General features: G+C 34.7%; 48 protein-coding genes and 1 tRNA gene (1 of these 49 running past the window's edge). 7 read left to right on the top strand and 42 right to left on the bottom strand.

The window, feature by feature from the left end:
* The 7 genes from rnr to ACNDLV_RS06090 form a co-directional block, all read right to left on the bottom strand.
* Window positions 1-1,912, bottom strand: partial view of a ribonuclease R gene (gene rnr / locus ACNDLV_RS06120; RefSeq protein WP_022091225.1) — the 5' portion only. It extends 413 nt beyond the left edge of the window; only the first 1,912 of its 2,325 coding nucleotides appear in the window; its start codon is at window positions 1,910-1,912; its stop codon lies beyond the left edge, outside the window.
* A gap of 60 nt (window positions 1,913-1,972) precedes the next feature.
* Window positions 1,973-2,206 carry a preprotein translocase subunit SecG gene (gene secG / locus ACNDLV_RS06115; protein WP_006586990.1) on the bottom strand — a complete coding sequence of 78 codons (234 nt, stop codon included), beginning with the start codon at window positions 2,204-2,206 and terminating at the stop codon, window positions 1,973-1,975.
* A gap of 144 nt (window positions 2,207-2,350) precedes the next feature.
* Complete coding sequence (gene eno, locus ACNDLV_RS06110) at window positions 2,351-3,649, bottom strand: phosphopyruvate hydratase (protein ID WP_006584976.1); 1,299 nt, start codon at window positions 3,647-3,649, stop codon at window positions 2,351-2,353.
* Window positions 3,650-3,708: 59 nt separating this feature from the next.
* The gene (gene tpiA / locus ACNDLV_RS06105; protein ID WP_006586991.1) at window positions 3,709-4,464 is read right to left on the bottom strand and encodes a triose-phosphate isomerase; all 756 of its coding nucleotides are present in this window, start codon (window positions 4,462-4,464) and stop codon (window positions 3,709-3,711) included.
* A 14-nt stretch (window positions 4,465-4,478) separates the two neighbouring features.
* Complete coding sequence (locus ACNDLV_RS06100) at window positions 4,479-5,690, bottom strand: phosphoglycerate kinase (protein WP_006584978.1); 1,212 nt, start codon at window positions 5,688-5,690, stop codon at window positions 4,479-4,481.
* Window positions 5,691-5,795: 105 nt separating this feature from the next.
* Window positions 5,796-6,812 (bottom strand): type I glyceraldehyde-3-phosphate dehydrogenase, encoded by a 1,017-nt coding sequence (gap, locus tag ACNDLV_RS06095; protein WP_006584979.1) that lies wholly within the window; start codon window positions 6,810-6,812, stop codon window positions 5,796-5,798.
* Window positions 6,813-6,869: 57 nt separating this feature from the next.
* Window positions 6,870-7,901 carry a sugar-binding transcriptional regulator gene (locus tag ACNDLV_RS06090; RefSeq protein ID WP_006587437.1) on the bottom strand — a complete coding sequence of 344 codons (1,032 nt, stop codon included), beginning with the start codon at window positions 7,899-7,901 and terminating at the stop codon, window positions 6,870-6,872.
* Between the two features lie 242 nt (window positions 7,902-8,143).
* Here ACNDLV_RS06090 and ACNDLV_RS06085 point away from each other — a divergent pair.
* Window positions 8,144-8,215, top strand: a tRNA-Arg gene (locus ACNDLV_RS06085).
* 38 nt (window positions 8,216-8,253) lie between these two features.
* Here the strand turns inward: ACNDLV_RS06085 and ACNDLV_RS06080 are convergent.
* Both ACNDLV_RS06080 and ACNDLV_RS06075 read right to left on the bottom strand, forming a co-directional pair.
* Window positions 8,254-8,580, bottom strand: coding sequence for a putative quinol monooxygenase (locus ACNDLV_RS06080; protein WP_006586993.1), 327 nt, complete (start codon window positions 8,578-8,580; stop codon window positions 8,254-8,256).
* A gap of 100 nt (window positions 8,581-8,680) precedes the next feature.
* Window positions 8,681-10,276 carry an APC family permease gene (locus ACNDLV_RS06075; RefSeq protein WP_006586994.1) on the bottom strand — a complete coding sequence of 532 codons (1,596 nt, stop codon included), beginning with the start codon at window positions 10,274-10,276 and terminating at the stop codon, window positions 8,681-8,683.
* A gap of 168 nt (window positions 10,277-10,444) precedes the next feature.
* Here ACNDLV_RS06075 and ACNDLV_RS06070 point away from each other — a divergent pair, with 168 nt between their 5' ends.
* The 3 genes from ACNDLV_RS06070 to clpP all read left to right on the top strand — a co-directional run bounded on the left by ACNDLV_RS06070 (window position 10,445) and on the right by clpP (window position 13,099).
* Window positions 10,445-11,869, top strand: coding sequence for an APC family permease (locus tag ACNDLV_RS06070; RefSeq protein WP_006586995.1), 1,425 nt, complete (start codon window positions 10,445-10,447; stop codon window positions 11,867-11,869).
* Between the two features lie 87 nt (window positions 11,870-11,956).
* Window positions 11,957-12,424, top strand: a complete 468-nt coding sequence (locus ACNDLV_RS06065; RefSeq protein WP_006586996.1) for a Fur family transcriptional regulator — start codon at window positions 11,957-11,959, stop codon at window positions 12,422-12,424.
* A gap of 93 nt (window positions 12,425-12,517) precedes the next feature.
* Complete coding sequence (gene clpP / locus ACNDLV_RS06060) at window positions 12,518-13,099, top strand: ATP-dependent Clp endopeptidase proteolytic subunit ClpP (RefSeq protein ID WP_006584983.1); 582 nt, start codon at window positions 12,518-12,520, stop codon at window positions 13,097-13,099.
* 51 nt (window positions 13,100-13,150) lie between these two features.
* On the opposite strand, the gene ACNDLV_RS06055 is transcribed toward clpP, so the two are convergent.
* The 19 genes from ACNDLV_RS06055 to ACNDLV_RS05965 form a co-directional block, all read right to left on the bottom strand.
* Window positions 13,151-14,344: an MFS transporter gene (locus ACNDLV_RS06055; protein ID WP_006586997.1), complete on the bottom strand. Its 1,194-nt coding sequence runs from the start codon at window positions 14,342-14,344 to the stop codon at window positions 13,151-13,153.
* 147 nt (window positions 14,345-14,491) lie between these two features.
* Window positions 14,492-15,484, bottom strand: a complete 993-nt coding sequence (locus ACNDLV_RS06050) for a D-2-hydroxyacid dehydrogenase (protein ID WP_006586998.1) — start codon at window positions 15,482-15,484, stop codon at window positions 14,492-14,494.
* 65 nt (window positions 15,485-15,549) lie between these two features.
* A complete protein-coding gene (locus ACNDLV_RS06045) occupies window positions 15,550-16,764 on the bottom strand; it encodes a hypothetical protein (protein WP_006586999.1) in 1,215 nt (404 codons plus the stop codon).
* 140 nt (window positions 16,765-16,904) lie between these two features.
* Window positions 16,905-17,843, bottom strand: a complete 939-nt coding sequence (gene whiA / locus ACNDLV_RS06040) for a DNA-binding protein WhiA (protein ID WP_006587000.1) — start codon at window positions 17,841-17,843, stop codon at window positions 16,905-16,907.
* The gene (locus tag ACNDLV_RS06035) at window positions 17,836-18,873 is read right to left on the bottom strand and encodes a gluconeogenesis morphogenetic factor MgfK (protein WP_022091228.1); all 1,038 of its coding nucleotides are present in this window, start codon (window positions 18,871-18,873) and stop codon (window positions 17,836-17,838) included. The genes whiA and ACNDLV_RS06035 overlap by 8 nt, the downstream gene beginning before the upstream one ends.
* Window positions 18,874-18,882: 9 nt before the next feature.
* Window positions 18,883-19,758: an RNase adapter RapZ gene (rapZ, locus tag ACNDLV_RS06030; RefSeq protein WP_006587440.1), complete on the bottom strand. Its 876-nt coding sequence runs from the start codon at window positions 19,756-19,758 to the stop codon at window positions 18,883-18,885.
* Between the two features lie 96 nt (window positions 19,759-19,854).
* Window positions 19,855-22,695, bottom strand: coding sequence for an excinuclease ABC subunit UvrA (gene uvrA, locus ACNDLV_RS06025; protein ID WP_022091229.1), 2,841 nt, complete (start codon window positions 22,693-22,695; stop codon window positions 19,855-19,857).
* A complete protein-coding gene (gene uvrB / locus ACNDLV_RS06020; RefSeq protein ID WP_006587004.1) occupies window positions 22,682-24,727 on the bottom strand; it encodes an excinuclease ABC subunit UvrB in 2,046 nt (681 codons plus the stop codon). The genes uvrA and uvrB overlap by 14 nt, the downstream gene beginning before the upstream one ends.
* Before the next feature lie 97 nt (window positions 24,728-24,824).
* Window positions 24,825-26,549 carry a phospho-sugar mutase gene (locus tag ACNDLV_RS06015; protein WP_006587005.1) on the bottom strand — a complete coding sequence of 575 codons (1,725 nt, stop codon included), beginning with the start codon at window positions 26,547-26,549 and terminating at the stop codon, window positions 24,825-24,827.
* A gap of 125 nt (window positions 26,550-26,674) precedes the next feature.
* Entirely contained in the window at window positions 26,675-27,601 is a 927-nt protein-coding gene (gene trxB, locus ACNDLV_RS06010; protein ID WP_006587006.1) for a thioredoxin-disulfide reductase, read from the bottom strand.
* Between the two features lie 69 nt (window positions 27,602-27,670).
* A complete protein-coding gene (locus ACNDLV_RS06005; RefSeq protein WP_006587007.1) occupies window positions 27,671-28,693 on the bottom strand; it encodes an NAD(P)H-dependent glycerol-3-phosphate dehydrogenase in 1,023 nt (340 codons plus the stop codon).
* Window positions 28,694-28,695: 2 nt separating this feature from the next.
* Window positions 28,696-29,529 carry a prolipoprotein diacylglyceryl transferase gene (gene lgt, locus ACNDLV_RS06000; protein ID WP_006587008.1) on the bottom strand — a complete coding sequence of 278 codons (834 nt, stop codon included), beginning with the start codon at window positions 29,527-29,529 and terminating at the stop codon, window positions 28,696-28,698.
* Window positions 29,530-29,548: 19 nt separating this feature from the next.
* On the bottom strand, window positions 29,549-30,490 hold the full coding sequence (gene hprK / locus ACNDLV_RS05995) for an HPr(Ser) kinase/phosphatase (protein WP_006587009.1): 942 nt from the start codon (window positions 30,488-30,490) through the stop codon (window positions 29,549-29,551).
* An 11-nt stretch (window positions 30,491-30,501) separates the two neighbouring features.
* Window positions 30,502-30,807, bottom strand: coding sequence for a hypothetical protein (locus tag ACNDLV_RS05990; RefSeq protein ID WP_006587010.1), 306 nt, complete (start codon window positions 30,805-30,807; stop codon window positions 30,502-30,504).
* Window positions 30,808-30,819: 12 nt separating this feature from the next.
* Window positions 30,820-31,936, bottom strand: a protein-coding gene (gene prfB / locus ACNDLV_RS05985; RefSeq protein ID WP_143435212.1) for a peptide chain release factor 2 whose coding sequence is annotated in 2 segments (ribosomal slippage) — window positions 30,820-31,863 and window positions 31,865-31,936 — 1,116 coding nt in all. Because the reading frame shifts where the segments join, the coding sequence is not laid out codon by codon here.
* A 56-nt stretch (window positions 31,937-31,992) separates the two neighbouring features.
* Entirely contained in the window at window positions 31,993-34,395 is a 2,403-nt protein-coding gene (gene secA / locus ACNDLV_RS05980) for a preprotein translocase subunit SecA (RefSeq protein ID WP_006587012.1), read from the bottom strand.
* Between the two features lie 138 nt (window positions 34,396-34,533).
* Window positions 34,534-35,079, bottom strand: coding sequence for a ribosome hibernation-promoting factor, HPF/YfiA family (hpf, locus tag ACNDLV_RS05975; protein ID WP_006587013.1), 546 nt, complete (start codon window positions 35,077-35,079; stop codon window positions 34,534-34,536).
* A 79-nt stretch (window positions 35,080-35,158) separates the two neighbouring features.
* A complete protein-coding gene (locus ACNDLV_RS05970) occupies window positions 35,159-35,836 on the bottom strand; it encodes a ComF family protein (RefSeq protein ID WP_006587444.1) in 678 nt (225 codons plus the stop codon).
* Complete coding sequence (locus ACNDLV_RS05965; protein ID WP_006587445.1) at window positions 35,833-37,113, bottom strand: helicase-related protein; 1,281 nt, start codon at window positions 37,111-37,113, stop codon at window positions 35,833-35,835. The genes ACNDLV_RS05970 and ACNDLV_RS05965 overlap by 4 nt, the downstream gene beginning before the upstream one ends.
* A gap of 47 nt (window positions 37,114-37,160) precedes the next feature.
* Here ACNDLV_RS05965 and ACNDLV_RS05960 point away from each other — a divergent pair, with 47 nt between their 5' ends.
* On the top strand, window positions 37,161-37,823 hold the full coding sequence (locus ACNDLV_RS05960; protein WP_006587016.1) for a YigZ family protein: 663 nt from the start codon (window positions 37,161-37,163) through the stop codon (window positions 37,821-37,823).
* A 37-nt stretch (window positions 37,824-37,860) separates the two neighbouring features.
* Here the strand turns inward: ACNDLV_RS05960 and ACNDLV_RS05955 are convergent, their stop codons facing one another.
* The 13 genes from ACNDLV_RS05955 to ACNDLV_RS05895 all read right to left on the bottom strand — a co-directional run bounded on the left by ACNDLV_RS05955 (window position 37,861) and on the right by ACNDLV_RS05895 (window position 54,394).
* Entirely contained in the window at window positions 37,861-39,030 is a 1,170-nt protein-coding gene (locus ACNDLV_RS05955; RefSeq protein ID WP_006587017.1) for an MraY family glycosyltransferase, read from the bottom strand.
* A gap of 105 nt (window positions 39,031-39,135) precedes the next feature.
* Window positions 39,136-40,767, bottom strand: a complete 1,632-nt coding sequence (gene rny / locus ACNDLV_RS05950; RefSeq protein WP_006587018.1) for a ribonuclease Y — start codon at window positions 40,765-40,767, stop codon at window positions 39,136-39,138.
* Between the two features lie 123 nt (window positions 40,768-40,890).
* Complete coding sequence (gene recA / locus ACNDLV_RS05945) at window positions 40,891-41,973, bottom strand: recombinase RecA (RefSeq protein WP_006587019.1); 1,083 nt, start codon at window positions 41,971-41,973, stop codon at window positions 40,891-40,893.
* Window positions 41,974-42,149: 176 nt separating this feature from the next.
* On the bottom strand, window positions 42,150-42,713 hold the full coding sequence (gene pgsA / locus ACNDLV_RS05940) for a CDP-diacylglycerol--glycerol-3-phosphate 3-phosphatidyltransferase (RefSeq protein ID WP_006587020.1): 564 nt from the start codon (window positions 42,711-42,713) through the stop codon (window positions 42,150-42,152).
* A 7-nt stretch (window positions 42,714-42,720) separates the two neighbouring features.
* Complete coding sequence (locus ACNDLV_RS05935) at window positions 42,721-43,785, bottom strand: helix-turn-helix domain-containing protein (RefSeq protein ID WP_022091230.1); 1,065 nt, start codon at window positions 43,783-43,785, stop codon at window positions 42,721-42,723.
* Between the two features lie 52 nt (window positions 43,786-43,837).
* Window positions 43,838-44,566, bottom strand: a complete 729-nt coding sequence (gene ymfI / locus ACNDLV_RS05930; RefSeq protein WP_006587022.1) for an elongation factor P 5-aminopentanone reductase — start codon at window positions 44,564-44,566, stop codon at window positions 43,838-43,840.
* Between the two features lie 10 nt (window positions 44,567-44,576).
* Window positions 44,577-45,812, bottom strand: a complete 1,236-nt coding sequence (locus tag ACNDLV_RS05925) for a M16 family metallopeptidase (protein WP_006587023.1) — start codon at window positions 45,810-45,812, stop codon at window positions 44,577-44,579.
* Window positions 45,809-47,020, bottom strand: coding sequence for a M16 family metallopeptidase (locus ACNDLV_RS05920; protein WP_022091231.1), 1,212 nt, complete (start codon window positions 47,018-47,020; stop codon window positions 45,809-45,811). The genes ACNDLV_RS05925 and ACNDLV_RS05920 overlap by 4 nt, the downstream gene beginning before the upstream one ends.
* The gene (locus tag ACNDLV_RS05915; protein ID WP_006587025.1) at window positions 47,010-49,397 is read right to left on the bottom strand and encodes a DNA translocase FtsK; all 2,388 of its coding nucleotides are present in this window, start codon (window positions 49,395-49,397) and stop codon (window positions 47,010-47,012) included. Before ACNDLV_RS05915 ends, ACNDLV_RS05920 begins: the two co-directional genes overlap by 11 nt.
* Before the next feature lie 19 nt (window positions 49,398-49,416).
* Window positions 49,417-49,821 carry a DUF1149 family protein gene (locus tag ACNDLV_RS05910; protein WP_006587447.1) on the bottom strand — a complete coding sequence of 135 codons (405 nt, stop codon included), beginning with the start codon at window positions 49,819-49,821 and terminating at the stop codon, window positions 49,417-49,419.
* Complete coding sequence (locus tag ACNDLV_RS05905) at window positions 49,814-50,371, bottom strand: tRNA (cytidine(34)-2'-O)-methyltransferase (protein ID WP_006587027.1); 558 nt, start codon at window positions 50,369-50,371, stop codon at window positions 49,814-49,816. Before ACNDLV_RS05905 ends, ACNDLV_RS05910 begins: the two co-directional genes overlap by 8 nt.
* A complete protein-coding gene (locus tag ACNDLV_RS05900) occupies window positions 50,364-51,569 on the bottom strand; it encodes an AI-2E family transporter (RefSeq protein ID WP_022091233.1) in 1,206 nt (401 codons plus the stop codon). The genes ACNDLV_RS05905 and ACNDLV_RS05900 overlap by 8 nt, the downstream gene beginning before the upstream one ends.
* An 80-nt stretch (window positions 51,570-51,649) precedes the next feature.
* Window positions 51,650-54,394, bottom strand: coding sequence for a cation-translocating P-type ATPase (locus ACNDLV_RS05895; protein ID WP_006587449.1), 2,745 nt, complete (start codon window positions 54,392-54,394; stop codon window positions 51,650-51,652).
* A gap of 105 nt (window positions 54,395-54,499) precedes the next feature.
* Between ACNDLV_RS05895 and ACNDLV_RS05890 the strand changes: the two genes are divergently transcribed.
* Both ACNDLV_RS05890 and ACNDLV_RS05885 read left to right on the top strand, forming a co-directional pair.
* Window positions 54,500-55,522: a lactonase family protein gene (locus ACNDLV_RS05890; protein ID WP_006587450.1), complete on the top strand. Its 1,023-nt coding sequence runs from the start codon at window positions 54,500-54,502 to the stop codon at window positions 55,520-55,522.
* Between the two features lie 10 nt (window positions 55,523-55,532).
* Window positions 55,533-56,363 carry an undecaprenyl-diphosphate phosphatase gene (locus ACNDLV_RS05885; protein WP_006587031.1) on the top strand — a complete coding sequence of 277 codons (831 nt, stop codon included), beginning with the start codon at window positions 55,533-55,535 and terminating at the stop codon, window positions 56,361-56,363.
* Window positions 56,364-56,658: 295 nt separating this feature from the next.
* Here the strand turns inward: ACNDLV_RS05885 and ACNDLV_RS05880 are convergent.
* A partial coding sequence (locus tag ACNDLV_RS05880) for a Rib/alpha-like domain-containing protein (RefSeq protein WP_498882967.1) occupies window positions 56,659-57,671 on the bottom strand: 1,013 nt, incomplete at its 5' end.

Genomic DNA, 57,671 nt, shown 5'->3' with positions numbered 1-57,671 from the left:
CAGACATAAATTCGGTCATCTTTAAATCATTTACTTCTCGCTCAGTATCAATAGACTTTCTTTCCTGAGTTGAAGTTTGCTCTGCAACATCTGGTAAAATCGGTCCAAAATGTTTTTGAGTATCTTCTGACAAGTTGGAGTCTGTATATTCATGAATCATCCGGTGAACCATCAAATCAGAATATCTTCTAATTGGTGATGTAAAGTGGGTATAAAATTCAGCTGCAATCCCAAAGTGTCCCAATGGTTCATCAGAATAATGCGCTTGTTTAAGAGAACGAAGCATAACCATTTGCACAACTGCTTCTTCAGGAGTTCCCAAAGTTTTGGTTACTACTTTTTGCAAGTCAATTGGCTTAACATCATTTGGATCAGCCTTAATATTTAAGCCTAACGCAGAAACAAATTCAAAGAAGCTTTGAATTCTCTCTGCATCAGGAGTTTCATGCACTCGATAAAGAAAAGGAACATGTTTTTTAAAGAATGCTTCTGCAACTGTTTCATTAGCCAATAACATAAATGATTCAATCATTTTTTCAGCTGTTCCACGATTATGAAGCACAATATCTACTGGTTTACCTTTTTCATCAACGATAATCTTTGCTTCTGGTTCTTCAAAATCAATTGCCCCACGGTCATGACGCTGATTATACAAAGCTTCGTGTAAACTAGCCATTTTCTTCAGCATTGGCTGCAATTTTGCATACTTTTCTTCTAATTCATTTGCTGGCTTAGTTAAAGCTTCATTTACTTTATTATAAGTTAAGCGTCCATGTGAGCGCATAACTGAAGGATGGATATCATACGCCACTCTCTTACCTTCTGGAGTGATTTCCATATCACAAGATAATACCAGGCGATCTACACCTTCATTAATTGAACAAATACCATTTGAGAGTCTAAATGGCAACATCGGAATAACACGATCTACCAAGTATGTGGAATTTCCTCTTTGATATGCTTCTTTATCCAATGGTGAATTTTCTTTCACATAATGTGCTACATCGGCAATATGAACGCCCAAATGGTAATTACCATTAGGTAACTTCCACAAAACGACTGCATCATCAAAGTCCTTTGAATCATCACCGTCAATTGTAACTGCAGGTTGATCTCTAATATCAACTCGATTAGCCAACTCACCTTGTTCAATATGGTCAGGTATTTCATTTGCCTGCTTCATTGCATCTTCAGGCCATTCAGTTCTAATATCATGTGCTGCAACAATTGACATGATATCAACACCTGGATCATTTTTATTACCAATAGTTTCTAAAATAGCCCCCTGCATATTTTCAGGCATATCCTCAGTTGGATATTGACTAATAGAAACCTTCACCATATCACCCATTTGTGGCGTAATTCCATCAACTGGTGTATAAATTTTATAATTCTTAAATTTCTTATTACTTGAAATTACATATCCGCAAAATCCACTAAGTTTTACCTGAACATCTGTCAAAGGATAGAATTCCCCAACAAGAGTTTCTACCCCTCGTTCTAAAATTTCAATTACTTTACCCTCAGGTCCTTTACCATTCCATGGATTACCATTTGCGATAATTTTTACTCTAACGTAATCACTATCTAAAGCAAGCAATGTATTGTCAGGTCCAACAAAAATGTCATCAGCATTTTCTTCATCATCAATTCTGACGAAGCCGAACCCTTTTTCATTCGCTCTAAAAATACCAGTAATCTCAGTATCAACACTTGCTAATTGATATTCCCCATTACCATCTGTCACAATTTGTTTTTCTTGTTCAAGAAAAGTCAATGCCTTTACTAATTCAGCAAATTTGATATGATCGCGACTAGACATTCTCTCCAATTGATTTACTCTAAATTTTCTTTGTGGATTATGCCGAAAAATTTCCAATATTGTGGCTAAAACTCTCTCATCTTGAGCCATTAATCTACCTCTATTCAATTATAAAAAACGCCTCCCAAAATAAGATCGGGAGGCTAAAAATTACTTAGTTGATAAATATGCAAGGACAAAAGCTAATAAGAAGAAAAGGACTAATAATACTGAAGTTACCTTTTCCATAAATGCTTCAAAACCACGCTTTTTAGATTGACCACTAAATACTGCCCCACCTGACAAGGCATTTAGGGCATCTTGTTGTTTTTGTGGTTGCATCATCGTTGCAATAACAATCAAAATAGATACGATGATGAGAAGCGTCATAATTATATTGTACAATATGCTGCCTCCATTAATAAAAAATAATAATCACTGTTACAAGTGTACCATAGTCGCGAAAAGATTGCGATATTATGAGTGAAAAAAGGTAAAGAAAAAAGGCCTGCATTAAGCAGACCTTTTTCCTTCTAATCAACAATCAAATTAGAATTGCTTGTGTAAGTTGTAGAATGAGTGAATACCCTTGAATTCAGCAGCTGAATCAAGTTCTTCTTCAATTCTCATTAATTGGTTGTACTTAGCGATACGGTCAGTTCTTGACATAGAACCAGTCTTGATTTGACCAGCGTTAGTGGCAACAACCAAGTCAGCAATAGTAGTGTCTTCAGTTTCACCTGAACGGTGAGAAACAATAGCAGTGTAGCCAGCTTCCTTAGCCATTTCAATAGCTTCGAAAGTTTCAGTCAAAGTACCGATTTGGTTAACCTTGATTAAGATTGCGTTAGCTACGCCCATTTGGATACCCTTCTTGAGGTAGCTAGTGTTAGTTACGAATAAGTCGTCACCAACGATTTGAACCTTCTTGCTCAAACGGTCAGTAAAGCCTTTCCAGTCGTCCCATTCGTTTTCGTCCAATGGGTCTTCGATTGAGATGATTGGGTACTTTTCAACTAAGCTTTCAAGTAATGAAGTCCATTCTTCAGCAGTGTATTCACGACCATCAGCAACAGTTACGTACTTGTGGGTTTCCTTGTTGTAGAATTCTGAAGCAGCACAGTCCATTGCGATAGCAATGTCGTCACCTGGCTTGTAACCAGCACGTTGGATAGCTTCAACTAAAACTTCAAATGGTTCTTCGTTGTTAGCAAGGTTAGGTGCGAAACCACCTTCATCACCAACAGCAGTAGAGTCACCGCGTTCCTTAAGTAAAGCCTTTAATGCGTGGAAAGTTTCTGCACCCATTCTTACAGCTTCGTGCATTGACTTAGCACCTACAGGCATAATCATGAATTCTTGGATATCAACGTTGTTGTCAGCGTGCTTACCACCGTTAATAACGTTCATCATAGGGGTTGGTAATACGTGAGCGTTAGGGCCACCAAGGTATTCGTAAAGTGGCATACCTAATTCATCAGCAGCTGCACGAGCAGCACCTAAAGAAACACCTAAAATAGCGTTAGCACCAAGACGACCCTTGTTTGGAGTACCGTCAAGGTCAATCATAGTTTGGTCAATTAAACGTTGGTCAGTAACGTCTAAACCAATAACTGCCTTTGCGATTTCAGTGTTAACGTTCTTAACAGCAGTTAAAACACCAGTACCGTTAAAACGTGACTTATCACCATCACGTAATTCAACAGCTTCGTGTTCACCAGTTGAAGCACCTGATGGAACGATTGCACGGCCGAAGCCACCTAATTCAGTGTAAACTTCAACTTCAACAGTAGGGTTACCACGTGAGTCAAGGACTTCGCGTGCGTGGATATCAGTAATTACAGACATTGGAAATCTCCTTTATGTATTTTTGTAAATATTACTTTACTTATTTATTATACCAAATTTTAGTCTTGGTAATTAACTAAACTTAAGAATGATTCAACTTCAAGTGAAGCACCACCAACTAAACCACCATCAATGTTAGGCTTAGCCATTAATTCCTTAACGTTAGCAGGCTTTACAGAACCACCGTATTGAATTCTTACATTTTCAGCAGTTTCTTCATTGTAAAGCTTAGCGATGCTTTCACGAATAGTCTTACACATTTCTTCAGCTTGATCACTTGTAGCAGTCTTACCAGTGCCGATAGCCCAGATTGGTTCATAAGCAATAACAAGTGATGAAACTTGTTCACTAGTTAAACCATCAAGAGCCTTCTTGATTTGATCAACTACAAATTCTTCTTCCTTACCTGCTTCACGAGTTTCAAGAGATTCACCACAGCAGATAATTGGTAATAAACCATTTCTAAAGATTGCTTTAGCTTTCTTGTTAATGTCTTCGTCAGTTTCATGGAAGTAGTCTCTACGTTCACTGTGACCAATGATGCAGTACTTAACGCCCATTTCTTTCAAAACTTTAGGTGAAGTTTCACCAGTGAAGGCACCTTCATCTTCAAAGTAGCAGTTTTCAGCAGCAACAGATAAGTTTGAGCCTTCGCTAGCTTTAATAAGAGCGTCAAGGTCAACTGCGGGTGCAGCGATAACTGATTCAACTTTGTTTGATTCAGGAAGCTTATCTTTAACACTTTTAACAAATTCTGCAGTTTGTGCAGGATTCATATGTAACTTCCAGTTACCAGCAATAATTGGAGTACGCATTAATAATGCCCTTTCTATTTATCAGAAATACATTCAATACCAGGTAATTCCTTACCTTCAAGGTATTCAAGTGATGCACCACCACCGGTAGAAATGTGGGTAATCTTAGGTGCAATACCTAATTGCTTAGCTGCAGCAGTTGAGTCCCCACCACCAATGATAGTTGTTGCATCTGGTAAGTCAGCCATTGCACGACCAACTTCTAAAGTACCTTCGGCAAAGTTTGGCATTTCGAAACAACCCATAGGTCCGTTCCAAACAACAGTCTTTGCACCTTGTAAAGTCTTTCTGAATAATTCAACAGTCTTAGGACCGATGTCAAGACCCATTTCATTGTCAGGAATGTCATCACCAACAACTTCACGACTTGCGTCATTAGAGAATTCAGTAGCTGCAACGTTATCAACTGGTAAAACAATCTTACCGTTGGCTTTTTCTAATAATTCCTTAGCAAGTTCTACCTTGTCAGCTTCAAATAATGACTTACCAATCTTGTGACCTTGAGCTGCCAAGAATGTGTATGCCATACCACCACCGATTAAGATGTGGTCTGATTTAGGAATTAAGTTAGTAATAACACTAATCTTATCTGAAACCTTTGCACCACCAAGAATAGTTACAAATGGGTGTACAGGGTTAGCAATTGCATTACCCAAGAACTTGATTTCCTTTTCCATCAAGAAGCCTGCTGCAACCTTCTTGCCTTCTGCTTTCATTGCAGTAGCAATACCAACGTTTGATGCATGACTTCTGTGAGCAGTACCAAATGCATCATTTACGTAAAGGTCACCTAAACTTGCCCAGTATTCGCCAAGCTTAGGATCATTCTTTGATTCACGCTTACCAAAATCATTGTCAATGTCTTGGAATCTAGTGTTTTCCATTACCAAAACATCGCCATCGTTCATTTTAGCAATTGCGTCTTCTACTTCTTTACCTTCGTTTGATGGTACGAATTCTACATCTTTTTCAAGCAATTCGCCTAAACGCTTTGCAACAGGTGCAAGTGACAATTCTTTCTTGTCAGCGTCTGACTTAATACGACCTAAGTGGCTAAGCAAAATTGCCTTACCACCATTATCAATGATGTATTTAATAGTTGGCAATGCAGCAACAATTCTGTTATCATCACCAATTACGCCATCTTTAATTGGGACATTAAAGTCAACACGAACTAAAACTTTCTTACCTTTAACATCAAGGTCAGAAATAATTAATTTAGCCATTAAAAATTACCTCCAATGGTTAATAATCGAAAAAAGACGAAGGGGAGTAATCCCCTCCGCCTTCTCAAACAACAAAATAATCAGTTACTAAATATTAGCTGTTGATTAAAGAGTTGCAAACTTCAATAAAGTACGAACCATTTGGCAAGTGAATGAGTATTCGTTGTCGTACCAAGCAACAGTCTTAACTAATTGCTTGTCGCCAGCAGTAGTTACTTCAGTTTGAGTTGGGTCAAAGATTGAACCAGCAGTCATACCAAGAATGTCGCTTGAAACGATTTGGTCATCGTTGTATGCGAATGAAGCACTTTCGTATTTCTTCATTGCTGCGTTAACTTCGTCTGCAGTAACCTTCTTGCTCAATACTGATACTAATTCAGTTTCTGAACCGTCAACAACTGGAACACGTTGTGCGTGACCTTGTAACTTACCGTTCAATTCAGGAATTACAAGACCGATAGCCTTTGCAGCACCAGTTGAGTGAGGAATGATGTTAGCTGATGAAGTACGAGCAGCACGGAAGTTACCGCCACGAACTGGACCATCTAATACCATTTGAGTTGAAGTGAATGCGTGGATAGTAGTCATAGTACCAACTTCAATACCGAATTCCTTGTTCAATGCTGAAGCCATTGGTGCTAATGAGTTAGTAGTACATGAACCAGCTGAAACAATCTTGTCATCAGCAGTTAAAGTATCATCGTTTACGCTGTAAACGATAGTCTTAAGGTCGTTACCTGCAGGAGCAGAAATTAAGACTCTCTTTGCACCAGCATCAAGGTGAGCTTGTGACTTAGCCTTGCTAGTGTAGAAACCAGTACATTCAAGAACGAAGTCAACACCGTCGTTCTTAACCCATGGAAGGTTTTGTGCTTGTGGTTCAGCGTATACACGGTACTTCTTACCATCAACTACGATTGAGTCTTCAGTTGCTGAAACTTCGTGGTTGAAAGTACCATGAGTTGAGTCATATTTAAGAAGGTGAGCCAAAAGAGCTGGAGTTGTTAAGTCGTTAATTGCAACAACTTCAATATCTGATGACTTTTCGCCTAAATCCATAATACGACGGAAAGCTAAACGACCAATACGACCGAAACCGTTAATACCAATTTTAACTGTCATGTCCAAAAGTCCTCCTTAGGAACTAGTAATAACATTATTTTTATTTTAAAGAGAGCCTTATTGCCCCTTTAAAATCAAATCTGAGGCACCTTCGTCTGTAATTAGCCATGTTTGACTCGGTGCATTGTGCATATAAGAGCTAATTGCCTTAGCCTTGGAATGACCACCGGCAAATGCAAATATATGAGGTATTTTGCTAAGATCTTCAAATTGCAGGCCAATTCGAGGGATCCGCTCAATCATCTTACCATTCTCATCGAAAAAACACCCAAAACATTCGGAGACGGCGCCAGTTGCTCGAATTCTTGATAAAGCAACTGAATCATAACCACGGCGCTTAGCCATATCCTCAGCTAAGCCTATTCCGTGAATTGCAACATCGCATTGTGATATATCTTGCAATACATCACTAATTGCGGGATCACGAATCAAAGAGCGATAAGCATCTTTAGATACATTTTCAGGCAAGTATAATGTTTTATATTTGCCCCCTGTAGCCTTCGCCATTTCTTGAACAATCGTACTACTTTGCGTTTCAACACTTTCACCTAACGCACCACGACCTGGAACAAATTCTAAATCGCGATTTTTACTAAGTGAACTTGATAAGACTTTCGAAGCTTTAGCTAAAGTAGCACCACCTAAAACGGTAATAATACTACTTCCTAATGGTAATAATAAATCGAGAGCTGAATTAAGCTTCTCTCCCATTAAGATTGATACCCGCTCCTGTAAATCGGCATCACCTGGAACAATAATTGCTCTAGCAATCTTCAATTTCTTTGCCAGCTTAATTTCAGCTTGGCTCGCATTGAATAACCGATTTATAAGGCTAGTTGCATCTTTCAGCGTTTCCTCACCTTTTTCAGTGAGATACATCCCAAAAGGTTTAATTTCAATTAAACCTAATTTCTTTAAGTATTCTGTTTCTGTTCTTACCGTTCGCTCGCTCATACCGAGCTGTTGAGCTACAGCACGACGTCCAACAGGATACCTTAAAGATATTTGTTCAAGGACTTGATAACGCTGTCGAGAAATTTTTAAGACATCTGGAACCAGGTTTTGTAGCAAGGTAAAATCCGTGTCCATAGCCTGCCTCCTTCTTATGGGACATTATCTGACCATGTTGTTGTCATTTTTTGACCCAATACGCTTAAAAATATAAGAGAAACGTGACTTTTGTTCAATTCCAACATTTCCCTTTCGACGATTTAAGTATAACAATGACCCAAATTAATTTCAAGTATTTTAGAAAAAATAAATATTTCCGCTTACAAAACTTTTATTTCCTATTTTTTATTTTTTTGCTATACTAGTTGTTGATGTGATTTGGGCCCTTAGTGTAATGGATCGCACGTAAGATTCCGGTTCTTAAAATCCGGGTTCGACTCCCGGGGGGCCCATAAGTTAAGTCAGTAAGCTAGTATGCTTACTGACTTTTTTATTTTCTGATATATTTTTTATCCTTAGCATTATTTTTTATTTGTTGGTACCGTTCAACTTCCATATGTAAATCGTATTTTTCCCTAAGTTTGGCTAACTCTTTCATAAAATGACTTTGATGATGAGCATCAATAGCAGTTTGATCTTCCCAACTATCAATTAATAATATTTTTTCTGGATCATCTAAAGATTGAAAATAATCATATCTAATATTTCCAACTTCCTTTCTTATTCCGTCAACTATTCCTAAATTTTTCATTTCTTGAACAAATTTTAAAGCTGAGCCGTTTTTACCAATATAATAAAGATTCACTGTAATCGCCATCTACAAGTCCTCCAAAAAAAGCAATTTGATAGTTACCCAAAAAGCATACGCTTTCAAGCTTTCTAAATCAACAAAAAAGACTAGCCAAGGCTAGTCTTTTTTAATCTTCAATTCTAACGTCTTTATTTACTTTTTCGGCATCTTTCAAGTCTTCTCCATCATAACTTGATTTTACACCCCAAATGTAAAAGCCAATTGATGCCAAAATTACAATTACAAAGTCCCATGGATATTTAAAAGTATTATTTCCTCCAAACGCACTACTTCCCAAATATGAAATTATTGAAATAAAAGCTAAGAAGGATAATAGCCACAGACTAGACTTAAATTGTTGAGCAAAATTTTTATTTTCTTTCTTAAACTGGTAGTAAAAATATATTGGCAACCCAAGCAACACAACAAAGATAACTTCAATTGTAGTTGGCCACATTGCCCAATATATTACTAATCCAGTTAAAACAAATGATACAGGAGCAACCCATTTTAAATGAACTGATTTAAATGGTCGCTTAAAGTTGGGACGCATTTTTCGCAAACTAATAGCCGCAACTGGTCCTGTAGCATAAGCTACAAAAGTTGAAACTGAAACTACAGTTGCTAATTCACTCCAATTTCTAAAGAAGAAAACTAGCGCCATTGCTAAAATTAAATCCCAAACCATTGCATAACGTGGAGTTTTATACTTTTTATTAACTCGCCCTAAAAAGGCGGGAACATTTCCTGACCTAGTCATTGCCATCAAGGTTCTAGCACTTGTTGCAACAAACGTTACACCAGTACCAAAAGGTGAAATAAAGGCATCCATATAGAGCAAAACAGAAAGCCACGTCAAACCTAGCAAAATAGCAATATCAGCAAATGGTGAAGCAAAATCAACCCCATGCCAGCCCACCTTAGCTAACATAGTTGGTTCAACAGCTCCTACAAAGGCAACTTCAAGCAATACATAAATAATGGCTGTAACAGATAACGAAATCCAAACTCCCCGAAAAATATTCTTATGTGGTTTCTCAATTTCACCAGCTAAATTAATAACTGTTTGAAAAGCATCATAAGATAAAATAATTCCCGAAACAGTAACAGCTTGAAAAATTCCTTTTGTACCATAAGGCATAAAAGTAGAAACATTATTACCAAAATTACTTGAATGAAAACCGGCTAAAATCAAGAAAATGATTGTTAAAGATGGAATCAAAAGCTTAAAAACAGCAATTAAACTTGTAAAACGTGTTAATAATTTAACAGACCCGAAATTGATCAAACTAAAAACAAACATAAACAAGTAAACCGCCCATAATCCTTCATTTGTAATGGTGCCATTATGAAAAAAGCCTCTAGTCCAATTAGCCCAGCTCCATGGCCAACTACTCATATATTGAACACAAGCTACTGCTTCAATCGGAATCAAGGTAATTAAAGAAACCCAGTTAGCCCACGCACTTAAAAAGCCGAGAAGCTGTCCATGACTATATTCAGCGAAGCGACTCATCCCCCCGCTTTCGGGGAACATTGTACCTAATTCAACATAATTAAAGGCAATTAACATCATAATTGCCGCACCAATAATCCATGAAATAATTGAACTAGGTCCAGCTACTTGTGCAGCACTACCAGCTCCAAAAAGCCAGCCAGAACCAATTAAAGAGCTTAATGCTAGCATAACGCCAGAAAATAAGCTAATCTGGTTTTTCTTCATAAAAATTCTCCTCATTATTTTTCACATCTTTGTAGAATACAATATTTTCTGCATAATTTAAAGTAATAAGTCAACAAAAAACGCAATTCAGTAGTAGAAGCGCTTTCAGCTTTCCTGTATAATATCACCTAGTTATTGTATTGTTTTAATAAAGAAAAGGATACTAGTATGACAAACGAAAATCATAATAAAAAAATTGCCTGGACCACCTTAGCAATGATGGCATTTTCAACTGTCTGGGGATTTGGAAACGTTGTAAATGGATATATTTATTTTGACGGAACCAAAGTTATTTTCAGTTGGATTCTAATGTTTGCCCTTTATTTCATTCCATATGCATTGATGGTCGGGGAATTAGGGGCTGTTTTCCAAAAAAGTGAAGGCGGCGTAAGTTCCTGGGTAGATGCAACACTAGGGCCTAAATGGGCATATTATGCTGGATGGACATATTGGGCTTGCCACATAGTTTATATCTCAAGCAAGGGAACTGGTGGTTTAAGAGCTATGGCTTGGGGAATATGGGGCGACATTACACACTTTGATGCACTACCAACGGCATGGGTTCAAATAGCGACATTAATTATCTTTTTATTCTTTTGTTGGATAGCAACCAAAGGATTAAGTATTTTAAAAACTCTGGCAACTTTAGCTGGTACTTCCATGTTCATCATGTCAATTTTATTTATCATCATGATGTTTGCCGCTCCTGCAATTAACCCTCATGCTGGCTTTAATAATATCGATTGGAACTTAAAAAGTTTAATACCAACCTTTAATTGGAAGTATTTTACATCCCTTTCAATTTTAGTCTTTGGTGTTGGTGGTTGTGAGAAAATTTCTCCATATGTTAACAAAGTTAAAGATCCAAGTCGCGGCTTCCCTAAAGCGATGATTTTACTTGCAACCATGGTAATTATTTCCGCCATTTTAGGTACCGTTGCAGTAGCTATGATGTTTTCAACTAAAGAAATTAATGCTGACTTAAATAACTATATTTCTAATGGAGCATATTGGGCCTTCCAAAAATTGGGCGAGTATTATCATTTAGGGAATCTTTTCTTGTATATATATGCATGGTGTAATGTAATAGGCCAGTTTGCAGTATTAGTTTTAAGTATTGACGCTCCATTAAGAATGCTACTAGGTAGCAAACAGGCGAAAGAATTTATTCCACGTAAATTGCTCAAGAAAAATCGTTATGGAGCTTATATCAACGGAATATGGATGGTTGTTATCCTCTCTGGTGGATTAACCTTGGCACAAGCTTTAGTTCCAAGTTCAACTGCTGTTATGGCTCAATTGGTAAAATTAAATTCTACAACTATGCCGTTACGTTATTTATGGGTCTTTGCAGCATATATTGCTCTTCGAAAGCAAACCGATAAATTTACCAGTAATTATAAAATGACCAAAAATCAAGGCTTGGCTTTATTTGCTGGATTTTGGTGCTTCTTTGTGACTGGTTTTAGTTGCTTAGTTGGAATTTATTCACCTGATCCCTTTACTTTATTTTTAAATATCTTAACTCCAATTGTATTAACTGCATTAGGTGTAATTTTACCTATAATCAGAAAACACGAAGATAAGAACTAAAGAAAAGCATCCAAAAGGATGCTTTTTTGCTAAGCTCTATTTCTTTCAATTACTCAATTTTATGCTAAACTATTTTTAGAAAAAGAGATGGAGGTGGAAAAGTTGTCAGAAGAAAAGATTGCTGATCAAGCTGCAAAAATCATTCGGGCTCATGGTTTAAAGAGAACCCCGCAACGCCTAAAGATTTTAATTTACCTGATGACCCACCATAATCATCCAACAGCAGAAATGATTTTTAATGACATTTCTCTATCTGATGAAAAGACAGGTATTGCAACAGTTTATAATACTCTTAACACTTTTGTTGATTTAGGATTTGTAATTGAAATTAATAATGGAAATGATGGTTCAACTCATTATGATTTCTTTGCTAAGCCACATTTTCATGTAATCTGTACCAATTGTGGGAAAATCGCCGATGTTGAATACGCAAATTTTGATAAAATAGAAAGCAAAATGCGACAAGAAACCGAAAAACAAACAGGCTATATTACCCGCAGTTCTCACATTAAGATTTATGGCTTATGTCCTGATTGTCAAAAATTAGAAAAATAACTTAAAAGGCACCTTTATTGACTAAATTTAATAAAGGTGTTTTAATTAGCACTGTATTCAAATGAGTGCTAATTTTTATTAGGAGGTTAACTAATGTTAGTACCTACAGTTATTGAACAAACTGCACGTGGTGAACGTGCATATGATATTTACTCACGTTTATTAAAAGATCGTATTATCATGCTTAGCGGTGAAATTAATGACCAAATGGCTAACTCGATTATCGCCCAATTGCTTTTCTTAGATGCGCAAGATAATACTAAGGATATTTCCCTATACATTAATTCACCAGGTGGTGTAATTACTTCTGGTTTAGCAATTATGGATACCATGAACTTTATCAAGTCTGACGTATCAACTATTGCAATCGGTATGGCAGCTTCAATGGCTTCCATTCTTTTAACTAGCGGTACAAAGGGTAAGCGTTTTGCTTTGCCTAACTCTACTGTGCTCATTCACCAACCACTTGGTGGAGCTCAAGGTCAACAAACTGATATCCAAATTGCCGCTGAAGAAATTTTAAAGAGCAGAAAGAAATTAAACGAAATCTTACACGAAACAACTGGGCAACCAATTGAAAAGATTTTGAAAGATACTGAACGTGATAACTACTTAACTGCTCAAGAAGCTAAGGACTACGGCTTGATTGATGAAATCATGACAAACATGAAGTAGTAATAAATTTTTAATAATCAAAAAGACAGCTCGCATTGCGAACTGTCTTTTTTACGCTTGTTTAACTCGTCCTCGTTTATAATATATTAACATTCCAAAGAATAAGACTAATCCCACAATCGCTAAACTTTGCCAAGCTAGTCCAATACCATAATGATCAGAAAGATAGCCATTGAGGCTTAAAATCAGCACTGACACCCCAGCATCAAGTGCATTACATACTGATACAATTGTCGCCCTACTCTTTTCTGTTTTTATTGATTCTTGGAGCAAGGTTCCTTGAATCATTTGTTGAATAGTTCCAAATAAGTTATGAATCATAAAGATTCCCAAGGCCAGGTAGTAATTCCCTTTCAACATAACTACCAATTCAATTGAAATGGTTAAAAAAATCACTGAAAAAATGAGTAAAAAGAGTTGATTAATTTTCTTCTTATACAAATAGCGATAAATGTAACTACCAATATACCCTACAATCCCAATTGCAACCAAAATAGAACCAGAATCTACCCTTTTGCCATGTTGAAAGTATAGCTGCCATTGATCAATAGGACCAGAACTAATGAACCAAATTGGCAAACACAAAAGAATAAACTTAAAAGTTTGATATTCATTTGTAATAACTTCTTTTACCTCACTAACAACATTGAGTTCTTTAAAACTCAACTTCTGTGTACCAGCTTGAGAATCATATTTAAATAATGCAACTAAAATAAAAAAAGTCACCGCTAAAAAAGCAGCCCCTGTCAAAAGAGGTAACCGTAAATCAATATTGGCTAAAAAATGCGCTCCTATAAAACCAACAATCATATTAAACGGACTCGCAATTAAACTATAAGTTGAATAAATCTCTCCAAGCTGGTCTTTTTCATTATTTAAAGCTGCTTTATTTGCAATCCATGATGGTAGTGTACCAGACATTAAAGAATCGCCTAGTGCTGTCAAGAATGCGCTTAATGCCAAGAGAAGAAAATTTTTAGGACTTAATGCAAGAACTGCTAAGCCTGTAGCCCTAACTAAATTACTAATACTTGCTGTCTTTAAATAGCCTAAATGATCTGCAATAAAACCAGATGGAATTTCAGCTATAAAAGTTACAACCCAAAATATTGATAGAAAAAAGTTAATTTCTCCATAGCTATAACCAATATGATGCATAAATAAGTAAATAGTCCCCGACCAAACTGCGACACCTAAGCTATAAAGTAAATTTACTAAATAATAGATATTGCGATATTTTTTCATTAAAACTCCCCTAAAAAATAATTTTTTACTGTATTATATCTAACAAAAAAATAAACACAAGTTAAAATTAATAATCTTTTTTTAAGCTAAATAAAAAGGCCAAACATAAGGTTTGACCTTCCTAGCTAATAATTAAAATTTTTATTCTTAACGACTTACCACAAAGTGAGCTCTTTCACCTTTGGCTATTGCAAGTGTATCTTTCAAACTTATTTCAAGCATATTTCTAACTGAAGTTTTAGTAAAGTATGCTGAGTGAGGTGTCACAATTACATTTGGCATAGCTGCTAATTTCTTATAGTCAGCCGGAATTTGAGCATCATCAACTTTCTTAAAGAAGTAACTTGATTCATGAGCTAATGTATCAAGTCCGGCTGCAGCAATTTCATGTTTTTCAAGTGCTTCAATCAAAGCAGCTGTATCAACTAATTCACCTCTCGCGGCATTAATTAAAATTGCATCATTCTTCATTTCCGCAAATTGCTTTTTACCAATCATATTCTCAGTACTCTTAAGTAATGGCGTATGAAGTGAAATAATATCTGCTTCTTTCAAAACAGTATCAAAATCAGCATAAGTTAAATATGGTTCAACTTCGGGATTATAAATCACATCGTAAGCTAATACTTTAGCTCCCATGGCACTAAAAATTTGAGCAACTGCACTACCGATATGTCCAACTCCAATAAGTCCAATAGTCTTATTATAAATTTCATTGCTAATTAAACTATCAGGATTGGTAAAGTCACCTTTATCCATATTAGCCTTAAATTCGCCAATCTTGCGGTTCAAATACATTGCTTGAGTTACAGCCATTTCAGCAATTGCACGTGGTGAATATACTGGCACATTGGTAACTGTTAAGTGATATTTTTTTGCTAGATCAAAATCAATTGTATTAGTTCCCACAATTCGAAGACCAATTGATTTGATACCATAATCAGCTAATTTCTTATAAACAATTTCATCATCTAAATTGCCAAGTGGTTTAAGCAAAACTCCATTACAATCAGCTACTTGATCAACATTTTCTGCAGAAAGTGGATCATCAATCAATTTTAATTCACAACCGAATTTCTTTTCCGTAGCTGCAATTAATTTTCTTTCACTTTCACTTGGACTAAAAACTGCAATTTTCACTATAATTACCTACTTTCAAAAAGAAAATACTTGTTTATATATTTACTTAAATAATAATACTTTAGTTAGAAATTACTAGTTATCTTGCTTATTTTTCTTCTAAAAGCTAGCAGTAATACTTCTTCTACCAATATGTAAATTCCAACTGCAAGGAAAAATGCTAATCCTGCTTTAGAATCAGTTAATGGTAAAACAAACATTAAAACTAATTGGATAAATACTAAACCCAATTTACTTATTCCTTTTTCAAACCTCAGCAAGATCGCTGCTATAAAGGTTAAAAGTACAAAAATAAATAGTCTATAGTTTACAATAACTGTCCCTTGTAACGTTAAAATGCCAATAAATGCACAAGATAAAAGTGAAAAATACATCTTTGGTAAGGGCTGTGAATAGGCTTTCAAAACTAACTTCAATAGTTCTAAAACTAAAATTGCAATTGCAAAGATTGTGCTATTTAACTTTAAAATTAATAAAAGCGCGATTACTAAACTAAAATCAAAATAAATAAACTTATCTTTTGCTCTAGCCATGAACACACTGTATAAAATCCAAATTCCACTAACACCACTAACATAATTAAGGTTAGTTGCAAAAAGCCCCAATAAACCAATCAAAAAGGTTAATACAAATGAACTCCTTCGAATTACATTAGCATCAAAAGTAACATGTTTCTGCTTTAACCAAGCTAAAGAATATAGGAACAACTGATCTAAATGTAGCCATAGCGCAATTACTAAAAAGTATAATACTGCTGTTGTTATCCCTTGTGTCATACCAATTAAGAACCTAGTTACCAAGCTTAAAATTGCTCCTAAAAGTAAAAACACCATACTTTTTTCTTTAGATAAAAATAAAACTACACCAAAACCAATTATGAAAAGTCCAGCAACTATACTCGCATTGGTTATATTAAGTTTTGAATTAAGAAAAACTATACTCAAAGCCATAATTACAAAAGTAATCACTTGAAAATGAAAATTAAATATAGTTTGTTTTTGATTGTTTAAAGCAATTAGCAATAAAAGACCCGCAATTATGACAAGTTCATATTTCAAATTAGAATGTACTATATGAATAAGTAACATAAGAGATAACACATTCCAAATAGTGAAAGTTAAAATTCTTGAACTGTTCTTAAATAGAAAGTAAACGATACCACCTATAGATACAAGCGCAATAAAATAAAATAGCAATATCATGGCTTGCCGAATTGCATAATCTAGTAGAAGACCATATACAATAAAAATTAAGCTATTTCTTATCGTTAAAGTTTTCATAGTATAACCTCCAACAATCGAGATTGTTTTACTATAGGCTTTTATTTCTCCACTTATATTATATAATGCTTCAGAATATTAAACTTGCAATTAATACTCTCCTACCAAAAAAGTCATGAGAATTTCTCTTCTCATGACTTCTATCCTTCACGTAATTTATCCGCAATTTCTCTAATTTTCTGAAAACGATGATTAACTCCAGATTTAGAAATTGGACCATCTGGAACTTGTTCAGCTACTTCTTTTAAAGTTAAGTCACTATTTTCTAACCTAAATCTAGCTAATGATTCTAACTTTTCAGGAAGCTGATCTAATCCTAGTTTTTCATCTATCAATTGGATATCTTCTACTTGCCTTGCTGCAGCATTAGCTGTCTTTTTTAAGTTAGCTGTATCACAATTTACTAGTCGGTTCACTGAATTTCTCATGTCCCGCATAATTCTTAAATCTTCAAAAGCTAACATTGCATTAAATGCACCAACAATATGTAAAAAATCACCAATCTTTTCAGCTTCTTTAAGATATGTAATGTAACCACTTCTTCGCTTGGTTTTCTTACTATTTAAGTTAAAATAATGGTTCATTAAATATGAAATATCGTCATTATGTGCTTCATAGACAGAATAAATTTCTAAATGGTATCGACTAGTTTCAGGATTGTTTACACTACCACTGGCTAAAAAAGCACCTCGAAGATATGACATCGCGCGCTGTTCTTCTTCAAGCACCTTTTTAGGTACTCCAATTACAAACCCTTTTTCAGGATCAACAATCTCCAAATCAGCTAAGATTTCATTTACTTGTTGATTAAGTCTAACCAAATATTGGTTATTCTTTTTTAGTTTCATCTTACGAGAAACAATTAATAATGGCTCTATATTATAAGCTACCTTGATTAACGTAAAAATCCGGCGAGCAATCGCTGGATTTTCAGTTGTGATATCTAAACTTAATTGGTGGTCATGTAAGTTCAAAATTCCATTCATCCGTAAAAAAGCGGATAATTCAGCCTTGGCATGTTCAGGATGAACTTCTAAATTAGTTAATTCTTTTTTTACTTCACTTGCATAACTAACCATTATTTTCACCTCGTCGGCAATGTGCTTCGAAAGCGAGATCAATAATTTCTTTAGCTACTTTTTCACCATCATGAAAAACCAATCCATGTCTTTGGTCAATAAAGTCATCAGTGATAACGCGACAATTTTGCTCACGTAAACCTGCAAAATCACTCGATACTGGTTCAAGATACTCGTCATAATCAGCTGGATTAAACTTACTCATATCGATTTTTGCCCCATTGACTAAAGCAGTATCAATATAATTTCCACCTAGGTGAGCATTCAAAATCCGCACATGATCTGCATCAGAAAAGTGATCAGTTTCACCCTTTTGCGTCATAATATTGCAAATATAAATTACTTCGGCACTTGTCTGTCTAATAGCTTCCCCTAAATTACTAATCATTAAGTTAGGTAAAATTGAAGTAAACAAGCTTCCTGGGCCTAATACCACAGCATCCGCCTGCATAATTGCCGCCAAAACAGGTAATACCGCTTCAGGTTCTTTGTCATCATTGGTATCAGTCACCCAAACTCGCTTAATCCTTTTATCCTTACTAGTGATTTCTGTTTCACCAGCTTCACGACTGCCATCAACAAATTCAGCATTTAAAGTCAATGGTTCATTGGAAGCAGGGAAAACATGTCCATCTACTTTCATCATTTTAGATAATGATTGAACAGCATCAAAAATATTCCCATGCATTTCGTTTAATGCCGCAATGATTAAGTTACCAATCGCATGACCGGCAAAAAATGAATCTGAGCTATCAAAACGATATTGAAAAATATCTTTTGCTTCTTGTGGCAAATCACTCAAAGCAGCTAATACATTTCTGATATCACCTGGTGGGACAACATTAATATAATTTCTAATTGCACCAGAAGAGCCACCATCATCGGCAACTGTAACAATCGCTGTAATTTCAGCATTCTTTTCTTTTAAGGCATTCAAAATAACTGGTAAGCCCGTACCTCCACCAATTACTACTACCTTAGGCCGACGCCCTTTAATAACTCGGATAATCCGGCTTTCAGCATAAGCCAAATGCTCCACCTACTTTCTGATATAACGGCTTATTTCACGATGTGAAATATCAACTGGATACTTCTTTGATAAATCACGTGCTAACTGTTGTGCAATTGATACACTACGGTGTTGTCCGCCAGTACACCCAATTGCAATTGTTAACTTTTCTTTTCCCTCTTTAATGTAACCTGGAATTGTAGTTTCTATTAAGTCCAATAACTTTTTATAAAAAACCTTAGTTACATCTTTATCCATAACATAATCAAACACTCGCTTATCAAGCCCAGTAAAAGGCTTTAAATTAGGAATGTAGAAAGGATTTGGCAAAAATCTAACATCCATAACAATGTCGGCATCAATTGGCATACCATATTTAAATCCGAAACTCATTACTTCAACTGTAAACGGCTTACGACCATGTTCACTAAAGAGGCCGGTTAATTTTGCTTTTAAATCCTTGGGGGTCAAACTAGAAGTATCAACAATAATATTAGAGATGTTTTTTATTGGTGATAAAATTGCCCGTTCTTTTTGAATACCATCAAGCAAACGGCCACTTCTTGCTAATGGTGGCAGACGCCGAGTTTCTTTATAACGAGCAACTAATACGTCATCACTAGCATCTAAAAATAAAATTGTTGCTTGAGTATTTCCGTTATCTTCTAAAGAATTAATCTCATTTTCTAAATCTTTGTAGAAGCTTTTAACTCGCAAATCAATTAAAACCGCAACTTTATTAAAGTCATCAGATGTATTCATTAAATCCCAAAAACTGCCTAATAAAGTGGGTGGTAAATTATCAACAACAAAATAGCCTAAATCTTCTAATGAATGGGCAGCTACAGTTTTTCCTGAACCACTCATTCCAGTAACAATTAATAATTGTCTTGTTTCGCTAGCCATAATAACCCCTCCTTGTGAAAATTATATCACACCGGGTGTTTCATTTAATATAAAAAAATTCACTACCGTAAAAGTAGCAAATTTTTTAAACTTACTTTATTTTTCGTTTTCCAAAGTGCGGTTTTTATCCCTCTGTAAAACTGGCTTCAAATACTTTCCTGTCCATGATTTTTCGCATTCTGCAACTTCTTCAGGTGTACCAGTCGTAACGATTTGACCTCCACCTTCACCACCTTCTGGTCCTAAATCAATTAACCAATCTGCTGTCTTAATAACATCTAAATTATGTTCAATAACTAGAACAGTATTTCCTTGATCGACTAACCGTTGTAAAACAACTAGCAAACGCTTGATATCATCAACATGTAACCCTGTAGTTGGTTCATCTAAAATATAAAAATTATTCCCAGTTGATAATTTTTGAAGTTCACTTGCTAACTTCATTCTCTGTGCTTCACCACCAGAAAGTGTAGTTGCAGATTGACCTAATTTAACATATCCCAAACCAACATCAACTATTGTTTGCAATTTACGATGAATTTTTGGAATCTTACTGAAGAATTCGCGAGCTTCAGAAATTGTCATATCAAGTACTTGCGCAATATTTTTTTCATGATAAGTAACTTCTAATGTTTCAGAATTATATCTTCGGCCATGGCAGACTTCACATGGAACATAGACATCAGGAAGGAAATTCATCTCAATTTTGATAATTCCATCACCATGACATGCTTCACAACGCCCACCTTTTACATTAAATGAGAATCTCGCCTTAGTATAACCTCGAATCTTGGCCTCGTTAGTTTGAGCAAATAAGGCTCTAATATCATCAAAAACACTAGTATATGTAGCCGGATTTGAACGAGGAGTTCTACCGATTGGGCTTTGATCAATATCAATAATTTTTTCAATATCTTTATAACCGGTTATTTTTTCAAACTTCCCTGGTTTAGCAGAATTATGATTTAGCTTTTGTGCAAGTGCCCGTTTTAAAATTGTGTTAACTAAAGTGGATTTTCCAGACCCAGAAACACCTGTTACAACAACAAATTTGCCTAATGGAAAATCAACTGTAATATTCTTCAAGTTATGTTCGCAAGCTCCAGAAACAGTAATTTTCTTGCCATTGCCTTTTCTTCTTTCAGTTGGAACGGGAATAAACTTTTTACCAGACAGATATTGGCCTGTTAATGAATTAGGATTGGCCATCACCTCTTCAGGCGTACCTGCAGCCATCACTTTACCTCCGAAGCTACCAGCTCCTGGACCCATATCAATCAAATAATCTGCTTGTTTCATTGTTTCGTCGTCGTGTTCCACCACAATTAAAGAATTACCCAAATCACGCATTTTCTTTAATGAAGCAATCAAGCGGTCATTATCTCTTTGATGCAATCCAATAGAAGGTTCATCCAAAATATACATTACTCCAGATAAATTAGAGCCAATTTGTGTAGCCAAACGAATTCTTTGTGCTTCACCACCTGATAAAGTTCCAGCCGAACGCGACAGCGTCAAATAATCTAACCCGACATTAACCAAAAATGTTAGCCGATCAATAACTTCTTTTAAAATCGGCTTAGCAATCATGCTTTCTGCTTCGGATAATTTCACAGATTTAAAGAAAGTTAATTCTTTACCAATTGGTAAGTCACTAACCTCACTAATATCCTGTCCCATTACTTTAACAGCAAGAGCTTTTTGATTAAGACGCTTACCATGACAAACTGCACATGTTAATTCAGTCATGTATTTGCCCATCACTTCACGCATAAATTGGCTCATCGGGTGATGATAGCGCCGATCAATATTATTCATAACCCCTTCAAAAGCTTGCGTTGTATCATTTACGCCAAAATCACCTTCTAAATGGAATTTTATTTTTTTATCTGACCCATATAAAACTATTTTTCGTTGACGTTCAGTTAATTTCTTAAATGGTTTGTCCATATTAATTCGTAAACTCTGACAAGCTTGAGCGAGCATCATCTTATAATAGTCACTATTAGCCCAAGGAGCAATTGCCCCTTCATTTAAGGTTTTATCTTTATCTGGAATAACCAAATCTTCATCAACAGCTAATTTCATCCCTAAACCATCACAAGCTTCACATGCTCCAAAAGGTGCGTTGAATGAAAATAATCGTGGCTCCATTTCGCCAACTGAAAAGCCACATTTAGGACACGCATAATCTTCAGAAAAGTTCAAAACCTGTCCACCAATTACATCGACATCCATATAGCCTTCAGACAAGCGCCAAGCCGACTCAATTGAATCGGTCAAACGACTTTTGATTCCATCTTTAATAATTAAACGATCAACAACAATTGAAATTGAATGCTTTTTGTTTTTATCTAAATCAAATTCATCGCTTACTTCATGCATTTCACCATCAACTAATAAACGAACAAAACCAGCTCGAGCCACTTTTTTAAATACTTCTTGATGCATACCACGCTTTTGACGAATTACTGGTGCCAAAATTTGAATTTTGCTACGCTCTGGTAAATCCATAACTCGTTTAACCATTTGGTCAACTGACTGTCTTTCAATTAAAGTTCCATCATTAGGACAGATTGGATGTCCTACTCTAGCCCATAAAAGACGTAAATAATCATTAATTTCTGTTACTGTCCCTACAGTTGAGCGTGGATTATGTGAAGTAGTCTTTTGATCAATCGAAATAGCCGGATTTAATCCATCGATCGAGTCAACATCAGCTTTATCCATTTGTCCCAAAAACTGTCTTGCATATGACGATAAAGATTCAACGTATCGTCTGCGTCCTTCTGCATATAAAGTATCAAAAGCAAGTGAACTTTTACCAGAACCTGATAAGCCTGTTACAACAACTAACTTATCTTTGGGAATTGTTAAGTCAATATCTTTTAAGTTATGTTCACGAGCTCCATGAATTTCAATTTTATCTCTTACCATCAAAATCCTTCCCCTTATGCTTTTTTGGTGCATGAACTGAATTTTGCAATTCCATAATTGCATCACGCAAATTAGCAGCAGCTTCAAAGTCCAACTTCTTTGCTGCATCTTGCATCTGATCAGTTAAGTTTTTAATCATAGCTTGCTTTTGCTTTTTAGTTAATTCATCAAAGTTAAGATCGGCAAAACTTTCCTTTTCTTTCTCTTCTTTAACAGGTTTAGTAATTGAAATAACATCACGAATCGGTTTAACAATCGTCTTAGGCGTAATACCATGTTCTTCATTAAAGGCAATTTGTTTTTCACGACGACGACGAGTTTCATCAATCGCAATTTTCATTGAATCAGTGATCTTATCAGCATACATAATAACCATACCATCACTATTTCTGGCAGCACGCCCCATCGTCTGAATCAATGGTCTAGTTGACCGTAAAAAGCCTTCTTTATCAGCGTCTAAGATGGCAACCAAAGATACTTCTGGTACATCAATACCTTCTCTTAAAAGGTTAATTCCAATTAAAACATCAAAGTCCCCTTTTCGCAGGTCATGGAGGATCTGCATTCGCTCCAGGGTTTTAATATCTGAATGCAAATAGCGAACTTTAATTCCTAAGTCTTTCAAATAATCAGTTAAGTCTTCAGCCATTTTTTTAGTCAAAGTAGTAACAAAGACCCGTTCATCTCGCTCAATTCGTTTATTTATTTCACCAACTAAATCATCAATCTGGCCTTGAATTGGTCTTACTTCAATCTTAGGGTCAAGTAAGCCAGTAGGTCTGATAATTTGTTCGACTACTTTATTAGTTCGATTCAGCTCATAATCACCAGGTGTGGCAGAAACATACAAAATCTGGTTAACGTGTTTTTCAAATTCTTCAAGTTTGAGGGGGCGATTATCCAAAGCAGACGGCAGACGAAAACCGTAGTCTATCAAGGTTTCTTTCCGTTTGCGGTCACCATTATACATTGCTCGAATCTCCGGCATAGTAGCATGGGATTCATCAATTAAAATTAAGAAATCATCTGGGAAGAAATCAAGTAAAGTATGGGGTGGCTCTCCTGCTTTTCTACCTTCAATCGGAGCTGAATAGTTTTCGATACCATTTGTATATCCAACTTCACTCATCATCTCCATATCATAAGTTGTTCTTTGCTTAATTCGTTGTGCTTCTAGAAGCTTTCCTTCTCCTTCAAATTTCTTAACTTGCAAATCCATTTCCTGACTAATTCGTTTAAGGGCTTGCTTCATCTGTTCTTCATTAGTCATAAAGTGAGTTGCTGGGAAAAGCGAAATTTGATCTCTTTCACCAATTACTTCTCCAGTTAAAGAATCTACTTCGACAATTCGATCAATTTCATCGCCAAAAAACTCTACCCTAAATGCGTGGTCACTATTGCCTGCTGGAAAAATTTCCACAATATCTCCTCTAACCCGAAAACGACCACGTTGAAAATCAATATCATTACGATCATATTGAATATTTACTAAATCTCGCAATAAGACATTACGTTCATATTCTTGACCTTCATGCAAACTCAAGACACTTGCTGCATATTCTTTAGGATCCCCCAAACCATAAATACAAGAAACACTTGCGACCACCACAACATCATTGCGCTCCATCAACGCACTAGTTGCTCTGTGACGAAGCTGATCAATTTCATCATTAATTGAAGAATCTTTTTCGATATAGGTATCAGAACTTGGTACATAAGCTTCTGGCTGGTAGTAATCATAATATGAAACAAAGTATTCTACAGCGTTATTGGGAAAGAACTGCTTAAATTCCCCATATAGCTGACCAACTAAGGTTTTATTATGAGAAATAACTAATGTAGGTTTATTTAATTTTGCAATTATATTAGCCATGGTAAAAGTTTTCCCCGTACCAGTTGCGCCTTGCAAAATTTGTTCTTTCGCTCCCGCTTTAAAGCCTGCGGTCAATTTATCAATTGCTTGTTCTTGATCGCCTGCAGGTTTAAATTTTGAAACTAAATCAAACTTTCGATTGGTTTGTCTTTTAATCATAAAAAATCCCCCGCAAAAAAAATTGGACTTTAATAGTCCAATTTATCATTATTCTTATTTTACTACTTCGAACATGTTTTCGCAGGTAATAAGCTTATTATTTGGTAAATTTTGCAATTGCATCATGATATGCCTTGCATTTTTCTTCAGCCTTAGCATAAGTTTCAGCATTAGTACCAACATAAGCTTTAATTACTGGTTCTGTTCCTGATGGACGAAGTGCAACCCAAGTTTCATCATCCAAGAAGTATTTAAGTACATTTGACTTAGGGAAGCCAACTAATTCTCTTTCTCCAGCTTCAGTAACTTCTTTAGCCAATTCAAAGTCTTCAATCTTAACTACTTTATGGCCATTAATTTCTTTAAGCTGTTCTTTACGCAAGTTTTCCATTACTTTTGCCATCCGTTTTTGACCATCAAGTCCAGGCATTTCAATTGCCTTAGTGATTTCACAACTTGCACCATACTTGTTCCAGATTTCTTGTAATCCGTCAAATACTGACATATTTCTTGAAGCATAGTAGGCAGCAACTTCAAAGAACATCAATGCACCTTGCATGGCATCTTTATCACGGTTAAAGGTCTTAAATAAGAAACCATAACTCTCTTCAAAGCCCATTAAGAATTGACCATCACCAGTTTTGTGTAAACGATCAATTTCTTCACCAATATACTTAAAGCCAGTTAAGACATACTTAGTTTGAATGCCAAAAGATTTAGCAATCTTAAATGGTAAAGAACTTGAAACAACACTAGTAATAATTTCATATGAAGAATCCAATTTACCAGAATTCTTCAAATTAGTTAATAAGTAGTTAGAAATTAAAGTAGCAATTTGGTTACCAGTTAAAACTTGAAAGTCACCATTTGGAGTTCTAACAGCTGCACCCAAACGGTCAGCATCAGGGTCAGTTGCAACAATAATATCAGCTCCAACTTTATCTGCAACCTTGACCCCTTCATCAAATACTTGACGATATTCAGGATTAGGCTTAATTGTAGTTGGAAATTCAGGATCGATAATCGCTTGACTTGGAACTACTGTAAAGTTTTTAAATCCACCTTGTCTAAAGGCACGATCATAAATTACCTTACCTGTACCATGAACTGGTGTATAAACAATCTTTAACTTATCAGCAGTCTCCTTAATTAAGTCATGGTTAACATTAATGGTATCTAGTGCTTCAAGATATGCTTCATCAACATCTTCACCAACAAGTTGTAAGATATTCTTCGCACGTAATTCTTCAATTGGACTCACTGGAATTGCGAGTTGATTTTCCACTTCTAAAGCAGCTTTTTCAACTACGGCTGCATGTTCTGGAGGCATTTGCCCACCATCAGCACCATAAATCTTATAACCATTATATTGTTTAGCGTTATGTGAAGCTGTCACCATAATACCAGCAAAGGTACCAAGATGGCGAATTGCAAATGACAATTCTGGTGTTGGTCTCAAACCATCAAACAAGTAAACCTTAATGCCATGATAACCCAAGATTTGCGCAGAAAGCTTTGCAAAATCTTCTGAATGATATCGTGAGTCAAAAGAAATTACTACACCCTTTTCTTTAGCTTCTTGACCTTCTTTTTCAATTAATTGGGCTAATCCTTCAGTAACACGACCCACGGTTACAACATTAATTCGATTAGTCCCTGGTTCAAGTAAACCACGCATCCCTGCAGTACCAAAGTTAATATCAGTACCAAAGGCATCATCTACCCAAGCAGGATTTTGACCAAGTTCTTTTAATTGTCTTTGTAAATAATCTGGTAAGTTTTCAGCTTTAAGCCAATTTTCGTATGCTTGTCTAGCAGTCATAAAGTAGCTCCTATCATTAATTTTTTAATCCATAGAATAAACTAGTATAGTTTTTATTATACCACTTTGTAATTAATGAAAAAAAGCATACAAAAAAGCCTGCTACTTGCAGACTCTTATTATTTCTAGTCATTTAAGCTTTGAAGATAATTATAAGCTTCTTGTCCAGCGATACTACCATCACCAACAGCATTCGCTATCTGTCTTAAGTCTTTAGCACGAACATCTCCGAGAGCAAAAACTCCATCTAATGAAGTTTGCATTTTCTCATTAGTTATAATCCAGCCCTGCTTATCAGTAATGCCTAGTTCCTTAAATAAACTAGTTTGAGGTTCAACTCCAACATAAATAAAAATACCGCTTGCATTAATCTCTTTATGCTCACCAGTTTCTTTATCAAGATATTTTATAGCCGTAACTTTTTGGTCATTACCAATAATTTCTTCGGTTTGTGCATTCCAAATAAAGTTCATTTTACTATTAGCAAAAGCTCTCTTTTGCAATACAGGTTGTGCTCGTAAACTATCACGTCTGTGAATTACAGTAACACTTTTAGCAATATTAGCTAAGTATAAGCCTTCTTCAATTGCGGAGTCTCCGCCACCTACAACTACTACATCTTCATCTTTAAAAAATGCAGCATCACAAACGGCACAATAAGAAACTCCACGGCCTGAATATTCTTCTTCTCCGGGAACACCTAAATGTTTATGTTCAGCACCAGTAGCAATAATTACAGCTTTTGCTTCATATTCAGCATCACTAGTTTTGACTAACTTTATTTTTTTAGAAAAATCCACACTAGTTACATCGCCATATTTAAATTCTGGACCAAATTTCATTGCAGATTGATACATTTTTTCACTTAATTCCGGTCCTTGAATTTCTAAGAAGCCTGGATAATTATCAATCGCACCAGTATTATTCATCTGGCCACCATAAATTCCACGATCCAAAATTAAAACACTTAAATTAGCTCTTGCCGCATAAAGTGCAGCAGTTAAACCGCCAGGTCCGGCACCAATAATAATAATATCGTATTGCTTTGTCATCTTATGCCTCCTGCTTACTTTTCATAAGTATAATTATACCTTAGAAAATACTTTTGGCAATTTATCTGCTTACCAGCGAACTTCACTTGTCTTTTCACGGCACATCATTGCACGAATTTCTTCATCAATATCTGCACCTTCATACAAAACTTTATAAATAGCTTCAGAAATTGGCATATCAATACCATCTTTTTGACAAATTTCATGTACAGCCTTAGCTGTAACAGCACCTTCAACAACTTGTCCCATATTTTCTAACACAGCTTCTAACTTTTGACCTTCACCAAGTGCTTTACCGGCACGCCAATTTCTAGAATTTACTGAAGTACAAGTAACTATTAAGTCACCTATTCCTGATAAACCACTAAAAGTCCACGGTTGGGCACCAAAAGAAACACCCAATCTCATAATTTCAGCTAAGCCTCGAGTCATTAAAGCCGCTTTGGCATTATCACCATATTTTTTTCCTACCAACATCCCAGCAGCAATAGCAATCACATTTTTTACAGCGCCACCAATTTCAACTCCAATTAAGTCATTACTGGTATAAAAGCGCATATAATCATTTGAAAAAATTTCTTGTACTTTTTCTGCATTTTCAAAATTAGTCGAAGCACAAGTAATTGCTGTAATATCCTTTTGAGCCACATTTTCAGCATGACTTGGACCAGAAATTGCAACAATCTTATCTTCATGATCTGGATAAATTTCTTCAGTTAAAATTTGTGAAATTAGCTTCTTGCTTCCTGGTTCAATTCCCTTAGTTGCTGCCACAATTAATGGCTGTGTATTAGTGTCGAGCATTGCTTTTTTAACATTTTGAGCAACTTCTCTAATTGCTTTAGTAGGAACAACAAATAATACCAATTCACTATCTTTAACAGCTTGTGTTAAATCAGTAGTTGCTAATACACTTTTATTTAATGACCAATCTTTCATATAATGGCTATTACTGTGTTTTTCATTAATTTCATCGCAAATTGATTGTCGATTTCCATACAATACAACCTGATTATTTACATCATTATCGGCCAACATAGAAGCCAAGACGCTTCCCCATGATCCGCTACCTAAAACTGCAATTTTTCTCATAATTACCTCTCATATGGAAATTTTAATCCACTACCATCTAAGTACCAAGCTACATTATCTTGCTTGCGACGATAAATAACAAAGATAATAGCAGCAATAAATAATACCAAACTCAAAGCTTGTGATACTCGAATTACGTTAAAAATATATAAACTATCTGTTCTCATTCCTTCGACAAAGAAGCGAACTGTTGAATACCAAATTATATAACTAGCAAAAACCTCTCCTCGTTTAAAGAGACCTTTCTTATGTCGAAACATTAAAATCAAAACTAAGCCAATGAAATTAAAAAAGGATTCATATAAAAACGTTGGCTGATAATAATGTCCATTAATATACATTTGCTTAATAATAAACTCTGGCAAATGCAAACTTTGCAGGAATGTAAGACTTGTTTGTGCACCATGGGCTTCTTGATTCATAAAATTACCCCAACGTCCCAAAATTTGTGCCGCTAAAACACCAGGAGTAATAATATCAAGCATCAATAAAGGTGGCAACATACGATTCCTACAAAAAATAAGTAGCACCACTAATCCAGCTAACAAGCCGCCATATATTGCAATTCCACCATTCCAAATTGCAATAATTTGGTCTGGATGCTGTGAAAAATATCCCCACTCAAATATCACATAATACGTTCTAGCTCCTATAAAGCCAATTGGTACAGCCCAAAGCAAAAAATCAATGAAATCATCACTCATTATTTGCCGTTTTTTACCTTCAATAATTGCCATTGTTGTAGCAATCAAAACGCCAGTTGCCATAAAAATTCCATACCACTTGACGCTCAAATTTCCAAGTTGAAAAGCAACTGGATTTAGTGCTAAAAACAAATCATTTCCTCCGTTCTAGCTACTTATTTTTTTCATTTTCTGCAATTAATTTTGCTAATTGTTGTTGGAATGTAACACTTGCATCAAAGCCCATTTGCTTAGCACGAAAGTTCAAAGCCGCAATTTCAATGATAATTTCTAAATTACGCCCTACTTTAACTGGAATCGTAACTTGAGGAACTTCAATGTTACAAATTTCGCGAGTATCTTGATCAAAGCCTAAACGATCATAATTAGCTTTAGGATCCCAATTTTCCAACTTAATTACTAATTTAATTTCTGTATGATCCTTAACTGCTCCTACACCAAACATATCTTTAATGTCAATTATTCCGATTCCACGAATTTCCATTAAATGATTTAAAATTTTAGGTGCTTCACCAACTACAGTATCGTGATCTCTTTGATAAACATCAACACGATCATCTGCAATCAAACGATGCCCTCGTTGGATTAAGGCCAATGCTGTTTCACTTTTACCAACACCACTCGCACCAGTAATTAAAACTCCTATACCATTAATTTCAACTAATACGCCATGAATGCTAGTTCTTTGTGCTAAATGTTCTCGTAAATATTGAGTCAACACGCTCATTATGTATGTTGTTGATTCAGGTGTAGTTAAAATAGGAATCCCATTTTTAGCTGCAGCTTCTGTTAATTCTTTTGGTACTGGTAAACTACGAGAAATCAAGAAACAAGGCGTATCAGGTGTAGCCATTTTATTGAAAACCTGCAAACGTGTTTCATGATCAAGCATTGCTGCATAAGAAATCTCAGTTCTGCCAAGTAATTGAATTCTTTTTGAAGGATAAAAGTCAAAATAGCCAGTTAATTCAAGACCAGGACGATAAATATCAGAAACAGTTACTGCCCGATTTTTAATTAATTCCTTTCCTTGAACTACATGTAAAACATTATTATCTTCAAATAATTCTGTTAATTCAACTTTATCAGCCATAATCTTAACCTCTATTTGTCATTAACATCCTCTGTTGTTACATCACGAGCTGGTTTGCGATGATGCTCCTCTGTATCTTTATTTGTGTTCTTCCCATAAGAAACAAAGTCTTCCCAACTCATTTTATAGTCACTATCCATTTCTTTACTAATTTCACGTCGAATTTTACGTTTCAAGAAATAAATATATAACCAAATTAACCCTGCAATAATCAGAATAAATGGCAAGATAAGAATAAATAGCTTTAATAAAGCGAATAAAACACATACAACAATTGCTAAAATTAATACTACTACTAAAAATTCAATAAATCCCATAATATTCACCCTCTATTCTGGATTCTCTTGACTTAATCTCCATTGTAAGAAAGAATAGATTAAGTTATCGAGCTTTCCATCCATAACACCATTAACATCACTTGTTTCAAAATTAGTTCGATGATCCTTAACCATACTATATGGATGAAATACATATGACCTAATTTGTGAACCCCAAGCAATATCTTGTTGAACACCTTTTAATTTTTCTTTTTCTTTACGCTTCTTTTCTTCCTCTAATTGAAACAATTTAGCGCGTAAAGCATTCATAGCTGTTTCTTTGTTTTGAAATTGTGAACGTTGAGCCTGAGAAGTAGTTACAATTCCAGTAGGTAAGTGAGTAATTCTAACCGCACTAGAGGTTTTATTAATATGTTGTCCACCTGCACCACTTGATCTAAATACATCTATTCTCAAGTCAGCTGGATTAATATCTACTTCAATACTATCATCAATTTCTGGAATAACTTCAACACTTGCAAAAGATGTATGCCGTCTTTTAGCGGCATCAAATGGTGAAATTCTAACTAAACGGTGAACTCCCATTTCTCCTTTCAACAAGCCATAGGCATTAGTTCCTTTAATTAAAATACTTACACTTTTTACACCCGCCTCATCACCAGGTTCATAATCATCAATTTCAAATGTAAAGCCATGGGCTTCACTAAAGCGTTGATACATTCGCATAAGCATTTGCGCCCAGTCCATTGCCTCAGTACCACCTGCACCAGGATGAATTTCCATTAAAGCATTATTGGCATCATATTTACCTGATAAAAGTAAATTTAATTCATATTGGTGAAAACTATCTTTTAATTTTTCTAAATCAGTTTCTACTTCAACTTGCAAGTCATCATCAGGTTCTTCTTTTAATAACTCTAAAGCAGTTTCTTCATCAGAAAAAGCTTGTGCTAAGTCATTAAAGTGATCTCTTTTTTCTTTTAATTTATTTGTTTCACTAATTAATTTTTGAGCTGATTCTTGATTATTCCAAAAATCAGGATCAGCCATCTTTTCTTCATTAATTGCGATACTTTCATTTAAAGCATCAAAGTCAAAGAGACCTCCTGAAATGATTTAATTTAACACGTAATTCATCAAGTACAGTCGAAATTTCACTTATTTCCATTTTTTATCTCCTTTATGCAAAAAAGAGGAAGCTTTTGCCTCCTCTTTTATTATCAACTATCTTGCAATATTTTGTCTAATTTGAGCCTTCATAAATAAGCGAGTAGCATCAAATTCAATGTTGGCAACCATTTCTTCAAACATTCTATAACCAGCATCTTGATATTCAACTAATGGGTTAAGTTGACCATAACCACGCAAACCAATTGATTGCCGCAATTGATCCATTGCATCAATATGATCAGTCCAGCGATCATCAACAACTCTTAAAATAACAACCTTTTCAAATTCAAGCATTTGACTAGGATCAGATAAAGTTTCTTCTTTATCTTTATAATTCTCCTCTGCCAAGTTATAAAGCTTTTCTTTAAGTTCATCAGCAGATTTAATATTCTTCAAGTCAATCTTATCAGCAACTTCTTCATTGGTAAGACTTGAAACAATGAAGTCACGTAATGAATCGATTCGCCAATCTTTTTTGTCACCCTGAGTAAACATATCAACTTGATGAGAAATAGTCCGCTTAATCATTGGCATCAAGACATTTTTAAGTGATTTATCTTCTTCAATCACTTGCATTCTTTCACCATAAATAATTTCACGTTGTGTTCTCATAACGTCATCGTATTGCAAAGTTTGCTTACGAGTATCATAGTTATTACCTTCAACACGTTTTTGAGCTGATTCAACTTGACGAGTTATCATTCTACTTTCGATAACTTTATCATCATCATTGTCAGAAATTCGGTCTAAGAATACTTTTACTCGATCTCCACCAAATCTCTTCATCAAATCATCTTCAAGTGATAAGTAAAAGCGTGAATAACCAGGATCACCTTGACGTCCTGAACGTCCACGAAGCTGATTATCAATTCTACGTGATTCGTGTCTTTCAGTACCAATAACTGCTAATCCACCAAGTTCACGAACACCAGGCCCCAGCTTAATATCAGTACCACGTCCAGCCATGTTAGTAGCAATTGTAACTGCTCCTCTTTGACCAGCTTTCATGATAATTTCAGCTTCTTTAGCATGGTTTTTGGCGTTCAAAACAGCGTGAGGAATATTTTCTGCATCTAGCATTTTGCTCAAACGTTCTGAATTTTCGATTGCAACAGTACCTACTAAAACAGGTTGTCCCTTGGCATGTCTCTTTTTAATTTCTTCGACAACAGCTTTAAATTTAGCATCAAGTGTTGGGTAAAGAATATCTGGCATGTCTTTTCTTTGAATAGGACGGTTAGTTGGAATTGTGATAACTTGCATGTTGTAGATTTCACGAAATTCTTCTTCTTCCGTCTTAGCGGTACCTGTCATACCAGATAGTTTTTTGTACATTCTAAAGAAATTCTGATAAGTAATTGTAGCTTGAGTCTTAGATTCTTCTTGAATCTTAACTCCTTCCTTGGCTTCAATTGCTTGGTGTAAACCATCAGAATAACGACGACCTTGCATTACACGTCCAGTAAATGAGTCAACGATTAATACTTCCCCATCTTGGACAACGTAATCAATATCTTTAAGCATAATGTAGTTCGCACGTAAAGCCTGATCAATATGGTGAACTAAAACTTGGTTTTCAACATCATATAAGTTTTTAAGGCCAAAATGCTTACATGCCTTAGCAATTCCTTGACGAGTTAATGAAATAGTCTTGGTTGGCCAGTCAATCTTATAGTCACCATAATCCTTGTCATCATCAACATCATCGTCACTCTTATCTTCAGTTAAGGTTTTTACAAAACGATCTGCTCTAATATATTCGCCTGTGGCTTGTTGAGCTTCACCAGAAATAATCAATGGTGTTCTAGCTTCATCAATTAAAATAGAGTCAACTTCGTCGATAATTGCATAATTAAGTGGTCGTTGAACCATTTGTTCTTTATAAACAACCATGTTGTCACGTAAATAATCAAAACCTAATTCAGCGTTAGTTGAATACGTAACATCACAATTATATGCTGCACGCTTTTCATCTGGTGATTTTTCATTCAAGTTTAAACCAACAGTTAAGCCCAACCAGCGATATAACTGCCCCATTTCTTCTTCGTCACGTCCAGACAAGTATTCATTAACAGTAACTACGTGAACACCCTTGCCAGTAAGTGCATTAAGATAAACTGGCATAGTAGCTGTTAAAGTCTTACCTTCACCAGTCATCATTTCTGAAATATTACCAAAGTGTAGTGAAATACCACCAATTATTTGAACGCGATATGGATAAAGGCCTAAAACTCTCTTAGCTCCTTCACGACAAACAGCAAAAGCTTCTGGAAGTATATCATCTAGGCTTTCACCATTTTCAAGTCTTTTCTTAAATTCAGGAGTCTTAGCTTGTAACTGATCGTCACTTAATTTAGACATTTCATCAGCATAGCCTTCTACCTTATCTGCTAATTTTTCAAATTTTTTAAGTTCTCTTTTATCACTATCGTATAGTTTTTTTAAAATATTTACCATTAAATCGGTCCCTAAAATCTAATTTAAAGTCTAAAATACAAATGATATTTTACCATATTATTAAAAAAAAGAAAAATAACTAATATAAAAGACCCCCTGAGTTTAATCCCAAGGGGTCCTAGAATATTTTAATATTTATTATTCATTAGTTTCAATCAAGCCATAGCGACCATCATTTCTCCGATATACAATGCTAGTACCATTAGTTTCAGCATCTTGGAATACGAAGAAGTCATGTTCAAGCATATCCATCTGCAAAATTGCCTCTTCAGGATCCATTGGCTTCAAACTTACACGCTTATTGCGGACAATATCAAATTCACTAGTAGGCTTTTCTTCTTCTGCTGGAGTTTCAATGAAGAAGTCCTTAACACCCTTTTCACGGCCTTTACGGTTAACACGGGTCTTATACTTTCTGATTTGACGTTCAAGTTTATCGGAAACAAAATCGATGCTCCGATACATATCATCAGAAGTTTCTTCAGCTCTCAAGACTAAGTATGGGAGGGGAATCGTTACTTCAACCTTAGCATCGTGGTTCTTGTAAACTTTCAAGTTAACGTGTGCAATAACATCTGAAGTTAATTCAAAATATTTTTCAAGCTTTTCCAAACGCTTTTCAACATAGCTTCTCAAAGCTTCAGTTACTTCAATATTTTCACCACGTACATTGTACTTTAACATAAAAGATTCTCCTTTCAACCGCTATGCGGTTTTTCTTTACACCTATATTATACCAAAAATGTAAGCACTTGCACGACCTTTATCGACTAATTGTAAAACTTTCTACATGTATATCTGGATATAGTTGCCAAATAGCATCTCTTGCGTGGTACAAGGTTCGTCCAGTTGTATAAATATCATCTAGAAGTAACACTTTGCCATTGGGATTTAACTGCTGCTTAGTCTTTTTTTCGAGATAAAAACTTTGAGGAGTTGCCAAACGTTCCTGACGATTTAACTCTCCTTGACTAATCTTTAAATCATATTTCTTCAAGATTGGACATAAAGGTACCAAATCTCGAAAAATTTCATAAATCGTGTCAAAGCCCCTTTTTTTGATATGACTTTCTGAGGTGGGAATGGGGATATAGTAATCAAAACCTAGTGGCACACGCGTTCTAATTAAAGCTGCTAATGCCTTGCCTACTTGATAGTCCCCATATCTTTTATATAACCTCATTGCATTATAAAACTGCACATCATATGCATAAATTGCTCGATTCTTTAACAAAGCTTGATATTTTTTCTGCCAAATTTGACAATCTTGACAAATTTCATTTTCTCCAGATTTTTGGCAGTACTTGCATCCCTTTTCTAAATAGGAAAAAGAATTTCGACAATCAAGGCACAGAATATCTACACTTTCAGATAAAGGATTAAACAAGTTATAAAAATTTAAAGCTGGTAAAAATTTATTTCCGCAAAGATAGCACCTCATCGGTTCATCCTCTTAATTTCTGAAATTGCTTGTCTAATGGGTAAAGTATATTTATGATAGCAAAATAAAACTAACCCATCTTGATCATCACTGCTTCTCCCCACTCTACCTGCAATTTGAATCAAAGATGCTCTTGTATAAATGGCATCATCAGCTGCTACAATAATTACCCAAACATGTTTAAAAGTAACTCCTCTTTCTAAAATAGTTGTGGTAATTAGAATATCAATCTTTTTATCTCTAAATTCCTGTACTTTATCAATCCGTGCTTCATCAGCCGCATGAACACCCTTTATTACCATTTCTTTCAATTGATGGCAGGCTTTTAAAGCTTCTAAATAAACTGGTATTTCGTTTATCCTTGGTACAAATAATAACAGCGGGTGGCCTGCTTTTATTACTAATATTATTTGCTTGAGTAGATGTTTATTTAACTGCTTTTTCTTCAAAAAAGGTTTTAAAAATAATTTTTCTTTAGGGACAGGTAAAAGTCCCCCATGAAAGCGTCTATTTAATAATGAAACTGTAATTTTTTTGTGTTTAATTTTTTCAAGTAAATCATCTGGTGGAGTTGCTGTTAAATATAACTTCATACCATCAGTTTTAACAGCATTATTGGCCCCAAAATGCAACATAGGACTTGGAGCGTAAGGAAAAGAATCCACTTCATCAATTATTAATAAATCAAAAGCATGATAAAATTTTAGCAATTGATGAGTTGTACAGATAATTAATTGTTCTGCTTCATAATCTTTATACTCTCGACCATGATACTTCCCTATTTTTATTTTAGAAAAAGCACTACTAATTCTCGGATATAATTCATTAACCACATCAATTCTAGGAGTAGCTATACAGGCTCTTAATCCAGCTTCTAAACATAATTTTAAGCAGTCAAATAACATCTCTGTTTTTCCAGCTCCTGTTACTGCATGAACTAAATGATCTTGTCGTTTTTTAAAAGCATAACAAATTTCTTGTGATACTTTTGCTTGTCTAGCTGTCAAATTCCCTGACCAAGTTAACAAATCATTTTGTTTTGAGTATGACTTATTACTTAAATCCCTAATTAAGTAGTCATTCTCACTCACTCTCCCTAGTCCAATGCACGCTCGACAGTAAAGTTTTTTCCCAGCTATTTTAGTATTGCAATAGCTTCCACATCTCTGACAAATATTATTAATTATTCCGCTAATTTTTTCACAATTAGGAAATATGCTAGAATCATCTTGATTGATAATCCATTGTCTTCCTGCTAGTGAGGTATGATTTTCCATAAAATTTCCTCCCTAAATTTAATTACCCCCAAGAAAGGAGAATTTTTTTGTCAGAAAAAGAAAATTTTTTAACCATTAAAGAAGCTGGACAAAACGAATTAATAATAAAAAAGAGTCGTTTTATTGCAAGCTTCGCCAGAACAGATACTAAAGAGAAAGCCGAAGCCTTTGTCAAAGAAATATCCAAAAAATATCATGATGCTACTCACAATACCTATGCATATACAATTGGCTTAAATGACGATCAAGTAAAAGCCAGCGATAATGGCGAACCACAAGGAACTGCTGGAGTAGTTGAATTAAGAGCTTTACAATTAATGAAATTAAAAAATGTTACCGTTGTAGTAACTCGATATTTTGGTGGAATAAAACTTGGCGCAGGTGGATTAATACGAGCATATTCAAATAGTGTAACTGAAGCTGCCAAAGCGATTGGTGTTGTAAAAAGAGTATTACAAAAAGAATTAACATTCTCAATTGCCTATAATCGCCTAGATGAGATAAATCATTATTTAGAAGAAAACAACGTTTTTGTTTCTAATCGTGAATATGGAACTGATGTAACTTTTACACTATTTGTCGAAGATAAAGATATCGAACCATTAGAAACTGACCTTACTGATTTATTAAAAGGAAAAGTTGATTTAAAAGAAATCGGTCAGCGCTATAACGAAATTTTACTTAAAGAAGTCAACTATCATGAACAATAAAAAAACTGGGGTTTTACCCCAGTTTTTTGCATTAAAACTAATTATCTTTATTATCTCTACTTGTTTTACGTTTTAATTGATTAGGTTTTTCACCACCAAGATGCCAAACCTCAACCGTTGGATCACTTCTTCGAGTGCTATTTATCATTCTTTGAATCAAATTAAGCAATGGATGATATTTATCACCTAACAAACCAACTGACTCAACAAAAAATTCTAATGCAATCAGCAAACCTAAGATCAAAGGCCAAATTCCCCAAGAAGGTGATAAAAGGAAAAGCAGTGAAACAAACGAAAAGACTAATGAAATCCCATAAATACATAATACAGCCTGTCGATGACTAAGCCCCATTCTCATCAATTGATGATGCAAGTGATGCTTATCAGCTTGAGAAATAGGCTTATGATTTAATTTCCTACGAATCATTGCATAAACAGTATCAGTAATTGGCACACCTAAGATAATAATTGGCACAATTAAAGAAATAAAGGTTACATTCTTTAAACCTTTCAAAGATAAAATTGAAATCATAAAGCCTATATATAAAGCCCCTGTATCACCTAAAAAGATTTTAGCTGGATGGAAATTATATGGTAAAAAGCCCAATAAAGCTGCTGCCAAAATAAAACAAGCAATTGGAATATATAGTTCTTTAGTGTGAAGGAAGAAATATCCAACAACTCCCATCGTTGACAATGAAATTAATGAAACTCCAGTTGCCAATCCATCTAATCCATCAATCAAGTTAACTGCATTAGTTAAGGCTAATATCCAAAAAATGGTAATAGGTAAACTCCACCAACCTAAAGTAATAACTTGTTTGGAAAAAGGTAGAATAATTTCTTTCATTCTAATTCCAGCTAAGAAATAAATAATCATAGCAGCAATAATTTGTCCTGCTAGTTTTTGCTTAGGTTTTAATTCTAAAATATCATCAATTAAACCAGTTAAAACCATCACACTAGAAGCAAGTAAAATTGAAAAAGCTTCATGTGTTGGGAACTGCTCCCGCAATAAAATAAAAATTCCAATATTAAAGGTCACAAAAATACCTAATCCTCCAATTGTAGGCATAGGCTTTTTATTAACACGACGTGCATTAGGATTATCAACTGCTCCTAAAACAAATGCTAATCTTCTGATAAAAGGCGTTACAGCCGTTTGAATAATTACTAAGAAGAATAATTTTACAATAATTAAAAACATGTTTTTCTAAACTTTCTGCTAATATCTAGCGTTTATTATACAAGTTGTGAAAAATTAGTACAAATACAAAAAGGACTTATTTATACAAATAAGTCCTCTTTTTGGTTATTTAGCAATCGCCACCGCACGTTTCTCACGAATTACGGTTACTTTGATATTACCAGGATATTCCATTTCTTTTTCTATTTGGTTTCGAATATCTCTAGCTAAAATTGTCGTCCGATCGTCAGAAATCCTATCTGGTTCAACCATAACTCTAATCTCACGACCTGCTTGAATTGCAAATGCTTGACTAACACCTTGATAGCCTGAAGCAATTGTTTCTAATTGAGTAAGTCTTCTAATATAATTTTCTAATGACTCACTTCGTGCACCTGGTCTTGCTGAAGATATGGTATCAGCAGCCACAACTAACTCTGCAATAAACGATAATTTAGGCACATCACCATGATGAGCTGCAATTGCATTGACTACAATATCAGATTCATGGTACTTACGTGCTAATTCAACACCGATTTCGACGTGGGAACCTTCAATATCGTGGTCGATAGCCTTACCAATATCGTGTAATAATCCCGCGCGAACCGCTAATCTTTCATCTAAACCAAGTTCAGCCGCCATAGTTCCAGTTAACTTCCCAACTTCAATTGAGTGAGCCAGAACATTTTGGCCATAAGAAGTCCGATATTTAAGTCGACCTAAAACTTTTACCAATTCAGGATGCATTTTATGAATACCTAATTCAATCAAAGCTCCTTCACCAGCTTCATAAATATCATCATTGACCTCTTTACGAGCTTTATCAACCATTTCTTCAATTCTCGCTGGATGAATACGCCCATCTTTAATTAAACGTTCCATTGCTCTCTTAGCAATTTCTCGTCTAATTGGGTCAAAGCCACTCAAAGTCACAACTTTTGGAGTATCATCGATAATTAAATCAACACCAGTTAAGGCTTCAAAGGAGCGAATATTCCGACCTTCACGGCCGATAATTCTTCCCTTCATTTCCTCATTTGGCAGTTCGACAACTGACACCGTTGTTTCAGCAACAGTATCAGCCGCGCTACTTTGAATTGCATCTACCAAAATTTGTCGAGCAAAACGATCCGCCTTGGCTTGAGCCTGCTCATTACTATTTCTTATTAATTCAGCACGCTCACTGTCAAGTTGATTACTTAACTCAGCTAAAATTATTTTCTTAGCTTCGTCCTTACTTAATTCTGCTACTTCATAAAGCTTCTCTTTCCGCTGAGATAATAACTCATCGGCTTCAGTCTGCTTTTGAGTAAGGTCGGCTTCTCTTTGCTCCAACTGAGTCTTAGTTTGTGTGAGTTGAGCATCTTTTTTGCTCAAATCCTTTTCTTTTTCTTGAATGGCATCTTCTTTTTGTTGCAAACGAGCATCCCGATGACTAAGTTCAATTCTTTGTTTACTCAAATCATTTTCAGTTTGCTCACGATAAGCTCTAATTTCTTCTTTTGCTTCTAAAATTTGCGCTTTTTTATCGTTTTCTGCCTCTTGGCGAACTGTTTTAGCAGTTTGTTTAGCTACCTCAACTTCCGCCTTAATAGCATCTAATTTAGTATGGGCATTTTCAAGCAAATGTTGTGCATCATTACGTGCATTCTCTGCTTGTTTCTCCCAATGCAACTTTCTAATTAAATAACCAATGCCATAACCAATTAAAAGTGAAACAATAGCGATTAACACAGGAATTAAATCTGTTTTCATCATTATCACTATCGCCCTTTTTAAGAATTATACACACAAATTAATGATAAATTTTCCTATAAAATATGTCAACAAAAGTAAAAAGACCTTAGTTAAAAACCAAGGTCTAAATCTATTTCTTCAGTCTTATTTTTTACTAGCTTTTTCGCCACTTTTTTCATCCTGCTCAATTTTTTCCTTTATTTTTGCAGGATCTTCTTTTTCTTCAAGTGATTTTGCATCAATTCCATATGCTTCACGAACTTGAGTCATAATTTCATTATAGATGTCTGGATGGTCTTCCAAATATTGCTTGGCATTTTCTCGGCCTTGACCAATTCTATCTTCCTTATATGAGTACCATGATCCGGCTTTGTCAACAATATCCTTATCAACTGCCATATCTAATAATTCGCCAGATTGGGATATTCCTTTACCATACATAATATCAACTTCAGCAACTTTAAAAGGCGGTGCAACCTTGTTCTTCACAACTTTAATTTTCACACGGTTACCCACAACATCACTTGATTGTTTAATTTGTTCCGCACGGCGCACTTCAAGACGAATAGTTGAATAAAACTTTAATGCGCGACCACCAGGCGTTGTTTCCGGGTTACCAAACATAACGCCAACTTTTTCACGAATTTGGTTAATGAAAATGGCAATAGTCTTAGTCTTATTAATATTACCAGACAATTTACGTAATGCTTGACTCATCAATCGGGCTTGTAACCCAACGTGAGAGTCACCCATTTCTCCATCAATTTCAGCTCTAGGTACTAAAGCAGCAACAGAGTCAACTACCAAGATATCTATCGCTCCACTTGCAATCAATGTATCCGCAATTTGTAAGCCTTCTTCACCGGTATTAGGTTGAGATAAGATAAGTGAATCAATATCAACACCTAAAGCTTCTGCATAAGCTGGGTCCATTGCATTTTCTGCATCAATATATGCAGCAGTTCCTCCACGTTTTTGAACTTCTGCAACTGCATGCAAGGCCACAGTTGTCTTACCAGATGATTCAGGCCCATATACTTCCACAATCCGGCCACGAGGGTATCCTCCTACACCGATAGCGGCATCAAGAGCCAAAGATCCTGTTGGGACAGTAGATATTTGAGTATCAACCTTTTCTCCCATGCGCATTACAGCGCCCTTACCAAAGTTCTTTTCAATTTTCTTCAGTGCTGCATCTAAAGCAGCTTGTTTCTCATCTTTAGCCAAAGTATTTCCTCCTTAAGCTAGTTACTAGTTAATTATACTTGCTACCTAGTTACAAATGCAAGCAAAAAACGAACTAGCGTTCATTTATTTACACATCATAAGATCCACCATTAATTAGATACCCGATTATTTGAATATTTTTTTAATTAATAAAAAAAAGCCTTACGGCTTTTAAATTACAATTCACCAGCAAAAACATCCCTAGATTGGTAGAAATAATCCCAACCGGAGTAAATTGTAAAAATCAAACAAATATATAACAAAATTGTACCAATAAAAAAGATATCTCCTAATAATAAGAAAATAATTGACAACATTTGAGTAGCAGTTTTTATCTTCCCTGGCATCTTTGCTGCTAAAACTTCACCATCATTTTCAACCAAAATTAAACGTAATCCAGTTACTGCAAGTTCTCGGCAAACAATAATTGCCACAATCCACGCTGGAGCTTTACCCATACTTACTAGAAATACAAAAGCTGTCATTACCAGCATTTTATCAGCAAGTGGATCAGCAAACTTTCCGAAATTAGTTACCAATCCTCTTGCTCTAGCGATATGCCCATCAAGGTAATCGGTATACGAAGCACCCGCAAAGATTACTGCTGCCAATACTTGGCTAAATGGGATATTCACATTAGCAAAATTAAAACTTCCAGTTGGGAAATTTAAAATTAACACTAACATAAAAACAGGAATTAAAATAATTCTAAAAACTGTTAAACGATTTGGTAAATTCATTCTTTAACTATTGTCCCCCATTATTTTGACCTTCACCAGCACCGGTATTGCCTGTTGTACCTGTATTGCCAGTGTTTTGATTAGTCGTATTTTGGCTAGTTTGATTTGTATTAGTTTGGTTAGTGTTTGTTTGACTTGAACTAGCTTGGCTAGACTGTGTATAAACACTTGAAGAACTAGTTGCAATGCTACTACTTTGTGAATAAGTATTAGTATATGAAGATTGAGTTGTTCCAGAATTTGATGAAGATGAAACTTTTCCGATAGTTAAGCGCAAGTTCAAACTTGTACCAGCTGGAGTATAAGGGATTTTCTTACCTCCGACTGTTACTTTAGTGCCTGTATCATTGGATAAATAAATCGAAACAGATTTAGCAGATTCAGGAATTTTTACAGTATGCTTGCTATCAGATGAAATCGACCCACTCCATTTAGTTTCGCCATCAACAGTAACTGATGCTGAAAGATTGTTAGTTCCAGCATGAATTACTAAATTACGGTTACTTTTAAGTCCAGTAACTTGATATGAACCATATCCCAAGCGAGTAATCTTTACATGACTCTTTTCAGTCGATGATGATGCTTTTTCTGAAGAAGATGAGCTATCAGATTGTGATGAAACAGTTACTGAATCACCTGCATCAGATGCTTGTTGTGAAGATCCTCTAAACAGAGATGTAATTAACACATAAATTATTACAATTACAATTACAACTCCTGCTCCTAAAATAATGCGTGGCATTTGATTTTTGAGCATTCCTTTTTTACTATTAGTGGTCTTTTTTACTTCTTCAGTCTTATTATCAATTGAATTTTCAACATATTCATCACTATTAGTTTCAGGTACATCTTGATGGTATTCAGCTAAAAGTTCCTTACCATCTAAACCAACAACTTGTGCATATTGTCTAATAAATGCACGTACATAAAAATCTCCAGGAAGCTTGTCAAAGTCACTATTTTCAATAGCAGTTAAATATCTACTTTGAATTTTGGTTGTTTTTTCAACATCGGCAATAGACAAGCCCATTGCTTCTCTAGCACTGCGTAGTTTTTCTCCGATATTAGCCATAATAACCTCTTGTTCTAAAAAATTAACAAATTGAGTATACCACAAAATGATGTTAAATTAGCCATCCACCTGTAATATATATTGTCTGTCCTGTTAAATAATCACTTTCAGGTTGTAAAATGTTTTTTACCCAAAAACTTATATCTTTGCCTGACGCTAATCGTCCTGCCGGAATTTCACTTTTCACTTCATCTAAAACATCATCAGAAAAGATTGCATTCATTGGTGTATCAACTGCTCCTGGGGCTAAAACATTGACAGTTAAGCCACTAGCTGCAACTTCTCTTGCATAAGCCTGACTAAATCTCGTCAAAGCAGCTTTAGAGGCACTATACGCTGACTCTAAGGCACTAGCTTGACCACCATAAACAGATCCCAAATAAATAATCCGACTATGCTTGTATTTAAGTAAACAAGGTTCTAATAACCGAGTTAACTTTAGCGGAGTAACTAAATTAATTTGTATTTCTTGTTCCAAATTATCTAAATCTTGTTCTCCAAAAAAGCCATAATTGGTTACTCCTTGTGCAAATATCACAACATTAACTGGCAACAAGCCTTTACAAAATTGCTGCAATTCAAAATTATTTGCTAAGAAATCTAATTTTATTGCAATAAAATCTTGCTTAGGAAACTGGCTCATTAACTGATTAGCTAACTTATTCGCTACTTGCTCTTGATTACTATAATGTAAATACAATGACCAACCATCAGCTGCCAGCTCATTAGCTATTACCTGTCCAATTCCACCAGTTGCTCCAAAGATAATCGCTCTTTTCAAATCATCATCCCTATTCTATAGTGGAAAAAACTGAGCAAGTTTTACTTTCTGCCAATAAATCTTGACAAATCTGCCAATATTCTTCAAAACTCATTCTTTGTAATAATTTTAGCGTATCAAAAATATTTTCATCATGAATTGCTTCTTCTGCTAACTCAAAACCTAAATCAGATAAATTGTTAAAAGCAGCCAACAAAGTAGCTAATGAAACTTTCTTCAACATTTCAAAAAGCTCTCTTAACTCATTCATTTGTTTAGTATATTTTTCTGATGCAAACAATGTTGTTTTTAAGTCACTCAATAGACTATCGCCATTGTTAATACCTAAAATAGTTACAAAATTCCCTTGTCTAGTATAATTTACATCAAATTGTAATGGGCTAGTTAATTCACCATGTAACATTTTCTCTTGATACCAGGCACTCTTTTCGCCTAGCATAGATTCTAACATTATTTCAAACAAAATTTGGCCTAAATCATTATTTACTAATACTTTCTTAAAGTCTGGTAATTTGATTCCTAAACAGAAATAAGGCACCTCTGTCTTATTTTTAAATTCCGTAATCCCTAATTTACCAGCTTCCGATTTAAAAGTATGGTCTCTTTTTGGCCCGCTTTGTAAGTATTGTTTATCTAACTTCTTAACTTGACTAAATAAACGAGTGATTGCTGATGGAGCAAAATCGCCTACTGCAATAAAATGCATATTATTAGCTGTATAATTTTCTCGATAAATTCTAGCTAAATTGCGACTATTAATCTGTTTAATTGTCTGGCTTGTGCCTCCAATATCAAGGCCAAGATTGCTCTCACCAAAAAGTTGCTTCATTATGCTATCGCTAATTGGCCAAGTTGGCTCATCTCGATACATTGCTAATTCTTGAGCAATAATTGGTCGTTCTTTATCAATACTCTTTTTACTAAAATTAGGATCACCCACAAGTTCAAATAATAAATCAACTGTTTTACTCACATTATCAATACTACTTGCATAAAACATCGTAGCATTATAACTCGTAAAAGCATTGGTACTTGCACCAATTTCATCAAATCGTTCAGTAATATCTCCACTTTTTTTACTAAAAAGTAAATGTTCTAAATAATGTGCTGATCCAGGAATTTGCTTATCACTACTCCCAAAATCGACAATAATTCCAAAAAACTTTTGTTTAAATCCCTTTCTCAAAACTACTTGAGCAGTAAGTCCTGAAGAAAAATTTCTTTTTTCAATATCTAATTTTTTCATTTGATATAAAAACTTTCATTTAAAGTAAGCTTATTAGCTAATTTTATTAAATCCTTTATTTGCATTTGTCGAATACTCTTACCTAAATCATCAAAAGCATATTCAGGCATTAATAAAGCTCTCAATTTTAGCATAATTCGATAGCCAGCTCGATCAAGTCCATACTGATGCTCATTATAGATAGCCTTCTTTATTTTCTTAAAAATGGCTTGATCAATATCTCCTGCTTTAATATTATCTATTTCTTCTTGAGCAATTTTGCTAGCTTGTTCTAACTTATCATGACTAAGCCCAGCAGAAATAAGCAATAAAGAATTATTAACGTAATTATCAGCATCAACAGCATAAGCTGCACCAAGCTGCTCACGAATTTTTCTAAATAAAATTGAGCTATCATCGCCTGCCAAATAACGTGCTAAAAATTTACCAGCTAACCGCTCTTTTTTATTCAATTGACCATTATAACCGAATCCCAGTAGCATTTGTGCTTGTTCAAAATTACGTTTTTCTTCATCAGTAAATGGATCAGGCAACATTTCTATAACTAGGTTAGAACTTGTAAACTTAGCTTCAAAATCATAATCACTAAAGGCGTCTTTTAACAATTTTATTATATACTTTGAATTTTTAGCATTACCAATCATAGCTGCTGGACAAGTAGTTAAGGCTTCACTATATGCATCCAGGCCCTCTTTATCAGCTTCTAAAATTTCATTAATCGGTCCCATAATCCCATGAGCAAAATCTGGTTGATCATGATACCACTTTTTAAAGAAATGTTCCCAAGCATAACTAGTTGGACTAGCCATCAATTCTTGATACTCATTAAAAAGTTGATTTTGAGCCAACTTAATTACCTTGGAATCTAAGTTAGGATAGCGAACAATCCGGCTAAAGGTCTCAATTATTTTTTCATAACTATATTCAGGGTCCATTACTTCAAGTGGCTCAATATAGCTTAACCTATACATCAAAAGAAGCTCTCTACCATATAGCTGTGGCGTTACATCAAAGGACATATTATATAAATCTGTCAATGCACGAGTTTGCTTATTAATAGTATTAAAATATTGACTACTATTAACTTGCATTTTAGCTAATAAGCTGGCCATTGCTAAATTATGTCCAGTCAATGGCATTTTCAAAAAAAAGCCAATATTAGCCTTGGTTAAGTTTTTATTTTCTGTAATAAAAAAATTATTGTCCATTATCATTCTCCATCTTTGGCTGAACTAGTACTTGCCGAGGCTTAGAGCCTTCAGAAGGCCCAACTATTCCCTTAGCTTCCATTTCATCAATAATTCTAGCAGCTCGATTATAACCAATTCTAAAGCGCCGTTGCAGCATAGAAACACTTGCAGACTGTTGCTTAGTAACTAGCTTAACCGCTTCTTCATAAAATTCATCTTCTGGTTCATCATTGCTACTATTATCTGACTGTTCCTCACCTTTTTGGGGCATCATTGATTCATTGTAATCTGCTTCTTGCTGATCCTTTACCCAAGCAACTACTTTTTCAACTTCTTCAACCGAGATGTATGCTCCTTGAACTCTTTCAGGTTTAGCAGCACCAATTGGTAAATACAACATATCTCCACGACCAAGTAATTTTTCAGCTCCTACTTGATCTAAAATAGTCCGTGAATCAACACCACTTGATACAGCAAAAGAGATTCTAGAAGGTACATTGGCTTTAATTAAACCAGTAATGACATCAACACTCGGTCTTTGAGTAGCTAAAATCATATGAATTCCAGCTGCCCGTGCCATTTGACCCAAGCGAACAATGGCATCTTCAACATCATGGCCACCAACCATCATTAAATCGCTTAATTCATCAACAACTACCAGGATAAATGGCAATTTTTTCATAACTGGCTTTTCTTTGTCTTGGTTGTTTTCAATAACCTTTTGATTGTATTCCCCAATGTTTCGAACGCCACCAGCAGCAAAGAGTTTATAGCGTCTTTCCATTTCTTTAACAGTTTTATGCAAAGCATTAGCTGCTAACTTCGCATCAGTAACTACTGGAATTAATAAATGTGGCACTCCACTATAAACAGACAATTCTACCATCTTAGGATCTATTAATACCAACTTAACATCATCAGGATTGGCCTTCATCAAAATACTAGTAAGCATCGTATTAATTGCAACTGACTTACCTGAACCAGTTGATCCTGCAATTAACATATGAGGCATCTTAGTCAAATTCGCAGAAATTGTCGTACCAGTAACATCTTTGCCCAATGGTACATCAAGCGGATTAGCTTTTGACTTATTGTCTTGATTGAGCATAACATCTTTAAATGAAACTGCACTAGTTGTCTTATTAGGAACTTCTATCCCTACTAAGGGTTTACCAGGAATAGGAGCTTCAATTCTAATATCTTTTGCAGCAAGTGCTAAGGCCAAATCATCAGCTAAATTTACAATCTTACTTACTTTAACCCCAACTGCCGGTTGAATTTCATAACGAGTAACAGTAGGCCCTAAAATAGCCTTTTTTACATTTACTTCTACTCCAAATGACTTAAAAGTAGACTCCAGCACTTGTGTATTATGGCGAATTAAATTTTTATCGCCAGATTGATCAACCTTTTTTATTGGTGCTAATAAATCAAGCGGAGGTTTTTGATAGTTAGAATTTATATGGGTAGGTTTAATTTCACCATGATCAACATTACCTAACTCCATTTTCATCTTCTGGTCTTCATCAGAAAAAGCGTGACTTTTAGGAAGCTCTTTCTCCTCAGAATTAGATGGGGATGGAATCTCAATTTCAGGTTCAAAATGAGTCTTTTTTTCAGTAGTAGTCTTTTTAGACAAGTCAGGCATGACATCTAAATCAGTTTGACTTTGTGTTTTCATATCTCCTGTATCTGGAAATATATCATTATTAGCTAAAGGATCTTGCAGATTTTTACGATTATCACGATTTTGTAAGTAATTATCCCTTGCTTCGACATACTTATCCTTTAATTTAATGCCCGCATCTTTATTAGTTTCAATGAATTTTTGGCTAGAAGATTGGAACAAATGCAATATTTGAACAAATTTAACATCAAAAAACATTAATAAACCGCTAATAAGCAAAAGAAGGCCCAGAATGACTGCGCCTAAATTTCCTAATAAGGGATAAAAAATACTGTAATAAAAACTACCTACTAATCCACCACCAACACTCTCAGTCAAGTTGCCACGACTAAATTCAGCTAAGATGGTTTTAGTAAATACATTAATAAATCCATTAAAAACATCAAGATGACTAAAGAAGTTAGCAGCTAATTCCAAAACTAAGCCACTATATGCCAAAAATAATCCACTACTTCGCTTAAATCCAATTAATGGTGGCTTAGAGTAAATTAACATTACAAATCCAAACATTAAGAATAAAAATGCAAGGATAGGATAACTGTCGCCAATAAAAAAGCGGAGAATATTTGCAAACTCTTTACCAATTAATCCAAGTTTGGCAAAGGTTAGCAAGGCATAAATCACCAAAAAAATGCCAAAAATTGCCCAACGTAATTCTTTTTGAGCAACAGTTTTTGCCTTAGTTGCCTTTTTCCTTTTTCTTGGCATTTCTTCTCCCCCTTATTGATTAAAAGTTCGGTTCAAAATTCAAGTTAACTGGTTCATCTAAAGCCACTGAAGTTAACTGATAAGTTAAAGTTTCAATATATTCAACTAGCGGTCTACTTAAAAGCTTATAATCACTTTTTTCAAGGTCTTGACCATCACCATAATAATCTTTTAAAAATACAACTTGTGTAATAAGACCTGATACTGTAAATTCACCTGGATTAGGACTTACTTCAAATGGAACTGCAATTTCAAAATAACTTCCACCTTCAGCTTCTAGTAAATTCCCTTCATCATCTTGTTGGGCAGCTTTTCGTAAAGCAATGTTAACTTCGCTCTTAACGTGATTTTCTTCATTTAAATCATAGTGAAAATTTCTTACTAATACAGGTGTTTCTTTTGTAAATTCAACCATTTTATTCATCTCCTAAATTTCTTTCATAACGTTCATGTCTATTGTAATCATCTTTCAATTTATCATTTTCATAATGGTGACTCTTTTCAAGCTTAGGAAACCCTTGTTGGCGCAAAGCTTCCATAATTACCATTGCAGCAGAATTTGATAAGTTATATGCTCGAATATGATCTGACATTGGAATGCGCAAATTGCGGTCATAGTACTCTCTCATAAATGTTTCTGGTAAACCGGTAGTTTCTTTACCAAAAACAAAATAATAATTCTTATTATTATCTGTGTAATCAACATCAGTATAAGATTTTGACGAAAACTTAGAAATCAAATACATTTCATCATTAGGACCCAGAGTATCCAAAAAAGCCTTTAAATCATCATGCTTGTGAATTTCAACTTTGTCCCAATAGTCGAGTCCAGCTCGTTTCATTTTTTTATTATCAAGTTGGAAACCTAATGGTTCGATCAAATCCAAAACAGTTTCTGTTCCAGCACAAGTTCTAGCAATATTGCCAGTATTTGCTGGCATAAGTGGTTCAAATAATACAATATGATTAGTCATTTTTATCTCCTAAATCTAATTTAGTCTGAGCTTGTTTATTGATTTCAAATAAATCCTCATCATTATAAAAACGGGATACAGACTTAAAATAGTTAAAACTTCGTGACACAATAATTTTAACAACTGCATAAATCGGGATACCAAAAATCACACCCCAAAGTCCCCAAACGGCACTAGCACCTATTAAAAGTAAAATTGTCGTTATTGGGTGCATCTTCATCTTGTTTCCTACAACGATTGGAGAAATAAATCTCGTTTCAATTGTTTGCTCAATTGCAAAAACAATTAATACATTAATTAACATTCCCCAAGAAGTAATTGAAGCAATTATCAAAACAGGAATAAGAGCAATAAATGTACCAAAATATGGTATTAACAACATAAATGCAGCTAAAACTGCCAAAGCACTTCCATATGGAAGACCGATTATATTATAGCCAATAGCATAAATAATACCGACCCAAACCGCTACTGTAATTTGACCACGAATATAGGCACTAATTGCTTCGTTAATATCATGAAGTAATCTAGAAAAGCTATCTTGCCATCTACGAGGTGCAAATTTAGTCAAGCAGCCATTTAACTGGTGACCATCTTTAAGCATATAAAATAATACAAATGGTGCTGTTAGCAGCGTCATAAAAATCATTGTAATTACACTAACAGCAGATGAAATATTTGTAAGTGCAGCTGTTCCTGTCTTTTGCCAAGATTTGAAAAGAGTTTTTTCAACACTATCAATTACACTATTAATATTGGATTTAAATCCTTTAAGATGAGGATCATGCAACAAATTTTGAGTTGTTTTTACACTCGTATCCCAAATATTAGGCCAATTTTTAATTAGGACATCTACTTGACCTTGAATAATTGGCAAAAGTGAATTAATAACCCAAATTAAAGCACCAAGCACTAGTAAAAATAATACCAGAATGGTTACTGTTCTTGGAACTTTTAACTTTTGCTCAAAAAAATCCACAATTGGATTCATCATATAATATTGTACCAATGCCAAAATCAATGGTGGTAAAATTGCGCAGAAAAATACCCAAGCTGGATTTAAAATAAACGAAATTTGTTCAAACAAAAATATAATTAGAAAGAACAACAATATATTAAGTAAAAAAATCGTAAAGCGGTTATTCAAAAACCAATCTTTAAACAAAGTGGGCCGCTTCAAATTAGTCTTATTATCCATAAATTAACCCCTTTTTATGTCTAATTTAAATTTTAGCATAAATAAAACTCGCCTATCTCAAAATAAGCGAGTTTTTTTAGCTATTTCTTGATTCTAAAGAGCCACTTTCTAGCTTCCTCAATCAAAATTAATGGGATTGGAATAAGACAAAGCATCATCCAATCACTGACACCCAAAATACCAGTGTTAAAAATACCTTGAACGCCTGGAGTAACTGTTAAAATAATAAACAAAATTATTTCAAATAAGATTCCAGTCCAAATATGTGGATTGATAAATAATCCCTTTTTGAATACTGATACCTTTTCAGTTCGACAATTAATAACATTAGCAATTTGACTAAAGACAATTGCACCCAAAGTCATAGTTGTAGCTTTGATATAAATATCACCACTTGTTGCCAAATGTCCGAAAGCTAAACCAGCTTGCTTATTTACAAAGAAGTAAGCAGCAACTGAAACTAAAGCTTCGAGCAAACCATACCACAAGAATGCTTTGACAAGAACCCTCTTATTCAAAAGATGATCATTGCGACTAATTGGGGCACGTTTCATGACATCTGGATCACTTGGTTCAGCCCCTAAAGCTAAAGCTGGCAACATATCTGTCCCTAAGTCAATTGTCAAAATTTGCATTACAGTTAAAGGTAAAGGAATCAGACCACCAGATAATAAGTAAAGAACTGAAGGAATTGCTTCAGGAACATTAGATGAAAGAATATATGTCAAGAACTTACGAATATTGCTATAAACAGTTCTACCTTCCTCAATTGCAGCTACAATTGAAGCAAAATTATCGTCAGTCAAAATCATATTGGCTGCATCTTTAGCAACATCTGTTCCACTAAGCCCCATTGCAATCCCAATATCAGCTCTTTTAAGAGCAGGAGCATCATTTACTCCATCACCAGTTGCTGCGACTACTTCACCATTTTCTTGGAAAGTCTTCACAATCTTGTATTTTTGTTCTGGTGCTACTCTAGCAAAAATAACCTCATCTTTTAATGCTTCACGTAATTCGCTATCAGACATTTCATCAAGTTCACGTCCATCAATTACACGTGCATTTTCAGAAGTTATACCAATCTTAACTGCAACTGTTTTAGCCGTTAACTTGGAATCACCTGTAACCATAACAACTCGAATTTTGGCATCATGACAATGCTTAATTGCATCATAAATTTCTGGTCTTGGAGGATCACTCATTGTTACCAATCCAGCAAACACAAGTTGATCCTCAGCAGTTTCAATTGTCAGACTAGAAATAGCATCATCATTTTTAATCTTCTTATATGCTAAACCCATGCTACGCAAACCTTGACGCGCATAATCTGCATTTAAGCGATCCAATTTTTGCTTATCTTCCATTGTTAACGGCTTAACTTCACCATTAACTTGAACAAAAGCACAATCCTTAATTAAGTCACTATATGAACCCTTAACCAATACTGCTGCTTCAGTATCGCTAATTTGGTTAACCGTAGACATTTTTTTACGTTCTGAATCAAATGGAAATTCTCTCAGGCGTGGCATCTTAACCATTTGCTTGTGGATATCATATCCCGCCTTTTGAGCCATGATTACTAAAGATGCTTCAGTTGGTGTACCTAAAATTTTATTTTGACCATCTTTGTTCTCTATTGAAGTATCGTTGTCCAAAGATGCAATTTCAGTAATAACTTTTAAATCAGGATGTTCATCATACCAAAGTTGTTTACCATTCAATTCAACTTGACCATTGTTAACATATCCATCACCAGTAACTTCAAATTCATCATTTAAAGTTCTAATGTAATGAATCGTCATTTGGTTTTGAGTTAAAGTACCCGTTTTATCAGAACAGATAACGGTAGTTTCACCCAATGTTTCTACTGAATTTAATTCTTTAACTAAGGCGTGCTTTCTGGCCATCCTTTTAACACCCTGAGCCAAGGATAACGTAACCGTTGGTAATAACCCTTCTGGAATAAAGGCTACAATCATTCCTAAGCTAAAAATAAAAGCTGCTCCAAAAGGTTGCTTCACAAATAATATTGAAGCAATAAAGAAAAAGAGACCAATTGTAAATGCAATGATTGATATTTGCTCAGTTAAGCGATTCAATTCACGCGTTAAAGGAGAATCTACTTTTTCCTGTTTCTGAGTCAAGTGAGCAATTTGCCCAAGCTCAGTATCCATTCCTGTACTAAAGCAAATCGCTGTTGCAGTACCAGATACAGCTGTGGTTCCTGAATATACCATATTACTTTCAGCATATTTACCCTCACCTGGGTCAAAGCTAGTTCTTTTACTTTCAGGAACTGATTCACCATTCAAAGCTGATTGATCCACTTGTAAACTTGTTGCGCTAATAATTCTGGCATCTGCTGGCACCTTACTACCAGCTTGCAGTGCAAAAACATCACCAGGAACAATATGCTTAGCTTCAACTTGCTTTTTCTTTCCATCACGATAAACTTGCACATAACTTTCAAGCATTTTATTTAAAGCATCTGTTGCTTTTTGTGCTTGTCGTTCTTGCCAAAAACTAAATGTCCCATTAATAATATTAACCAGCCAAATAGCAATTCCTAATTCCATTGTTCCTGAGACAATTGCAATAAAACCAGAAATCCAGAGTAGGATTGCCATTAAAGTTGTAAAATTTTTAATAAATGTTTGCCATTGACTTTGCTTAGGAGGGCGCTTTATTTCATTTAGTCCATATTTTTCCAGTCTTTTTTCTGCTTCTTCTGAAGAAAGACCTTTACTAGATGAATTAAGTGTCTGATAAACGCTATCAATTTCACTTTGAGCATAAAGCTCGCGAATTTTCTTTTCGTCCACTTCATTCTCCTCTTTCTTAAATGTTACTTAATCATTTTAACTCAAAAAATTTAACTAGCAATGATATACTAATAAAAGTTCAGGATGTGAATGGAGGGATTATATATGAAAGTTCTCATTGGAGGCTATACAAAAAAGACCTCAAAGGGTATTTATCAAGCTGATTTGACCTTAAAAAATGGCCAAGCTAGTTTGGAAAATTTTAAGGATTATATTGAAATAAATGGACCAACATATTTTAAAAAATGTGGTAATTATTTGTTTTCAATTGCTAAAAATGGTGATGAAGGTGGCATTAGTTATTTTCATCTAAATCCAGTTAAATTAATAAATTCTGTTTTTCAAACTGGCTCTTCACCTGCATATTTAGGTATCAACGAAGATAAACAGTTAGTTTATACAGCTAATTATCATACAGCATACTTATCTGTTTATCATTACGATAATCAAGGTGTGAGCTTAGTTGATCAAATTAAACATGATAATTTCAATTTAGGTCCTCGTCCAGAGCAAAGTGATGGCGCACACCCACACTTTTTTGACGAAACACCTTCAGGTAAGTTAGTTTCCTGCGATTTAGGTAATGATAGTGTTGATTTTTACGAATTAAAAGACGGTCATTTAGTTCATTTAGCTCGTTATCTAAATGAAGCTGGATTTGGTAGTAGGCACATAGTATTCAACAAAGAAAACAATTGCTTTTATGTTGCTGGTGAATTATCAAGTAAAGTAAATGTCGTTAAATATAACGAAAGAACTTGGGAATTTGAAAACATAGCTACTTATAAAACTATTCCTGATGATTATACTGAACATAATGGTGTAGCAGCTATTCGAATGTCAAATGATGGCAAGTTTTTATATCTTTCTAATCGTGGTCACAATTCAATTACTGTATTCAAAATAAAAAATGATCATACATTAGAACTCATTCAACGAATTTCTACATTCGGTGAGTTCCCTCGTGACTTTAACTGGGACAGTAGTGAAAAATGGGTTATCGTAGCTAACCAAAATACAGATAATGCTACACTATATGAAAGAAACAGCGAAATGGGAACATTAGCTGTAGTTCAAAAAGATGTGGCTGTTCCAGAAGGCACTTGTGTAATATTTAGTAAGGAGTAGTTTAAAATCAATGCTAATTAACATTATCAAAGCAATCATTTTAGGTATTATTGAAGGAATTACAGAATTTCTTCCAATATCTTCTACAGGACACTTATACTTAGCGAATTATGTCGTTAAATTACAAGAAAATCAATCATTCATTGATATGTTCATGGTAGTTATCCAACTTGGAGCTATTTTAAGTATTATAGTTATTTACTTTAACAAGCTTAATCCATTTTCATTGTCAAAAACTAAGTTACAACGTGAAAATACTTGGTCACTTTGGTTAAAAGTTATTGTTGCTGTATTACCTTCAGTAATCATTGGTTTGCCACTAAATGATTGGCTTGATGAACATATGACGAATTGGCAAGTAATTAGTGCCACTTTAATTATCTATGGGATATTATTTATCTTACTTGAAAATTACTACCGAAATCGCAATGCTAAGTTAACTGATTTGAATAAAATTAGTTTTCGAATGGCTTTCTTAATTGGATGTTTCCAAGTTCTTTCATTAATTCCAGGTACATCACGTTCTGGGGCTACTATCCTAGGAGCAATGCTTTTAGGAGCTAGTCGTTATGTTTCAGCTGAATTTTCATTTTTCTTAGCAATTCCAACTATGTTTGGTGCTTCATTATTAAAGATTGTCAAATATGTACACGCTGGGCACACTTTTGTAGGAGATCAATTAGCAGTTCTTTTAGTTGGTATGGTAGTTTCCTTTGTTGTTGCGTACCTTGCTGTTAAATTCTTACTTAAATTTATTCAAACTCACGACTTTAAGTCATTTGGTTGGTATAGAATAGCTTTAGGTATTATAGTTATTATTATTGGAGTTTTTGTAAAATAATGAGGTGACCTAAATGCTAAATCTTTTATTAGTATTATTGATCATTTGGCTATTGTTTAAGTTAGGAATTGGTTTATTTAAGATACTCACTTTTTTATTTGGAATCATCCTAATTTTTTACATTGCCTCCTTCATATTTATTCCAATTCTTATTATTTTAATAATTGGATTAGGAATTAAAACATTAAGTAATAACTTTTTATAGTAAATAGACTGGTAGAGTAATTCTACCAGTTTTTTATTGTAATAAAAAAAGTCAAAGCTAATGCTTTGACTCTTTTTAGATTAATTAAACTTAATCTTTTTTCTTTTTATTAATGAAGATCATACTTGCTAAGCCCATTAATGCGATTCCTAAACCAGCAAGAGCTGAAGTATTCGCACCTGTTTGAGGTAAAGTACTTTGCTTACTATTAGCAGTATTCTTCACCTTATTTGCTGAGCTTGATGAAGTAACAATTGTAGACTTGTTATCTTCCATACCTGTCTTCTTATTTGGTTCTGTAACATGAATAGTTACTTTTACTTCATCCTTTGATCCATCTGGATAAGTTACAACAACAGTACCGGTTGTATCACCGTTATTCGTATTTGGAGTTTCTTTCCAAGAATATTTTGTACCGTCTGGCAAATCACCTTTATTCTTAATGCCATCAGATGGGCTTGGAGTAGTTCCTTTATTAGTTGTAATATCCTGACCTTGTGGTTGTGGATCAGTAGGGGTATTAGCATCTCTATCTGAACCTGAGTTATCAGCTTTGTAAGTAATATTTACAGTAACGTTTTCATTATTCACATTAGGAATCACTTCAGAAACAGATTCCGTACTTGGAGTATATCCAGTAATATCTGGAGCCTCAAACTTAGGCCAAGATTTATCTTCACCAACTTGCTTCCAATCGCTATAACTTACTTGACCATTCACTTGATCAACTGTTGCTGTTCTTTCAAAGACAACTAGTTGAGTAGTTACATCAATATCACCATTTGGGTTAATTACATTAATTGTACGTTTTATACGTTTTCTCAAATTGGTTTCAGTTACACCGTCTGGATAATTCTTAGATGGATTATCTGGTAGTGGATCATTTGAAGATTTTGGATCATCTGGTGTTACAACAACAATCTTGTGAGTTAACTTAACGGTCTTATCACTTGGATTTGAACCATCGCCTGGGAAGTCAATTGTTGTTGGCACTTTTTGACCTGGTACTAATTCGTAGCCTTCTGGAATTGTTGTATCTGGTACTTCAACACTTTCGCCTGGCTTTCCTGGTACTTCAACTGTCTTAACTGGCTTGTCTCCAT

The sequence above is a fragment of the Lactobacillus fornicalis genome (assembly GCF_055362665.1).
The sequence above is the reverse complement of the archived record's forward strand: the minus strand, read 5'-3'. Positions and strand labels throughout refer to the sequence as shown.

Coding starts and splice junctions, on each gene's coding strand:
- eno (WP_006584976.1), bottom strand. CDS start 3,649: ATGTCTGTAATTACTGATATCCACGCACGCGAAGTCCTTGACTCACGT.
- tpiA (WP_006586991.1), bottom strand. CDS start 4,464: ATGCGTACTCCAATTATTGCTGGTAACTGGAAGTTACATATGAATCCT.
- ACNDLV_RS06100 (WP_006584978.1), bottom strand. CDS start 5,690: ATGGCTAAATTAATTATTTCTGACCTTGATGTTAAAGGTAAGAAAGTT.
- gap (WP_006584979.1), bottom strand. CDS start 6,812: ATGACAGTTAAAATTGGTATTAACGGTTTCGGTCGTATTGGTCGTTTA.
- ACNDLV_RS06090 (WP_006587437.1), bottom strand. CDS start 7,901: ATGGACACGGATTTTACCTTGCTACAAAACCTGGTTCCAGATGTCTTA.
- ACNDLV_RS06080 (WP_006586993.1), bottom strand. CDS start 8,580: ATGGCGATTACAGTGAATCTTTATTATATTGGTAAAAACGGCTCAGCT.
- ACNDLV_RS06075 (WP_006586994.1), bottom strand. CDS start 10,276: ATGAAGAAAAACCAGATTAGCTTATTTTCTGGCGTTATGCTAGCATTA.
- ACNDLV_RS06070 (WP_006586995.1), top strand. CDS start 10,445: ATGACAAACGAAAATCATAATAAAAAAATTGCCTGGACCACCTTAGCA.
- ACNDLV_RS06065 (WP_006586996.1), top strand. CDS start 11,957: ATGGAGGTGGAAAAGTTGTCAGAAGAAAAGATTGCTGATCAAGCTGCA.
- clpP (WP_006584983.1), top strand. CDS start 12,518: ATGTTAGTACCTACAGTTATTGAACAAACTGCACGTGGTGAACGTGCA.
- ACNDLV_RS06055 (WP_006586997.1), bottom strand. CDS start 14,344: ATGAAAAAATATCGCAATATCTATTATTTAGTAAATTTACTTTATAGC.
- ACNDLV_RS06045 (WP_006586999.1), bottom strand. CDS start 16,764: ATGAAAACTTTAACGATAAGAAATAGCTTAATTTTTATTGTATATGGT.
- whiA (WP_006587000.1), bottom strand. CDS start 17,843: ATGGTTAGTTATGCAAGTGAAGTAAAAAAAGAATTAACTAATTTAGAA.
- rapZ (WP_006587440.1), bottom strand. CDS start 19,758: ATGGCTAGCGAAACAAGACAATTATTAATTGTTACTGGAATGAGTGGT.
- uvrA (WP_022091229.1), bottom strand. CDS start 22,695: ATGGTAAGAGATAAAATTGAAATTCATGGAGCTCGTGAACATAACTTA.
- uvrB (WP_006587004.1), bottom strand. CDS start 24,727: ATGATTAAAAGACAAACCAATCGAAAGTTTGATTTAGTTTCAAAATTT.
- ACNDLV_RS06015 (WP_006587005.1), bottom strand. CDS start 26,549: ATGACTGCTAGACAAGCATACGAAAATTGGCTTAAAGCTGAAAACTTA.
- trxB (WP_006587006.1), bottom strand. CDS start 27,601: ATGACAAAGCAATACGATATTATTATTATTGGTGCCGGACCTGGCGGT.
- ACNDLV_RS06005 (WP_006587007.1), bottom strand. CDS start 28,693: ATGAGAAAAATTGCAGTTTTAGGTAGCGGATCATGGGGAAGCGTCTTG.
- hprK (WP_006587009.1), bottom strand. CDS start 30,490: ATGGCTGATAAAGTTGAATTAACAGAATTATTTGAAGATAATAATGTT.
- ACNDLV_RS05990 (WP_006587010.1), bottom strand. CDS start 30,807: ATGGGATTTATTGAATTTTTAGTAGTAGTATTAATTTTAGCAATTGTT.
- secA (WP_006587012.1), bottom strand. CDS start 34,395: ATGGTAAATATTTTAAAAAAACTATACGATAGTGATAAAAGAGAACTT.
- hpf (WP_006587013.1), bottom strand. CDS start 35,079: ATGTTAAAGTACAATGTACGTGGTGAAAATATTGAAGTAACTGAAGCT.
- ACNDLV_RS05970 (WP_006587444.1), bottom strand. CDS start 35,836: ATGAGGTGCTATCTTTGCGGAAATAAATTTTTACCAGCTTTAAATTTT.
- ACNDLV_RS05965 (WP_006587445.1), bottom strand. CDS start 37,113: ATGGAAAATCATACCTCACTAGCAGGAAGACAATGGATTATCAATCAA.
- ACNDLV_RS05955 (WP_006587017.1), bottom strand. CDS start 39,030: ATGTTTTTAATTATTGTAAAATTATTCTTCTTAGTAATTATTCAAACG.
- rny (WP_006587018.1), bottom strand. CDS start 40,767: ATGATGAAAACAGATTTAATTCCTGTGTTAATCGCTATTGTTTCACTT.
- pgsA (WP_006587020.1), bottom strand. CDS start 42,713: ATGAATTTACCAAATCGTTTAACAGTTTTTAGAATTATTTTAATTCCT.
- ACNDLV_RS05935 (WP_022091230.1), bottom strand. CDS start 43,785: ATGGCTAATATCGGAGAAAAACTACGCAGTGCTAGAGAAGCAATGGGC.
- ACNDLV_RS05925 (WP_006587023.1), bottom strand. CDS start 45,812: ATGAAAAAATTAGATATTGAAAAAAGAAATTTTTCTTCAGGACTTACT.
- ACNDLV_RS05920 (WP_022091231.1), bottom strand. CDS start 47,020: ATGGACAATAATTTTTTTATTACAGAAAATAAAAACTTAACCAAGGCT.
- ACNDLV_RS05915 (WP_006587025.1), bottom strand. CDS start 49,397: ATGCCAAGAAAAAGGAAAAAGGCAACTAAGGCAAAAACTGTTGCTCAA.
- ACNDLV_RS05910 (WP_006587447.1), bottom strand. CDS start 49,821: ATGAATAAAATGGTTGAATTTACAAAAGAAACACCTGTATTAGTAAGA.
- ACNDLV_RS05905 (WP_006587027.1), bottom strand. CDS start 50,371: ATGACTAATCATATTGTATTATTTGAACCACTTATGCCAGCAAATACT.
- ACNDLV_RS05900 (WP_022091233.1), bottom strand. CDS start 51,569: ATGGATAATAAGACTAATTTGAAGCGGCCCACTTTGTTTAAAGATTGG.
- ACNDLV_RS05890 (WP_006587450.1), top strand. CDS start 54,500: ATGAAAGTTCTCATTGGAGGCTATACAAAAAAGACCTCAAAGGGTATT.
- ACNDLV_RS05885 (WP_006587031.1), top strand. CDS start 55,533: ATGCTAATTAACATTATCAAAGCAATCATTTTAGGTATTATTGAAGGA.